Source organism: Kribbella italica (assembly GCF_014205135.1).
GTDB lineage: Bacteria > Actinomycetota > Actinomycetes > Propionibacteriales > Kribbellaceae > Kribbella > Kribbella italica.
In genome coordinates this window covers 844,078-901,748 of record NZ_JACHMY010000001.1, presented here as the reverse complement: position 1 = coordinate 901,748, position 57,671 = coordinate 844,078, and the positions used below count along the sequence as shown (strand labels likewise).

46 protein-coding genes (2 of these 46 only partly in view) are annotated in these 57,671 nt (G+C 70.5%); 20 read left to right on the top strand and 26 right to left on the bottom strand.

The annotated features are described in order from the left end of the window. Together HDA39_RS04290 and HDA39_RS04285 are read left to right on the top strand one after the other, a co-directional pair. Window positions 1-472 carry the end of a right-handed parallel beta-helix repeat-containing protein gene (locus HDA39_RS04290; RefSeq protein WP_238355972.1) on the top strand. The gene continues 1,238 nt to the left of window position 1, outside the view, so the window shows 472 of its 1,710 coding nt (coding positions 1,239-1,710); its start codon lies off the left edge, out of view; the stop codon is at window positions 470-472. A 1,017-nt stretch (window positions 473-1,489) separates the two neighbouring features. Continuing rightward, on the top strand, window positions 1,490-2,851 hold the full coding sequence (locus HDA39_RS04285) for a right-handed parallel beta-helix repeat-containing protein (RefSeq protein ID WP_337925617.1): 1,362 nt from the start codon (window positions 1,490-1,492) through the stop codon (window positions 2,849-2,851). 4 nt (window positions 2,852-2,855) lie between these two features. Here the strand turns inward: HDA39_RS04285 and HDA39_RS04280 are convergent, their stop codons facing one another. The 5 genes from HDA39_RS04280 to HDA39_RS04260 all read right to left on the bottom strand — a co-directional run bounded on the left by HDA39_RS04280 (window position 2,856) and on the right by HDA39_RS04260 (window position 7,359). Next, complete coding sequence (locus tag HDA39_RS04280) at window positions 2,856-3,251, bottom strand: hypothetical protein (protein WP_184793938.1); 396 nt, start codon at window positions 3,249-3,251, stop codon at window positions 2,856-2,858. 25 nt (window positions 3,252-3,276) lie between these two features. Continuing rightward, window positions 3,277-4,656, bottom strand: a complete 1,380-nt coding sequence (locus HDA39_RS04275; protein ID WP_184793937.1) for a mannitol dehydrogenase family protein — start codon at window positions 4,654-4,656, stop codon at window positions 3,277-3,279. 361 nt (window positions 4,657-5,017) lie between these two features. Further along, on the bottom strand, window positions 5,018-5,179 hold the full coding sequence (locus HDA39_RS04270) for a hypothetical protein (RefSeq protein WP_184793936.1): 162 nt from the start codon (window positions 5,177-5,179) through the stop codon (window positions 5,018-5,020). Window positions 5,180-5,228: 49 nt separating this feature from the next. Then, entirely contained in the window at window positions 5,229-6,164 is a 936-nt protein-coding gene (locus HDA39_RS04265) for a sugar kinase (RefSeq protein ID WP_184793935.1), read from the bottom strand. A gap of 211 nt (window positions 6,165-6,375) precedes the next feature. Then, the gene (locus tag HDA39_RS04260) at window positions 6,376-7,359 is read right to left on the bottom strand and encodes a substrate-binding domain-containing protein (protein ID WP_184793934.1); all 984 of its coding nucleotides are present in this window, start codon (window positions 7,357-7,359) and stop codon (window positions 6,376-6,378) included. A gap of 260 nt (window positions 7,360-7,619) precedes the next feature. On the opposite strand from HDA39_RS04260, the gene uxaC reads away from it, so the two are divergent. After that, window positions 7,620-9,026, top strand: coding sequence for a glucuronate isomerase (gene uxaC, locus HDA39_RS04255; RefSeq protein WP_184793933.1), 1,407 nt, complete (start codon window positions 7,620-7,622; stop codon window positions 9,024-9,026). A gap of 1,624 nt (window positions 9,027-10,650) precedes the next feature. Beyond that, window positions 10,651-11,955 carry a right-handed parallel beta-helix repeat-containing protein gene (locus tag HDA39_RS04250; protein ID WP_337925616.1) on the top strand — a complete coding sequence of 435 codons (1,305 nt, stop codon included), beginning with the start codon at window positions 10,651-10,653 and terminating at the stop codon, window positions 11,953-11,955. Between the two features lie 278 nt (window positions 11,956-12,233). Here the strand turns inward: HDA39_RS04250 and HDA39_RS04245 are convergent, their stop codons facing one another. Further along, entirely contained in the window at window positions 12,234-13,571 is a 1,338-nt protein-coding gene (locus tag HDA39_RS04245) for a hypothetical protein (protein ID WP_238355971.1), read from the bottom strand. A 7-nt stretch (window positions 13,572-13,578) separates the two neighbouring features. Then, window positions 13,579-15,207, bottom strand: coding sequence for a Wzz/FepE/Etk N-terminal domain-containing protein (locus HDA39_RS04240; protein WP_184793931.1), 1,629 nt, complete (start codon window positions 15,205-15,207; stop codon window positions 13,579-13,581). A 63-nt stretch (window positions 15,208-15,270) separates the two neighbouring features. Between HDA39_RS04240 and HDA39_RS04235 the strand changes: the two genes are divergently transcribed. Both HDA39_RS04235 and HDA39_RS04230 read left to right on the top strand, forming a co-directional pair. After that, window positions 15,271-17,562 carry a LamG-like jellyroll fold domain-containing protein gene (locus HDA39_RS04235; RefSeq protein WP_238355970.1) on the top strand — a complete coding sequence of 764 codons (2,292 nt, stop codon included), beginning with the start codon at window positions 15,271-15,273 and terminating at the stop codon, window positions 17,560-17,562. A gap of 128 nt (window positions 17,563-17,690) precedes the next feature. Then, window positions 17,691-19,220: a PQQ-binding-like beta-propeller repeat protein gene (locus tag HDA39_RS04230; protein ID WP_184793930.1), complete on the top strand. Its 1,530-nt coding sequence runs from the start codon at window positions 17,691-17,693 to the stop codon at window positions 19,218-19,220. Window positions 19,221-19,227: 7 nt separating this feature from the next. Here HDA39_RS04230 and HDA39_RS04225 read toward each other — a convergent pair whose 3' ends face one another. From HDA39_RS04225 to HDA39_RS04205, 5 genes are read right to left on the bottom strand one after another with little or no spacing between them, the layout of a single operon-like run. Then, the gene (locus HDA39_RS04225) at window positions 19,228-20,538 is read right to left on the bottom strand and encodes an MATE family efflux transporter (protein WP_184793929.1); all 1,311 of its coding nucleotides are present in this window, start codon (window positions 20,536-20,538) and stop codon (window positions 19,228-19,230) included. Further along, the gene (locus HDA39_RS04220; RefSeq protein ID WP_184793928.1) at window positions 20,535-21,338 is read right to left on the bottom strand and encodes a WecB/TagA/CpsF family glycosyltransferase; all 804 of its coding nucleotides are present in this window, start codon (window positions 21,336-21,338) and stop codon (window positions 20,535-20,537) included. The genes HDA39_RS04225 and HDA39_RS04220 overlap by 4 nt, the downstream gene beginning before the upstream one ends. Next, window positions 21,335-22,324, bottom strand: coding sequence for a GDP-mannose 4,6-dehydratase (gene gmd, locus HDA39_RS04215; RefSeq protein ID WP_184793927.1), 990 nt, complete (start codon window positions 22,322-22,324; stop codon window positions 21,335-21,337). Before gmd ends, HDA39_RS04220 begins: the two co-directional genes overlap by 4 nt. Beyond that, entirely contained in the window at window positions 22,321-23,265 is a 945-nt protein-coding gene (locus HDA39_RS04210) for a GDP-L-fucose synthase family protein (protein ID WP_184793926.1), read from the bottom strand. The genes gmd and HDA39_RS04210 overlap by 4 nt, the downstream gene beginning before the upstream one ends. Beyond that, the gene (locus HDA39_RS04205) at window positions 23,265-24,740 is read right to left on the bottom strand and encodes a sugar transferase (protein ID WP_337925615.1); all 1,476 of its coding nucleotides are present in this window, start codon (window positions 24,738-24,740) and stop codon (window positions 23,265-23,267) included. Before HDA39_RS04205 ends, HDA39_RS04210 begins: the two co-directional genes overlap by 1 nt. Window positions 24,741-25,032: 292 nt before the next feature. Between HDA39_RS04205 and HDA39_RS04200 the strand changes: the two genes are divergently transcribed. Then, window positions 25,033-25,713, top strand: a complete 681-nt coding sequence (locus HDA39_RS04200; RefSeq protein ID WP_184793925.1) for a phosphatase PAP2 family protein — start codon at window positions 25,033-25,035, stop codon at window positions 25,711-25,713. A 19-nt stretch (window positions 25,714-25,732) separates the two neighbouring features. Here HDA39_RS04200 and HDA39_RS04195 read toward each other — a convergent pair whose 3' ends face one another. From HDA39_RS04195 to HDA39_RS04150, 10 genes are read right to left on the bottom strand one after another with little or no spacing between them, the layout of a single operon-like run. Further along, on the bottom strand, window positions 25,733-27,058 hold the full coding sequence (locus tag HDA39_RS04195; RefSeq protein WP_184793924.1) for a glutamate-1-semialdehyde 2,1-aminomutase: 1,326 nt from the start codon (window positions 27,056-27,058) through the stop codon (window positions 25,733-25,735). Then, window positions 27,055-27,603, bottom strand: a complete 549-nt coding sequence (locus HDA39_RS04190; protein ID WP_184793923.1) for a dTDP-4-dehydrorhamnose 3,5-epimerase family protein — start codon at window positions 27,601-27,603, stop codon at window positions 27,055-27,057. The genes HDA39_RS04195 and HDA39_RS04190 overlap by 4 nt, the downstream gene beginning before the upstream one ends. After that, window positions 27,603-28,871, bottom strand: a complete 1,269-nt coding sequence (locus tag HDA39_RS04185) for a polysaccharide pyruvyl transferase family protein (RefSeq protein WP_184793922.1) — start codon at window positions 28,869-28,871, stop codon at window positions 27,603-27,605. Before HDA39_RS04185 ends, HDA39_RS04190 begins: the two co-directional genes overlap by 1 nt. Beyond that, entirely contained in the window at window positions 28,868-29,815 is a 948-nt protein-coding gene (locus tag HDA39_RS04180; protein WP_184793921.1) for a glycosyltransferase family 2 protein, read from the bottom strand. Before HDA39_RS04180 ends, HDA39_RS04185 begins: the two co-directional genes overlap by 4 nt. Then, window positions 29,812-31,098 carry an MATE family efflux transporter gene (locus tag HDA39_RS04175; protein WP_184793920.1) on the bottom strand — a complete coding sequence of 429 codons (1,287 nt, stop codon included), beginning with the start codon at window positions 31,096-31,098 and terminating at the stop codon, window positions 29,812-29,814. The genes HDA39_RS04180 and HDA39_RS04175 overlap by 4 nt, the downstream gene beginning before the upstream one ends. A gap of 2 nt (window positions 31,099-31,100) precedes the next feature. Then, on the bottom strand, window positions 31,101-32,222 hold the full coding sequence (locus HDA39_RS04170; RefSeq protein ID WP_184793919.1) for a methyltransferase C-terminal domain-containing protein: 1,122 nt from the start codon (window positions 32,220-32,222) through the stop codon (window positions 31,101-31,103). 29 nt (window positions 32,223-32,251) lie between these two features. Continuing rightward, window positions 32,252-32,899, bottom strand: coding sequence for a PIG-L deacetylase family protein (locus HDA39_RS04165; protein ID WP_184793918.1), 648 nt, complete (start codon window positions 32,897-32,899; stop codon window positions 32,252-32,254). Further along, complete coding sequence (locus HDA39_RS04160; RefSeq protein WP_202892861.1) at window positions 32,899-33,777, bottom strand: glycosyltransferase family protein; 879 nt, start codon at window positions 33,775-33,777, stop codon at window positions 32,899-32,901. The genes HDA39_RS04165 and HDA39_RS04160 overlap by 1 nt, the downstream gene beginning before the upstream one ends. A gap of 42 nt (window positions 33,778-33,819) precedes the next feature. Beyond that, a complete protein-coding gene (locus tag HDA39_RS04155; protein ID WP_184793917.1) occupies window positions 33,820-35,052 on the bottom strand; it encodes a class I SAM-dependent methyltransferase in 1,233 nt (410 codons plus the stop codon). Next, window positions 35,052-36,119, bottom strand: coding sequence for an NAD-dependent epimerase/dehydratase family protein (locus tag HDA39_RS04150; RefSeq protein WP_184793916.1), 1,068 nt, complete (start codon window positions 36,117-36,119; stop codon window positions 35,052-35,054). Before HDA39_RS04150 ends, HDA39_RS04155 begins: the two co-directional genes overlap by 1 nt. Before the next feature lie 180 nt (window positions 36,120-36,299). On the opposite strand from HDA39_RS04150, the gene HDA39_RS04145 reads away from it, so the two are divergent. From HDA39_RS04145 to HDA39_RS04095, 11 genes are all read left to right on the top strand, one after another. Continuing rightward, entirely contained in the window at window positions 36,300-37,622 is a 1,323-nt protein-coding gene (locus HDA39_RS04145) for a UDP-glucose dehydrogenase family protein (protein ID WP_184793915.1), read from the top strand. Then, window positions 37,619-38,863 carry a glycosyltransferase gene (locus HDA39_RS04140; RefSeq protein WP_184793914.1) on the top strand — a complete coding sequence of 415 codons (1,245 nt, stop codon included), beginning with the start codon at window positions 37,619-37,621 and terminating at the stop codon, window positions 38,861-38,863. Before HDA39_RS04145 ends, HDA39_RS04140 begins: the two co-directional genes overlap by 4 nt. A 1-nt stretch (window position 38,864) precedes the next feature. Beyond that, the gene (asnB, locus tag HDA39_RS04135) at window positions 38,865-40,775 is read left to right on the top strand and encodes an asparagine synthase (glutamine-hydrolyzing) (protein ID WP_184793913.1); all 1,911 of its coding nucleotides are present in this window, start codon (window positions 38,865-38,867) and stop codon (window positions 40,773-40,775) included. Between the two features lie 26 nt (window positions 40,776-40,801). Further along, complete coding sequence (locus HDA39_RS04130) at window positions 40,802-42,985, top strand: bi-domain-containing oxidoreductase (RefSeq protein ID WP_184793912.1); 2,184 nt, start codon at window positions 40,802-40,804, stop codon at window positions 42,983-42,985. Further along, a complete protein-coding gene (locus HDA39_RS04125) occupies window positions 42,982-44,952 on the top strand; it encodes a heparinase II/III domain-containing protein (RefSeq protein ID WP_202892860.1) in 1,971 nt (656 codons plus the stop codon). Before HDA39_RS04130 ends, HDA39_RS04125 begins: the two co-directional genes overlap by 4 nt. A gap of 78 nt (window positions 44,953-45,030) precedes the next feature. Then, on the top strand, window positions 45,031-46,248 hold the full coding sequence (locus HDA39_RS04120) for a Wzz/FepE/Etk N-terminal domain-containing protein (protein ID WP_184793911.1): 1,218 nt from the start codon (window positions 45,031-45,033) through the stop codon (window positions 46,246-46,248). Then, complete coding sequence (locus HDA39_RS04115) at window positions 46,245-47,870, top strand: YveK family protein (RefSeq protein ID WP_184793910.1); 1,626 nt, start codon at window positions 46,245-46,247, stop codon at window positions 47,868-47,870. Before HDA39_RS04120 ends, HDA39_RS04115 begins: the two co-directional genes overlap by 4 nt. Then, on the top strand, window positions 47,867-49,102 hold the full coding sequence (locus tag HDA39_RS04110; protein ID WP_184793909.1) for an O-antigen ligase family protein: 1,236 nt from the start codon (window positions 47,867-47,869) through the stop codon (window positions 49,100-49,102). Before HDA39_RS04115 ends, HDA39_RS04110 begins: the two co-directional genes overlap by 4 nt. Beyond that, window positions 49,099-50,313 carry a glycosyltransferase gene (locus tag HDA39_RS04105; RefSeq protein WP_184793908.1) on the top strand — a complete coding sequence of 405 codons (1,215 nt, stop codon included), beginning with the start codon at window positions 49,099-49,101 and terminating at the stop codon, window positions 50,311-50,313. The genes HDA39_RS04110 and HDA39_RS04105 overlap by 4 nt, the downstream gene beginning before the upstream one ends. 29 nt (window positions 50,314-50,342) lie before the next feature. Further along, on the top strand, window positions 50,343-51,965 hold the full coding sequence (locus tag HDA39_RS04100; protein WP_184793907.1) for a right-handed parallel beta-helix repeat-containing protein: 1,623 nt from the start codon (window positions 50,343-50,345) through the stop codon (window positions 51,963-51,965). A gap of 5 nt (window positions 51,966-51,970) precedes the next feature. Then, window positions 51,971-52,345, top strand: a complete 375-nt coding sequence (locus tag HDA39_RS04095) for a hypothetical protein (RefSeq protein WP_184793906.1) — start codon at window positions 51,971-51,973, stop codon at window positions 52,343-52,345. Window positions 52,346-52,417: 72 nt separating this feature from the next. Here HDA39_RS04095 and HDA39_RS04090 read toward each other — a convergent pair whose 3' ends face one another. The 4 genes from HDA39_RS04090 to HDA39_RS04075 all read right to left on the bottom strand — a co-directional run bounded on the left by HDA39_RS04090 (window position 52,418) and on the right by HDA39_RS04075 (window position 55,936). Next, on the bottom strand, window positions 52,418-53,005 hold the full coding sequence (locus tag HDA39_RS04090; RefSeq protein WP_184793905.1) for an RNA polymerase sigma factor: 588 nt from the start codon (window positions 53,003-53,005) through the stop codon (window positions 52,418-52,420). 79 nt (window positions 53,006-53,084) lie between these two features. After that, a complete protein-coding gene (locus tag HDA39_RS04085; protein WP_184793904.1) occupies window positions 53,085-54,614 on the bottom strand; it encodes an exopolysaccharide biosynthesis polyprenyl glycosylphosphotransferase in 1,530 nt (509 codons plus the stop codon). Between the two features lie 240 nt (window positions 54,615-54,854). Continuing rightward, on the bottom strand, window positions 54,855-55,130 hold the full coding sequence (gene pspAA / locus HDA39_RS04080) for a PspA-associated protein PspAA (protein WP_184793903.1): 276 nt from the start codon (window positions 55,128-55,130) through the stop codon (window positions 54,855-54,857). Beyond that, complete coding sequence (locus HDA39_RS04075; RefSeq protein ID WP_184793902.1) at window positions 55,127-55,936, bottom strand: PspA/IM30 family protein; 810 nt, start codon at window positions 55,934-55,936, stop codon at window positions 55,127-55,129. Before HDA39_RS04075 ends, pspAA begins: the two co-directional genes overlap by 4 nt. 167 nt (window positions 55,937-56,103) lie before the next feature. Between HDA39_RS04075 and HDA39_RS04070 the strand changes: the two genes are divergently transcribed. Further along, window positions 56,104-56,694 (top strand): DUF3043 domain-containing protein, encoded by a 591-nt coding sequence (locus HDA39_RS04070; protein ID WP_184793901.1) that lies wholly within the window; start codon window positions 56,104-56,106, stop codon window positions 56,692-56,694. 8 nt (window positions 56,695-56,702) lie between these two features. Next, window positions 56,703-57,671: the 5' portion of an MGH1-like glycoside hydrolase domain-containing protein gene (locus tag HDA39_RS04065; RefSeq protein WP_184793900.1), read on the top strand. 360 nt of this gene lie beyond the right edge of the window; 969 of the gene's 1,329 nt are visible here — the first part of the coding sequence; it begins with the start codon at window positions 56,703-56,705; the stop codon falls past the right edge of the window.

The following is a 57,671-nucleotide window of genomic DNA, read 5'->3' as shown; positions in this document are numbered from 1 at the left end:
CGCCGACGGGATCCGGTTCGAGATCAGCCGCAACGGCACGATCGAGAACAACACGATCACCGGCAACGGCTTCGGCACCGGCCGCGGCTCCGGGACGTCGCTGTGGGACGGCGGCGGGATCAACGTGAACACCTCGTCGAACGTGACGGTCCGCAACAACGTCGTCAGCGGCAACGTGAACGGCATCTCGATCCAGTCCCGCACCCGGGGCGACGGACCGTGGGGCAAGTACGTCCTGCGCAACGTCCGCGTCACCGGCAACTCGGTGCAGATGACCGGCGGCACGCAGGCCACCGGCATGGTGCAGAACTCCGGCGCCGAGGTGCCGGCCGGTCAGCTGGTGTTCAGCGGGAACCGCTACCAGCTCGATCGGCTCGCCGCCCAGCGCTTCGCCCGCTTCGGCACGAAGCTGACTGCCGAGGGCTGGCGAGCGGCGGGTCATGACACCAGCGGGAGCTTCCTCACCAACTGATGGGCTCGCTGGGTGGCGTGCCTGTCGCCCGCTGACCGGGTTCGCCGGTTGGCGGGCCCTCGCCGGCTGACGGGCCTCACCAGCTCGTACTGCCGCCCTTGGCGACTGACGCGATGATCTCGCACCGTCTGACGGAGCGTAGTTACGCGGCGTGAATTGATTGCACCGCGCAACGGAGTATGCGCCGAGGGCAACTTGATAGGGGCAAAACGCAACAGAATGTGTTGACAAGGCCACGCGGGGTACTAGTCTGCCGGTAGTTGCACCGGGGGGTGCCGATGGAAAGTCACGCCCCCGGAGGCCCGACAGATGAACAAACAAGTGACGATTCTCGCCGCGAGCACGCTCGGCACCCTGACGGTCGTCGCGATCGTCAGTACGACCGTACCGGCCGCCGCGTCACCGTTTCAGCAGACTCGCACCTCGGCCCTACAGCCAGCTCCCATGCTCCCGGACAGCCGGACCGTTGCCCTGGGCCCGTCGATGCCCCTGACAACGACCACAGCTCCTGCCGCACCGCGCCCAGGGATCCCCCTGCCGACCACAGCTCCCACCACCCCGCGCCCAGGGATCCCCCTGCCGACCACAGCTCCCGCCACACCGCGCCCAGGGATCCCTCTGCCGACGGCCGCCACTACGCAGTCGATCACCACCCGGCCGGCCGGCCCGCCGCTCAACCCACCGCCGGCCGGCACGCCACCCAACCCGCCGTCTGTCATCCCACCGCCCAACACCCCGCCGCTCCTCAGGCCGCTCAACACCCCGCCGGCCTTCGGGCCGCTCACCACCCCGCTGGTCGACACATGGCAGGCCGCCACGCAGCCCACCACGCCACCGGTCAACACACGCCCGGCCGTAACGCACCTCAGCACACCGTCGATCAGCACACGGCCCACCATCACCCCGCCCGTAATCACGCCCCCCGAAATCACGCCGCGGTCCAGGCGGTCGTCGCCACCACTCCCCGGCGCCGGCTTCGAGGCCGGCCCGTCGCAGGCCCCCGCCTGCTCCGGCATCGTGGTCACCCCCGACCAGAACGCCGCCGAGGTTGTCGACAATAGCCCGGCCGGCGCCACCCTCTGCTTCGCCGCCGGCCTGCACCGGATCGACCGGATGCTGCGCCCGAAGGCCAAGCAGACCCTGGGCAGCGACCAGGGCGCCGTACTGACCGGATCCGTCCCGCTGACCGGCTGGACCGCGAACGGCGGCGACTGGACGGTCAAGGGCGTACTGCCCACGCCCTACGCGCGGATCGGCCAGTGCGAGGACAACGTCACCAACATCTGCCACCTGCGCGAGCAGCTCTTCCTGAACGGCAAGCACCTCAAGCGGGTCGCGACCCGCGACAAGGTCGTACCGGGCACCTTCTACGGCGACTACGCCGGCAACGCCGTGTGGATCGGTGACAATCCGGCCGGGAAGTCCGTCGAGATGTCGAAGACATCGACCGCGATCGCCGGCGGCCAGGCGAACGTGACCGTCCGCGGGCTCACGGTCGAACACTTCGCCTCCGCCCCGCAGGCCGGCGCCGTCGTCCTGGGCGGCGGCTGGAAAGTGTTCGCCAACGACCTCCGCTGGAACCACGCGGTCGGCGCGATGCTCGTCAACGCCGACGGCGCACGACTGGAGAAGAACCTGATCCAGTCCAACGGACAGCTCGGCGTCGGCCAGTACAGCACCACCAACGGGTCGATTGTCGGCAATCAGATCAGCGGCAACAACACCGACGGGTTCTGGATCGCCGACTGGGAGTCCGGCGGCATCAAGACCACCTGGTCCAACGGCGGCTCGGTCAGCGGCAACGTGATCAAGGCCAACAAGGGCGTCGGCCTGTGGAGCGACGCCTACGACGACGGCCGGACGTTCGCCAGCAATCAGATCGTCGACAACGCTGCGGACGGTATCCGGTACGAGATCGGACGCAACGGCGTGATCGAGAACAACACGATCACCGGCAACGGCTTCGGCACCGGCCGCGGCTCGGGCCGGTCCCTGTGGGACGGCGGCGGCATCAACGTCAACACGTCGTCGAACGTCCAGGTCCGCAAGAACACACTGGCCGGCAACGTCAACGGCATCTCGATCCAGTCCCGCACCCGCGGCAACGGCCCGTGGGGCCTCAACGTCCTGCGCGATGTCGTTGTCACCGGCAACAAGGTGACGATGAAGGGCGGCACCACCGCCACCGGCATGGTGCAGAACGCCGGCGCCGCGATCCCCGCCGGCGAGGTGACCCTGAAGGCCAACGAGTACTTCCTCGACAGCCTGTCCGCCGACCGCTTCCAGAAGTTCGGCCAATGGTTCACCGCCAAGGAGTGGCAGCGATCCGGCCTCGACGCCGACAGCAACTTCCTCCTCGGCAAACGAATCATCCGCTGAGCGGCTACCAGAGCACGCCCTGGCCGAACGCCTCCGCCAGCGTGAGGTTGAGGACCCCGGACACCACGGTGGGTGCGACCAGCACCACCGTGGTGGCGGGCCAGAACCACACGCCGCGCGTTCTGCGGATCCCACGGTTGACGGCGACGACCAGGCCAAGCAGCGGGACGCCAAGGAGCACGGTGCCGACGACGGCCGCCTGCAGGTCCACGGGGTCGCCTTCGAAGGGCGACCACGGTGCGTCCAGGAGACCGGCGAGCACGTGCCGCAGTATGAGCTCGGCGAGGCCCAGCGGGTAGAGGAGCAGGTAAGCGAACACCACGTTGACGACGAGCCAGGTGAGCGCGGTCAGGATCTGACGAGCCGGCATGCGCCTGGCGGCTGCGATCTGGTGGTCCATGAGCTGCCTCCTCGCCAGGGAGTGGTCAGCTCAGCTCGGTGACGTGCCCGATCAGGAGGGTCCGGAAGGCCTCGTTCTCCTGGAGGTTCCTGGGGAAGACGCTTTCGACCGCCAGTAGCGCGTCCACCAGGTCGGTGGGGGTTGTGGTGTTCGCGATGGCTGACTTGAGGCGATCGGCTTGGGGGTCGTCGACCGTGGTGCTGCGGGCTACGTAGACCATCCAGGCGGCGACCGCTAGGGCGGCTGAGGCTGGTTCGGCGTTGGTGGCCAGGCGGTCTTGAATGGTGCCGAGGAGGCGGACGGGGAGTTTGACCGAGCCGTCCATCGCGACCTGGGTGGTCTTGTGCTTCAGCGCCGGGTTGGCGAAGCGCTCGAGTACCGACTCGCCGTACGACGGGAGGTCGAGGCCGTCGGGTGGGGTGAGGGTGGGGATGACGTCGGAGCGGATCAGTTCGCGGGCGGCCGCGGCGAGTTCGTCGTCGCGGACTGCTTCGGCGATCGTCTCGTACCCGCGGAGCGCACCGAGGTAGGCGAGCATCGAGTGGGTGGCGTTGAGCATCCGGAGCTTCGCCTGCTCCCAGGGGGCGACGTCCGCGGTGAGCACGGCGCCGGCCGTGTCCCACGCGGGCCGGGCGCCGGCGAAGTGGTCCTCGATCACCCACTGCAGGAACGGCTCGGCGACCACGACCGCTTCGTCCCGTACGCCGAGCAGCCGCGCGGCCTCGTCGCGGTCGGCGTCGGTCGTCGCGGGGACGATCCGGTCGACCATGCTCGCCGGGAACGCGGCGGCGTCGAACTGTTCGCCGCGCAGGCCGGCCGCGTCGGCGTACTCGTGCACCAGCCGCTGCAAGAAGGGGCCGTTGGCAACGAGGTTGTCACAGGAGAGGATTGTCAACGATTCACCGGTACGTCGGGCGAGTCCGGCGGCGAGCTGGCCGACGACGGTCCGCGGCGGGCGTCCGGCGAGGTCGGCCTGGATCTCCGGGTCGGACAGGTCGAGCCCTCCCCCGGATGCGGCCCGGTAGCCCTTCTCGGTGACCGTCAGCGTGACGACCGCTGTCCGATTGTCTGCAATCCGCGCGACGACGGCATCCGGGTCCTCCGGCGCGGTCAGCACCTCGCGGATGCTGCCGATCACCTCGATGGAAGTCGAGTCGGTGCCACGCGTCAGGACGGAGTAGAGGCCGTCTTGCGGAGCCAACTGATCCCGCACAGCGGCCGAGCGCTGGCTGACGCCGGCGATCCCCCAGCGGGTCTCCCCGGTCAGCTGAGCGGCCCGCTCGGTGAACACCGCCTGATGCGCCCGGTGAAAGGCGCCGAGCCCGAGGTGAACGATGCCGACGCTCAGCTCCCCGGGATCGACAGCAGGCTTGGTCGGCAGGTTGCTCAGGCTCAGGCGATTCATGCGGAGACCTCCATGCTGGCGAGGACGGGCGACTGGTTCACGAAGGTGCTCATGCGGACCTCCGTGCTGGCGAGGACGATCGGCTGGTTCGCGAGGGCGCTCATGCGGAGACCCCCGTACGGGCGAGGACGATCGACTGGTCCACGAAGGCACTCACGCGGACCTCCGTGCTGGCGAGGACGATCGACTGGTTCACGAGAGTGCTCACGCGGAGACCTCCGCGCTGGCGAGGACGATCGACTGGTTCGCGAGGGCGCTCACGCGGAGACCTCCGCGTCGGCGCGGACGATCGACTGGCTCGCGAGGGCGCTCATGCGGACCTCGGTGCTGGCGAGGACGATCGACTGGTTCGCGAGGGCGCTCACGCGGAGACCTCCGCGCCGGCGCGGACGATCGACTGGTTCGGGAGGGTGCTCACGCGGACCTCCGTCGTGCTGGCGAGGACGATCGACTGGCTCGCGAGAGTGCTCATGCGGACCTCGGTGCTGGCGAGGACGGCCGACCGGTTCACGAGAGTGCTCACGCGGAGACCTCCATGCTGGCGAGGACGGGCGACCGGTTCGTGGGGGTGCTCATGCTGAGACCTCCGTGGTCGCTGCGTGGGCTTGGGATTGGGTGAGGGTGGGGACGTGGCCGGTGCCGCCGAGGCCGCCGACGGAGAGGGAGGCGGCGGCTACGCCGAGGCGGACGGCGGTGAGGAGGTCGTCGCCGAGGGCGAGGCGGGCGGTGACGGTGCCGGCGAAGGAGTCGCCGGCGCCGGTCTGGTCGACGATCCTCGGGGCGGGGATGACCGGGATCTCGGTGAGGCGGCCGGCGTCGTCGAGGAGGATGCCGTCCTCGCCGCGGGTCAGGGCTACGGCCTGGATGCCCAGGCCTCGGAGCGTCGTACAGGCTGCTGCCGGGTCGTCGGTGTCGGCGACGAGTTGGGCTTCGCGGGGCCAGCCGGGGGTGATCAGGCGCGTGTACGGCGCGACGGCGCGCAGGTGGGTGGCGGCGCCGGCGGCGGAGACCAGGCGGGGGCGCCAGTTCGGGTCGTACACGAAGCACTTGCTGTGCTGCGCCGCGATCCGGACGGCCTTCGCGGAGAGTGGGGAGATGGCGCAGGCGATGCCGCTGGCCAGTACGGCGCCGACTTCGGCGACGAGGTCGAGCGGTACGTCGCCGGGGCCGAGGCCGGAGCCGGCGCTTCCCCGGCGTACGTAGGTGAACTCGCGCGCGCCTGAGGGGTCGGCGTGCTGGAGGTAGAGGCCGTGCTGGCCGTTGACCCGACGGACCAGGGAGGTATCGATGCCTAGGGCAACCACTCGGTCGAGGAGGCGGTCGCCGAGCTCGTCGTCGGGGACGCGGGCGAGGAGGGCCGTTCTGGCGCCCGCCGCTGCGGAGGCTGCCGCGGCGTTGAGCGCGTCGCCGGAGAAGTTGAGCGTGAGGTTCGTGCCGGCGTCGAGGGGGTCGGTCGAGCTGAGTTCGACGAGGATCTCCCCCAGTACCAGTACGTCAGGCAGCACCATCAGGAGTACCTCCAAGGGCGGGTTGGGGGCTGAGGCCGGTGGTCATGCGGCCGGGCTGTCTGCTGGGGCCGCGTTGCGACCGGAGATTTGGCGGTGGGGTGAGCGATGGCGCCACACCGGAGAGAGCCAGCGGCAGTCTGCGGTTCTACACGACGCAACGGACCGGCCGAGGTCGACCGCGTCCCCGTGGGTCCGAAGATCACCTTGAGAGTCATTGGGGGGCCTCGGTGGTAGAGGCTCGGACGAGGAGGTCGCCGGGGAGGACACGGCGTTCGGGAGCAGCGGCCGGGTTGTCGAGGAGGGTGAGGAGGAGTTCTACCGCCAGGCGACCCGCCTGTTGTTTGGGGAGGCGGATGGTGGTGAGTGCCGGGTGCGACATGGCGGACATCGCGATGTCGTCGATGCCGACCACGCTGAGGCGGGTGGGTACGGGGATGTTGCGGGCGTGGAGGCGGGCCAGGAGGCCGATCGCGACCAGGTCGTTGTAGGCAATGACCGCGGTGGCGCCGGTGGCTACGACCTGGTCGGCGGCGGCCATGCCTCCGTCGTAGTGCGGCGGGAAGTGGCCGACCTCGACGAGGTCGACGCCGTGGGCGGCGCTGGCTTGGGAGAGGCCTTGGCCTCGCTGATCGCTGGACCAGGACGCCGCGGGGCCGCCGACCCAGGCGATGCGTCGGTGACCCAGCGCGGCGAGGTGGGCGACGGCTTGGCGCATGCCGTCCTCGTGGTCGAAGACGACCGCCGGTAGATTGTCGACAATGCGGTTGAGGAGTACGACGGTGGTGTCGGCGGCGATCGCCTTCAGGTCCTCAGCTTCGGCTCTCGGCGAGCAGAGGACCAGCCCGTCGACCTGCTTGGCGAGCGCGCGGACGAGGTCCATCTCGGCGGCGACGTCCTCGTCGGTGTCCGCGACGAACACCGCGACGTCGGCCGCCCGGGCGCGCGCCTGGACGCCTTTGACCACGCTGGGGAAGAACGGGTTGGCGAGGTCCGGCAGGACGAGTCCGATGTTGCCGGTCCGCCCCGTGATCAACCCGCGGGCAGCCTTGTTCGGCTCGTAGCCGAGCGAGTCGGCCGCCGTACGCACCCGTGCGCGGGTCGCCGGGTTGACGAGGTCGGGCAGCGACAGCGCCCTGGACACCGTCGAGGTCGACACCCCGGCCAGCCGCGCGACATCGCGAAGTGTTGCTGCCACATCCACCTCCCGCTCCGGAAACCACGCAGCTTGCCCGCCGTGCTGCGGCGGCCGTCGCACCCGACGGTAGTGAACGCCACGTACGACGCACCCAGCCCGCAGCCGCGAACTGCCGGCCAGTTCGACGTCGCGCTGAACCGCAGTTCCGAAGGAGTCTGCAAGCGATTGCAACGCTCTGTCAACAGCACTCGCTCTTGTGCTCACCCGAAGCTGCTGCAATCCTTTGCAGTGCCGTTGCAGACGACGTACTGGAGGACGACATGCCGAAGGCCCTGCAGCCTCATCCGGATCGGGCGTTGCCGGCTGGGCCGGCGCGTGAGCTGGCGCGCCGGATCCACGCCTCCACGAAGGATCTGCCGCTGCTGTGCCTGCACGGGCACGTCGACGCCACGCTGTTCGCGAGCGACGAGCCGTTCGGCGACCCGGCTGAGCTCCTCGTCGTACCGGATCACTACGTCACCCGGATGCTGATCTCCCAGGGCGTCTCCCCCGACCGCCTCGGCCTCCCGCGCCGCGACGGGACGGCGACGGCCGAGCCGCGCGAGGTCTGGCGCGAGTTCTGCTCGCACTGGCACCTGTTCGCCGGTACGCCGAGCCGCTACTGGCTCGAGCACGAGTTCGCCGAGGTGCTCGGGCTGAGCGTGCACCCGTCGGCCGAGACCGCCGACCTCCTGTACGACGAGATCGCGGCGCGGCTCGCGCAGCCGGAGTTCCGGCCACGGGCGCTGCTCGACGCCTTCAACATCGAACTATTGTCGACAACCGACGCCGCGACCGACGATCTCGCTCCGCACGCGAAGATCGCCGCTGATCTGCCCGGCCGGATCGTCCCGACGCTGCGGCCGGACGCGGTCGTGCACGTCGACCGGCCGGGGTGGAGCGACCTGATCACGCTGCTCGGCGAGCGGGCGGGGACCGACACCACGTCGTACGCCGGGTACCTCGAAGCGCTGAGGCAGCGGCGTCAGACCTTCATCGCGGCCGGCGCCCGGGCGACCGACCACGGGCACTTCAGCGCTGCCGCCACTCCATTGAGCGACGCCGAGGCCGAGCGGATCTACGCCGACGCCTTGCACGGCCGGACCACGCCGGAGGACGCGGCGGCGTTCGCGGGCAACCTGCTGTTCCAGATGGCCGCGATGTCCGCCGAGGACGGGCTGGTCATGCAGCTGCACCCCGGCGTCCTGCGCGACCACCACCCGGGCATCCACGCGACGTACGGGCCGGACCAGGGCCACGACATCCCGGTGGCGACCGAGTTCACCCAGTCACTGCGGCCGGTGCTGGAGCGGTTCGGGCACGCCGAGGGGTTCCGGATGGTGCTGTTCACCGTCGACGAAACGGCGTACTCGCGGGAGCTCGCTCCGCTGGCCGGTGTGTACCCGAGTGTTCGGCTGGGTGCGCCGTGGTGGTTCTTGGACAGCCCGGACGGCATGCGCCGGTTCCGCGAGCTGGTGACCGAGACGGCCGGCTTTTACAACACCTCCGGCTTCGTCGACGACACCCGCGCGTTCCTGTCGATCCCGGCCCGGCACGACCTGGCCCGGCGCGTCGACGCGGGCTATCTGGCGGACCTGGTCGTTCAGCATCGCCTGGATGAGGACGATGCGTTCCAGGTGGCGCAGGATCTGGCTTACAACCTGGCGCGGACGACGTACCTCAGCTGAGCTTGGTCGGGCCGGACGAGAGGACGACTCCGTACTTCGGTCGGCAGACAGTCTGCCCAGGTTCCCGGCCCACCCCGTCGTGCGGTACCGCCCGTCCCCCGAGGCGACTCTGAGCACCGGCCAGCCATCTGGCGAGCCCGACGATGGCTGAGCCGTGCTCAAAGTCGGCCAACGAGGTGGGCGCGGAGTGCCGGCGGGCAGGAGCGGGTGTAGGCGCGGGGTGCCTGCAAGCGGGCGCGGGGTGGGGCTCGGGGCCGGGCGGGTACGGGCTCGGGGGCCGGTGGGCGGGGACGGGTGTAGGCGCGGAGTACGGGCGGGGGCACGGGCAGGCCAGCGGGCAGGGCAGGCGTATGCACGGGGCGCGGCGTGCCTGCGGGTGGGGCACTGAGCACCGGCGGGCAGGGACAGGGTGCGGACTGCGGGCAGGGAGGTCGGCGCAGGCAGGGGGCGCGGCTGTGGGCTCGGGGTCCGGCGGAGCAGGGGCGGGTGCGGGCACGAGGTGCGGGCTGGCGCGGAGTGCCTGCGGTAGGGCCGGTGTAGGCGCGGGGTGTCGGCAGGTGCGGGGGCGGGCCGGCGCGGGGTGTGGGCTCGGAGCACGGGCAACCGACGGGCAGGGGCGGGTATAGGCGCGGGGCGCGGATGCGGGCGGCCTGCGGGCAGAGGTGGGTGTGGGCTCGGGTCCGGGCGGCCGGCGAGGAGGGGCGAGTGCGTGCGGGCAGGGCGGGTGTAGGCGCGGGGCGCGGGCGGGCGTGGGCGCGGAGCGCGGGTGTAGGCGCGGGGCGCGGGTGTAAGCGCAGGGTGCCTGCGGGCGGGTGCGGGCGCGGGGTGCGGGCGGCCGGTGGGCAGGGACGGGTGTAGGCGCGGGGTGCGGGCGGCCAGCGGGTGGGGGCGCGGCCAGCGGGCAGGGGCAGGCGCATGCGCGGGGCGCGGCGTGCCTGCGGGTGGGGGCGCGCTGAGTACCGGCGGGCAGAGGCGAGGTGCGGGCAGGGGCGGACGCGGTGGGCGGCCAGGGCGGATGCGGCTCGGGGTGCGGGCAATCCGGCGGGCGGCTGCGGGCAGGGGCGAATTCGGGCAGGGACGGGTGCAGGCGGACGGGTGTGGGCAGGTGCGGGTGTGGGTTCGGGGTCCGGGCGGCGGGCGAGCAGGGGCGGTGTAGAGGCACGGAGCGTGGCAGCAGGCGGGTGCGGGCGCGGGGCGCGGGCGACCGGCGGGCAGATGCGGGCGCGGGGTGTGGGCGGCCAGCGGGGTATGGGCTCGGAGCACGTGCGACCGGCGGGCAGGGGGTGTAGGGGCGGGGGTGCTGGTGGCAGGTGCGAGGTGTGGGCGCGGGGTATGGATGCGGGTGGCAGGTGCGCGGGCAGGGTGGGCGGTACTACAGCGGGTGGGGCACTACAGTTGGGCGACTTGCTGCTGGGGTGTTGGGGGATGGATGAAACGCGCTGCCGGGATTGTGCTGGCGTTGGTACTGCTGGGCGGGTGCACCGATACGGCGCCTGAGGCCGAGCCCGCCGCGGAGGCGCCGGGGCTTCCGGCGGCGGCTACTGCTGAGCTGGGGGCGACAGGGCCCGGTACGGCGGGTGCTTGCGATGGCGTCGGGATTGCGCCGGGGCAGGATCCGCAGCGGGTGATTGATCAGAACCCGGCGGGGTCGACGTTCTGTTTCAGCAAAGGGCTGCATCGGATCACTCGGCCGATCCGGCCGACTGAGGGGTCCACGCTGGCCAGTGATCAGGGCGCGGTGCTGAGCGGTTCGGTCACGTTGAACACCTGGCAGCGCGAGGGGCAGTACTGGGTGGTCCGTGGCGCGCTGCCGGCGGCGTACAAGCTGAAGGGGAAGTGCGAGGACGAGCGGACCAATCCGTGCCAGCGGGGTGAGCAGGTGTTCGTTGATGGCAAGCATCTGACGCGGGTGATGAGTCTTGCGGCGCTGAAGGGTGGGACGTTCTACGGCGATTACACGGCCAACGCTGTGTACGTCGCTGACGATCCGGGCGGGCACCAGGTCGAGATGGCGCGGACCGAGACGGCGATCGAGAAGTCCGCGGCGAAGGTGACGGTGCGTGGGCTGACCGTCGAGCACTTCGCGAGCCGGCCGCAGGGTGGGGCGGTTCAGGTCGGTACCGACTGGACGGTGGAGGCGAACGACGTGCGCTGGAACCACGCGGTCGGGATCATGGTGATCGAGGGCGACCGGGCCGTCGTACGGCGGAACACCGTGGCCGACAACGGGCAGCTCGGGATCGGGCAGTTCCGGTCGGCCGAGGGGCGGATCGTCGAGAACCTGATCACGCGCAACAACACCGACGGGTTCTGGATCGCGGACTGGGAGTCCGGCGGGATCAAGGCGACGCGGTCGTCGGGTGAGGTGTCGGGCAACGACATCGTCGCCAACCGCGGGATCGGGATGTGGAGCGACATCGCCGAGTACGACCGGCGGATCAGCGCGAACCGGATCCGCGACAACGCCGCGGACGGGATCCGGTACGAGATCAGCTACAACGGCGTGATCGAGGGGAACGTTGTCGAGAGCAACGGGTTCGGGACCGGGCGCGGGTCGGGGCCGAGTCTGTGGGACGGCGGGGGGATCAACGTGAACACGTCCGCCGACGTGAAGGTGGTGGGCAATCTGGTGCGCGCCAATCGCAACGGGATCTCGATCCAGTCGCGGACGCGGGGCGAGGGGCCGCGGGGGCGGTACGTGCTGCGGGATGTGCTGGTCGAGGGGAACCAGGTGGTGATGGATGGGGCGACCGCCAGCACCGGGGTCGTCGAGAACAAGGACTCCCCCGCGCCGGAGTCGGTGCAGTTCCGGCGCAACAGCTACCGGATCGGTGACCGGGCTGCCGAGCGGTTTGCGTACAAGGGTGCGCCGATGACTTGGCAGCAGTGGCAGGCGGCCGGGTTCGACCAGGACAGCCGCAGTAGCTGAGGTGGCGGCCATGCGGCCGGTCAGGTAGTCGGTGGCCAAGGCCGCGGCGGCCGAAAAGAGAAGTGTTGCCAAGGTGGCGGGAGTGCTGCCTAGCGCACAGGTGGCGGGCGGGCTGCCTAGCGCACAGGTGGCGGGCGGGCTGCCTAGCGCACAGGTGGCGGGCGGGCTGCCTAGCGCACAGATGGCGGGCGGGCTGCCTAGCGCACAGATGGCGGGCGTGCTGCCTAGCGCACAGATGGCGGGCGTGCTGCCTAGCGCACAGGTGGCGGGCGGGCTGCCTAGCGCACAGGTGGCTTGGACTGCTGGGGTTTGTTCGGGAGCAGCAGTGGCAGTGGGTCCGACTGTTTGTCGTGGGCGGCGGCTCTGGACCGCTGGCGTAGTCGGTCGGAGTCGCAGACCGCGGCGGCGACCAGCAGGTGGAGGGTCATCGAGCTGAGGTCGGAGAGGCCGCTCTCGTTCAGGGAGGCGACCGAGACGTAGCCGAGGAGCAGGGCGCCGCAGGCTTTGACGTACGGCGTGGGGGCGCGCAGGACCGAGATCCAGGCGACGATCATCGCGATGCCGACGATGACGACCGCCAGCAGACCGGTCTCCCAGTAGAGGCCCAGCCAGCTGTTGTCGATGGCCATCACGTCGATGTCGCCCTCGCCGCGGCGCAGCAGTACGCGCTTGTTGCCGAGGCCGTGGCCGATGATGGCGGTCTGGAGGGAGACCTCCTCGTCCAGGACGTACTGCCAGCTCGTGGTGCGGCCGCTGAGCGAGCTGATCTGCTGAGTGCCCTGGCCGCGGAGCAGCCAGGTGTGCAGCGTTGGGATCAGCAAGAACGCGAGCCCGACGATGCCGGGCCCGGCCAAAGCGGCGATCCGCCCGAACCAGGTCTTGCGGGTCAGCAGCAGGGCCAGGAAGAGGCCGAAGGCGATCGCGGCCGCCGCGGTCCGGGTGCGGCTGAGAGCCACCAGCACCATGCCCATCGCGATCATCGCGCCGGCCGGCAGGACCGCCAGCTTGCGGGCGACCAGCGCGATCACCGCTAGGCCGAGCAGCAGGGCTCCGACCTCGCCGACCCGCGGCGGCAGCATCGGGATGATGACGCCCTGGAGGCGGTAGCCGGTACCGAACGAGCTGAGCGGCCGCCAGGCCTGCTCCGGCACGTAGATGACGCTCAGCACGATCGTCCCGGCCAGCAGCAGGTGCGCCCACAGATGGGCCCGGATCAGCCGCTCCGGCGTCTGGATCAGCGGCCGCCACAGCATCAGGAACAGCACGAGCCCGATCAGCAGCCGGGCCAGCCGCAGCAGCGGCCCGACGGGGTCGGCCAGCAGGAAGACCGTGGCCGTCGCGAACAGGACGTACACGACGTACAGGTTGGTGGCCGGGCTGATCCGGGTCCGGAAGCCGGGCTTGGTCGCCGCGAGCACGATCAGGAAGATCGCGCCGAGCAGGACACCCTTCATCAGGCTGTTGGTCGATCCGGTCGTGCCCTGCGGCGAGGCCGCCCGCGACGACCACGGCTGTACGCCGAGCACCAGCAGGCACCAGAGGATCAGCCACAGGACCGGAGCCTTGCTGCTCTGCTCCGAGCTGGTCCCCGGCACAGGCGGCGCCGTCAAGGTCATGAGCCGGTCAGCGGATCGGCAGCGCGGACGTACTGCGGTCGGCGGGCTTGTAGTTCAGCGGGATGCCCAGCGTCTCGTCATGCGGCGACGCACCGACCAGTACGACGCCCAGCACGGGCGCGCCGGCGAACGCCAGCGCCGAGGTCAGCCGGCTGACGTCGGTGTCCTTGTCGTGCCCGACCTGTACGACGAGCACCGACGCGTCCACCGCGGCCGCCAGCGGGGTGATGCCGTGCCGACCGACCGAGGCCGGGCCGTGGATGACAACCGAGTACCCCGGCGGCAGGTCGGCCACGATGCCCGGCACCAGCGACGGGCCGACAGCCAGGGCGGTCTCATCCTTGGCCAGTCCCGGCGGCAGCACGTACAGGTCGGCGACCGTGCCCGGCCGGAACAGCTTGCGCGCCCGGACCGCACGGGTCGGAGCAGGCTCGCTCACCAGGTCGGTCAGGCCTTCGTGGTCGGTGACGTGGGACAGCACCGGCGCACCGGTCAGGTCGGCCATCACCAGCAGCGTCTCCCGGCCGTCCCGCGCGCCGGCCTCGGCCATCGCCAGCGCGATGCCGGCCGAGTTCGGCGTGGGTGAGGCGGAGACCACCAGCAGCGCCGCGGCGCCGCTCGTGCCGGCGCCGTGCGGGTTGATCTCCCGGCGGGCGAGCGCGCCGCTGGCCTCGGCGCCGAGCGCCGTCAGCTCAGAGGGCGGCAACTGCGGCGCCGCACGGGACCAGAACCGTCGCCGGCCGACCGAGGCCGTGATGACCGGGGAGCTGGCCGCGTTGGCCGCCTGGTCGCGGGTCAGAACGAACGGGCTGAGGTGGGTGCTGAGCAGGGCGAGGCCGAAGCCGAGCACCAGACCGAGGATGGCTCCGACGGTGATGTCACGCAGCACCTTCGGCGACGACATCGCGGTGTCCTTGGTGGCCGGGGTGACCAGTTGGCTGCCGGAGCCGACGCCGGACAGCGCCTTGCGCATCGCGGCCGCCTCGTCGGCGGCCTGACGGGCCTCGGTGGCCAGACCGACCCGCTGGTCGCGCAGTGCGGCGGCGGTCTGCGAGTCGTTCCGGGCGAGGGCCTCGGAGATCTGGGCGACCAGGCTGCGCGACTGCGCGGTCGCGGTCTTCGACCGGTCCTGCGCCTGGCCGGCCAGCGTGGTCAGCAGCGCCTTCGCCTCGGTCGTGCGCTGGGCCAGGTAGACCCGGGCGATCGCGTTCGCCCGGCGTACGGCCTCTTCGGAGGTCGGGCCGTCGGTGGTGATCAGGTACGCGTTGTCGGTGACGGCCTTGACCCGGGTCACCGTGGCCAGCGACTGCACCGCGTCGTCGTCGGTCGGCAGGTCGAGGGACTTGGCCACCTCGCGCAGCAGCGCCGGGCTCGCGATCACCCGAGCCTGGGTCTCGGCCGGCAGATCCATACCGAGCGGGCCGGTCTTGTCGGTGCCGCTGGGCAGCTTCCCGACCAGGGCGGGCGGGACGGCCGGGCCGACCACGATCTGGCTGGACGCCGTCCAGCGCTCGGTCTGGGACAGGGAGTAGAAGGACGCGCCGACAATGCCCAGCAGGATGCAACCGACGATCAGCCACTTGTGCCGTAGCAGGGCCTGGGCGGTGTCGCGCCAGACCACTGTTCCCGGTTCCATCCGGTCCCCCACTTCTTTGCGTGCGCAGGACAGGATACCGGGAGTTCACCTCGAGTGCCCCGGATGCCCTACTCTCGTCTGCGGGGGTCCGAGGACCAGCACTTCACACAGCGCCGTCGTGGTACGGCGTACCTGTCCAAGGGGGGACACCGCACGATGAAGAAGAGATGGCTGTTCGCGCGCCTGGGGGTTGCCGGGGTACTGCTGGGGGCAGTACTCACACCGACACCGGCCCAGAGCATCAGCGCGTCACTGTCCGCCGAGCACAGTCCGGTCTGGCAGACCAACGCCAGCGTCCAGGGCCTGGTCGTCGCCGGCGGCAAGGCGTACGCCGGGGGCCGGTTCACCAGCGTCCGCCCGCCGGGCTCACCGCTGGGCACCAACGAGGTCGGGCAGGCCTACCTGGCCGCCTTCGACGCGACCACCGGCGCCCTGGTCACCGCCTTCAACCCGGTCCTGAACGGCCAGGTGTACGCCGTCGCGGCGTCGGCCGACGGCTCCCGGATCTACGTGGGCGGTGACTTCACCAAGGTCAACGGCATCACCCGCAACCGGATCGCCGCCTTCGACACCGCCACCGGCGCGCTGGTGACCAACTGGAAGCCCTCGGTCTCGTACCGGGTCAAGACGATCGCGGTCTCGGGCAACGCCGTGTACTTCGGCGGCTCGTTCGGCCTGGTCAACAACATCGAGCGGCTCCGGCTCGCCGCGGTCAGCACCGACCTCGGCACCTTGCTGCCCTGGGCGCCCGCGGTGAACGGCGACGTGTACGCCGTGGACGCGGCCGACGACGGCTCGAAGGTGTACGCCGGTGGCCAGTTCAGCACCGTCAACGGCACCAGCCAGAACACGGTCTCGAGCCTGGACCCGGTCACCGGCGCGGTGCTGCCCTTCCCGGCCGCGTCCGCGGTCCCGCCGCCGAACGGCTCCTGCACCACGCGGGTGAAGGCGATCGACGCCGGCGGCGACAAGGTCTACTTCGGCAACGGCGGTGACGGCGGCGGCTGCTTCGACGGCACCTGGGCCGCGGACGTCCCGACCGGCGCGCTGGTCTGGAAGAACCAGTGCCTGGGCGCCACCGAGGCGGTCAAGGTCGTCAACGGCTGGCTCTACAAGGGTTCGCACGCGCACGACTGCGCCAACCAGGGCGCCGGCGGCTTCCCGCAGGGCTTCGGCTACCGGTTCCTGCTGACCGAGTCGCTCAGCGACGGCAAGCTCGGTCCCTGGTTCCCCAACACCAACGCCGGTCCGCCCACCGAGGTCGGCCCGCTGGCGTTCGCGACCGGCGGTTCGGACCTGTGGGTCGGCGGCGACTTCACCACCAGCAACGGGGTCGGCCAGCAGGGCCTGACCCGGTTCACCAACGCGGGCCCGGGGTCGGCTCCGGCGAAGCCGGCCAAGCTCACGCCGTACAGCGTGCAGCCCGGTCAGGTGCAGCTCCACTTCCCGACCGTGGTCGACAACGACGACAGCACGCTGACGTACCGGCTGCTGAAGGGCTTCAGCAACACCACGATCGCGACCTGGACCGCCACGTCGACGCCGTGGGACAAGCCGTGGCTGCACTACACCGACACCGCGGTCACGCCGGGCGAGGTGACCAACTACCGGGTCGAGGTGACCGACGGTACGACGACGCTGCGCGGCAACTACTCCGACCCGATCACGGTCGCGAGCACGGCGTCCACGGCGTACGAGCAGCTGATCGGGGCCGACGGCCCGCAGGCGTACTGGCGGCTCGGTGAGGCCGCGGGCACCACCACGTCGGTGGACTCGTCCGGTCAGAGCAACAACGGCACGTTCAGCGGCATCACGCTCGGCAGCGCCGGGGCGATCGCCGGCAACACCGCGGCGACGACCAACGCCAGCGGCCGGATGGTCGGTGAGAAGGCCTTCAGCATGCCGCAGAAGTTCACCGTCGAGGCCTGGGTGAAGCAAAGCGTCACGCGCGGCGGCCGGATCGTCGGCTTCGGGAGCTCCCGGACCGGCAACAGCATCGACGGCGGCGACCGGATGCTCTACATGCGCAGCAACGGCGCGATCGTCTTCGGCGTGAACGACGGCACCCGCCGGACGCTCACCAGCGCGTCGAACCAGAACAACAACCAGTGGCACCACGTCGTCGGCACCTACGACGGCGGCGCCATGCGGCTGTACGTCGACGGCGTGTTGGCGGGCAGCCAGACGATCGGGACGGCCGCCCTGTACTACGGTTGGTGGCGGGTCGGCTACGACAACACCGCCAACTGGACCGGCGGCGGCGCGACCCAGACCGGCCTGGCGATCGACGAGGCGGCGGTGTACCCGTACGCGCTCGACGCCGCGCGGGTCCAGGCGCATTTCAACGCACGCTGAGCGGACGGTCGGCCTGTTATAGCACAACGTCATAACGCTGGTGGGAGGTCGGCTTCCGTGCTGCTTCCCACCAGCGCTAGATTTCGCGTGCTGCAACAGACAGGCCCGCCCGCTTTCTGAGGACATCGATGAAGAAGTTAGTTCTGGTACTAGTCACCGCCGCGGCCGTGCTGGCCGCGGCGCTGATCCCGGCCGGTCCACCGGTGGTGGCCGCCGCGCCGGGCTTCGGCACGGCCGTCTCCGCGCTGCGACAGAGCACCTGGCAGACCAACAAGCCGGTGAACGCGGTCGCCATCGCGGGCAACAACGTGTTCGTGGGGGGGCTGTTCACCAGGGTCCGGCCGCCGGGGAAGGCGGTTGGGCAGGGCGAGGCGGTCCGCACGTACCTGGCCTCGTTCAGCCGCACCAGCGGCAACGCCTCGAGCTTCAAGCCGGTGCTGAACGGCGCCGTCTACAGCATCGCGGTCTCGCTGGACCAGAAGTGGGTCGTGGTCGGTGGGGACTTCACCACGGTCAACGGGCAGCCGCGCAACCGGATCGCGATGTTCAACGCCGCGTCCGGCGCGCTGACCAGCTTCCGGCCGTCGGTCAACTACCGCGTGAAGGCGGTCGCGATCTACGGCAACAGCGTGTTCATCGGTGGATCCTTCGGCCGGGTCTCCGGCGTACCCCGCAACCGGCTGGCCGCGCTCGCGCTGAACAGTGGCGCGCTGATGCCGTGGAACCCGGACGCCGACGGCGACGTGTACGCGATCGACGTCGCCGACAACGGCACCAAGGTGTACGCCGGCGGACCGTTCCGTACCGTGCACAGGCAGCACCACAACACGCTGGTCTCGCTGAACAACAGCACCGGCGACCCGATCGCGATGCCGGCCGAGGCGTGGATCCCCGAACCCACCAGCAAGTGCGTCACCCGGGTGAAGGACATCGACACCTACGGCTCGAAGGTGTTCGTCGCCAACGGCGGTGACGGCGCCGGCTGCTACGACGGGATCCTGGCCGCGGACGTGGCCACCGGCAAGCTGCTGTGGCAGAGCAAGTGCCTCGGTGCGACCGAGGCGGTCAAGGCGATCGGCAACTGGCTCTACAAGGGCTCGCACGCGCACAACTGCAGCCCGGACGACCCGTCGTACTTCAAGGACGGCTCGGGCACGCACTACCTGCTCGCGCACTCCGGGGTGACCGGCAAGCTCGGCCCCTGGTTCCCCAACACCGACGCCGATCCGGCCAGCTCGACCAAGGTCGGCCCGCTGGCAATGGCCGCCACCGGCACCGACCTGTGGGTCGGCGGTGACTTCCTGAAGGTGAACGGGGTCGGCCAGCAGGGCATCACCCGCTTCACCAACGCGATCGGCGGCGCGAAGGCACCGGCCCCGCCCGCCCCCGCGGCGAACAGCCCGGTCAAGAACAAGGTCGGCCTGTCCTTCAAGACCGTCGTCGACCCGGACAACATCACGATGACCTACAAGCTCTACCAGGGCACCCGGCTGGTCGGCACGTGGAACCGCAACACCTACAAGTGGCAGGCCGCGCAACTCGTCACCCACACCGACACCGGGGTGAAGACCGGCCAGAAGGTCAACTACCGCGTCGAGGTCCTCGACGGCCGCAACGTCGTCAAGTCCGCCACCTCGGTGACCGTCACGGTGAGGTAGCCGGCGTTTAGAGCAGGGACGTGGTGGGATCCGCTTCGGCGGGCCCACCACGTTCTGCGTTGTGGGCTGCTTCCCGGTGGGCTTTCAGGGCTCTGTGGGCCTCGTGCCACCACAGGAGCAGCGTGCAGAAGGCTGCGGAGGCCAGGCCCCAGGCGGCGCCCTGGGCGTCGCCCAGGGCGGCTCCGGTGACGCCTGCGGTGATGAGGACGACCGAGGAGATCAAGCGGACGCGGAGGCCCCGGCCGGCGGCGGCCAGGGCGCGCATGATTGCGAAGGCGCCGGCGTTGGAGGCGCCCAGGGCCTGCAGGAGGATCACCGGGACCATGACCGCGCTGGCCTCGGCCCAGACGCCGGGGCCCAGCAGGGCCCGGCCGATGGATTCCGGGAGGAGCAGGAAGACGGCTCCCCAGGCGAGTGCGCCCGCGCCTACCCCGAAGGAGATGACCAGGCCTACTCGCCAGAGGCGGCGGTGCGAGTGCTTCAACGCCCGGGCAGCCTCCGGTACGGCGACCGCGCGGATCCCCTGGTTGAGCACGTTCACCGGCCCGAGCAGCACCTGGGCGCCACGGATGCCCGAGACCGCGGCGATGCTCGCGGCCGCGGTGATGCCGAGCATGTAGACCTGGATCGTCCCGCTGACCGCGAGCATCTCCCCGACGTACTTGGGAGTGAGGTCCCGGTTCTCCTTCAGCCAGTGCTTGACCAGCCGGAAACGCGGCAGCAGACCGGTCTGGAACCGGCCGAACACCGCGGCGATCACCGCGCCGAGCCCCCAGCACAGTGTCAGCGAGAACGCCGTCGCCGAGCCGGTCAGGTAGAGCCCGCCGAACAGCACGCCCATCGCGACCAGCCACACCAGGTCGTTGAGGAACGCCCGCCGGCTGTCGCCGACGACGAAGAAGGCCCACCGCCAGGCGTCCTGCAGCAGCAGCCCCGGCATCGTCACCGCAAAAGCGATCAGTACGCCGTGCGCCGGTACGCCGGGCAACGCCGCGATGATCAGCCCGACGACCATCGCGGCCAGCCCGGCGAGCAGGGCGGTCGCCGTACCGGAGCGCACCGCCTTCTCCCACGACGGCGTGCGGTCACCGGAGTGCCGGACCGCCAGCGGCTCGGTCGCGACCGCGCGCGAGACGTTCAGCGCGATCGTGTAGCCGCCGAAGGCGAGCGCGTAGACCCCGAAGTCGGCCACGCTGCTGCTGCGGGCGACGAGTACGCCGACGGCCAGGTTGCTGAGGCTGGACAGTCCTTGGTCGGCCAGTCCCCACCCGGCCCGGCCCGCGGGCCCGGCCAGCTTGCTGAGCTGGGGAAGTTTCAAGAAACCGGCTTCGGAGGCTGCCGCAGCACGCCCACGACGAACCGCGGAATGCCCAGCACGTACCGCCGCCACAGCCGGCGCGGCTCCTTGTACAGCCGGTAGCTCCACTCCAGCCCGGACTTCTGCATCCAGGACGGCGCGCGGTCCAGCCGCCCGGTGTGGAAGTCGAACGCCGCACCGACGCCGATCAGGATCGCCGCGTCCAACCGGTCGCGGTGCTCGGCCATCCAGCGCTCCTGCTTCGGCGCACCCAGCCCGACCCAGATGATGTCCGGCTGGGCCGCGTTGAGCCGGTCGACGACCTCCGCGTCCTCCTCGGCCGAGAGCGCCCGGTACGGCGGGGAGTAGGCACCCGCCACCTTCAGCCGCGGGTGCCGCTGGACGAAGGTGTCCCGCAACTGCTCCGGTACGCCGTCGGCGCCGCCGTAGAAGTACTGCGACCAGCCGCGCTCGGCCGCCTCCGCCATCACCCGCTCCAGCAGGTCCGGCCCACAGACCCGGGCCATCCGGTCGAACCCGGCCCGCTTGCCCGACCACACCAGCGGCATCCCGTCCGGAAGCGTCAGCCCCGACGAGTTGTACACGCGCGTGAGCTCCGCGTCGGCCCGCGCGTGCAGCAGCGCGTTCATGTCGGCCACACAGACCAACTGCCGCTGCTGGTCACCGATCCACTTGCCGAACGTCTCGACCGTGTCATCCAGATCCGTCACGCTGACATGGATCCCCAGGACGTCGACCCGCTGATCCCACCCGGTCCCGTCCCCGGTGCTGGTCCAGGCGCCGGTCTCCCCGACTGTCATGCGTCCGCCTGCTCGGTGAGGGCGGCCAGGTCGGCGTCCACCATGATGCGGACCAGCTCGGGCACGTGCACCTGCGCTTTCCAGCTCAGCTCGGTCTGCGCCTTGGAGGCGTCGCCGATCAGCGAGTCCACCTCGGTCGGCCGCTCGTAGCGCTGGTCGTAGTCGACGTGCGCCTCCCAGTCCAGCCCCGCGTGCTGGAAGGACAGCTGGACGAAGTCCCGCACCGAGTACGACGTGCCGGTGGCGACCACGTAGTCGCTCGGCTCGTGGTGCTGCAGCATCCGCCACATGCCCTCGACGTACTCCGGCGCGTAGCCCCAGTCGCGGCACGCCTCCAGGTTGCCCAGGTAGAGGCGTTTCTCCAGGCCCAGCTTGATCCGCGCCACCGCGCGGGTGATCTTGCGCGTCACGAACGTCTCGCCGCGGCGTGGGCTCTCGTGGTTGAACAGGATCCCGTTGACGGCGAACATGTCGTACGCCTCGCGGTAGTTCCGGGTCATCCAGTAGCTGTAGACCTTGGCCGCGCCGTACGGCGACCGCGGGTAGAACGGGGTCTGCTCGTTCTGCGGCGGCGGCGTCGCGCCGAACATCTCCGACGAGCTGGCCTGGTAGAACCGGCAGTCCAGCCCGATCATCCGGATCGCCTCGAGCAGCCGGGTGGTGCCCATCCCGGTGGTGTCACCGGTGTACTCCGGCTCGTCGAAGCTCACCCGGACGTGGCTCTGCGCGGCCAGGTGGTAGACCTCGTCGGGCTGGATCGAGGCCAGCAGCGTGACGAGCCGCGACCCGTCGGTCAGGTCGGCGTAGTGCAGGAACAGCCGCTTGTCGTCCTCGTGCGGATCGGCGTACAGGTGGTTGATCCGGTGGGTGTTGAACGTGCTGGCCCGACGGATCAGCCCGTGCACCTGGTATCCCTTGGCCAGCAGCAGCTCGGCGAGGTACGAGCCGTCCTGACCGGTGATCCCGGTGATCAGGGCCTTCTTCATCGGTCAGCTCCCAGGTGGTCGAGGTACCAGGCGTAGGTCTGCGCGAGGCCGGGCTCGAGGTCGACGGCCGGCGCCCAGCCGAGGTCGCGCAGCCGGCTGACGTCGAGCAGCTTGCGCGGCGTCCCGTCGGGCTTGGTCGGATCGTTGCCGATGGCACCGGTGTAGCCGACGACGCGGGCGACCAGCCCGGCCAGCTCCTGGATGGTCAGGTCGGTGCCGACGCCGACGTTGATCGGCGCCGGGTCGTCGTAGTGGTTCAGCAGGTACAGGCAGGCGTCGGCCAGGTCGTCCACGTGCAGGAACTCGCGCCGCGGCGTGCCGGTCCCCCACAGCACCACCTTGTCGTCGCCGTTCACCTTGGCCTCGTGGAAGCGGCGGATCAGCGCGGGCAGCACGTGCGAGCTGACCGGGTCGAAGTTGTCGTTCGGCCCGTACAGGTTGGTCGGCATCGCGGAGATCCAGTTCAGCCCATATTGCCTTCGGACCGCTTGGACCTGCAGGAGGCCGGCGATCTTGGCGATCGCGTACGCGTCGTTGGTGGGCTCCAGCTCACCGGTCAGCAGGCTCGACTCGCGGATCGGCTGCTCGGCGTACTTCGGGTAGATGCACGACGAGCCGAGGAACAGCAGCCGCGGCACCCGGACCTCGAGCGCGGCGTCCATCAGGTTGACCTGGATCCGCAGGTTGTCGCTGAGGAACTCGGTCGGGTGGTCGCGGTTGGCCAGGATGCCGCCGACCCGGGCGGCCGCGTCGATCACCACGGCCGGGCGGTGCTCGGCCAGGAACGCCGTCGTGGCGGCCCGGTCCCGCAGGTCGAGCTCGGCCGACGTCGCGCCGATCAGCTGGCTGCACCCGGCCTGCTCCAGCCGTCGCCAGACGGCCGATCCGACCAGACCACGATGCCCCGCGACATAGATCGGGGACCGGGGGTCGATCGTCATCAGTAGGCTCCCGCTCCGTAGATCACCGCGCGCACAGTCTTCCAGAGGATGAGCAGGTCCAGCGTCATCGACCAGTTGTCGACGTACCGCAGGTCAAGCCGGACCGACTCGTCCCACGACAGATCGCTGCGGCCGCTCACCTGCCACAGCCCGGTGATCCCTGGCTTGACCAGCATCCGCCGGGAGTCGTCCGCGGCGTACAGCGCGACTTCCTCCGACAGCGGAGGCCGCGGGCCGACCAGCGACATGTCGCCGCGCAGGACGTTGATCAGCTGCGGCAGCTCGTCGAGCGAGAACCTCCGGATCTGCCGGCCGAGCGGCGTCATCCGCGGGTCGTCGCGCATCTTGAAGATCACGCCGTTGCCGTCGCTGAGCGCGTACAGGTCGCCGAGACGCTGCTCGGCGTCGGAGTACATGCTGCGGAACTTCAGCATCGTGAACTCTTCGCCCGCCCGGCCGACCCGGCGCTGGCGAAACAGCACGCTGCCGGGGCTGGAGACCTTGACGGCGATGGCCAGGCCGATCATCAGCGGGGACAGGAGGATCAGCAGGCCCAGTGCGAGCGTCCGGTCGAAGATCGCCTTCAGCATGTGCGGTCCCCCGCTCACCGAGGGCCGCTCCAGGTGCAGCAGGGACAGTCCGGCCACGGGGCGGACCGAGATCCGCGGGCCGGCGACCTCGATGATGCCCGGCGAGACGATCAGCTCGACGCCGCGCTGCTCCAGCGCCCACGAGAGCCGGCGCAGGGACTGCCCGGCCAGTTCGGGATCGGTCGCGACAGCGACCACCTCGACGGCGTGCCGGTCGACGGCCGCGACGATGTCGGTCCCGTTCAGCTCGTCCGGCTGCAGCGGCCCGTCCGAGGCTCCGGCACCGGGCGGTCCGCAGGTCGCGACGACCCTGAGTCCGTCGGTCGGGCGGCTCTCCAGGTGTTCACACAAGGTCGCTGCCGGACCGGCGTGACCGACCACCAGGACCCGGTGCATGCACCGGCCACGGACGCGGTGCCGGTGCAGATCCTTGCGCAGCGCGTACCGCAGGACCAGTGAAGCGGTCACGATCACCGGGATGGCCAGGACGACGAAGCCGCGAGCGATCTCGGTCCTCGTCGCGTAGGAGACCAGCGCGACCGCGGCCGTGAGGCCTACGCCCGAGCGCAGCAACGAGCGGAACTCGTCCGGCCCGGTGCCGAAGTAGCGCGAGTCGTACCCCTTGGACAGAGCGACCACGGCGACCCAGGCCAGCGGCATCAAGCTGCTGAGCACCAGGTATCCGCTGCCCACCTGGTATCCGAAGCGGGTCAGCAGGGCGATCGAGATGCCGGTCATCGCGGCCAGCAGGTCGCCACCGACCGCGGCCCAGCGGTAGACACCGACCCAGCGGGGCTCGGTGGCCCGGGACGAGCGCGGCACGATCGCCGGAACCTCGTGCGGGACCAGCCAGACAGGACGGTGGGCGCCACTGACTCCGCTCACATCCAGCCCTTCGTCTCACGCTGCGATCGTCCGGACACACAACGCCACTGCCCGAGGCAGTGTGTAGTCTGCCCGGCGCCCCTGTCAATTGCTGGAAGCCACGCCACCACAGCGTCGCCCCCACTGTCGGCCACCTTTCGGCGACCCCACCCACCCGCCACTTCTTCCGGCCCCCCGCATCACCAGAATTCACCAGCCCGTCGGCTGCAGGACAACGCAGAGTACTACGGCGGCCTTCGTGCTGCGACGGATCCCCGCAAACCTGGGGATAGAATTTGCGTGGGGTGGGGACATGACAGTCGACGACAGAGGTTCTGCGCGCCTGCGCGTGCGGGCGGCCGGACCGTCGGTGATCGCCGCTCTGCGCCGATCGGTCGCCCTGCTGATCGTTCCCGGGGCTCTGCTGCTGATCGTCCCGGCGGTGCTCTTCGCGGGCGACACCGAGCCGGCGCGGCTCGACCAATGGATCCAGCCAAAGGTCAACGCCCCCGCCGGTCTGTGGCCGGCCGTTCTGGCCGTGGACTGGACCGGAGGCCCCGTGGGACGAGCGCTGATGATGCTGCTCGTCACGGCGAGCTGCCTGCTGGCGGGCCGGTGGCGGCTGGCCGCCACGACGGTGATCGGGATCGGCGGTGTGTCGGTGCTGTCGGTCGGCCTCAAACACGTTGTGGGCCGGCGGATCCACGACGACTTCCTGTCGTACCCCAGCGGGCACACGGCGGCCGCGACTGCGGTCGGCCTCCTGCTGGGGCTCCTGCTCAGCGACGTACTGAAGCTGGGGCGCGCGGTCGGCACGCTCCTCGTCCTCGCGCTGGCTCTCGTCTGCGGGACCGTCATGGCCCTGTCGCAGATCGACCTGACCGCGCACTACCCCGTCGACACCATCGGCGGCTTCGGCTGTGCCCTCATGGTCATCCCGGCGACAGCCCTGCTGATCGACCGGTTCACCGTCCCCGGCGGCGCCGCGCGGTAGCGGCGGATCACCTACCGGGTCAGGCGAATCTCCGGAACACGGGCTTCACCGGCCGGCCGCCTGTCCACGCCGTCGGATCGCCGGCGTCCAGTGCCTTGCGGTAGACCGCGCAGGCGCGCCCGACCACCTCCACCGTGTGGTCGATGTCCTCGGTGGTCAGCGCGGCGCTCACGACGAAGGACGGGCCGATCACTCCGCCGAGGATCAGTTCCCGCAGGAACAACGTGCGGTACTCCTGGGACGGCTCGAGCTGCTGGTCGAGGGTCGCGAACACCAGGTTGCTCGCACGGCCCCGGACGACCACGTGGTCCGCGACACCGGCCGCTGCCGCGACCTCCCGTACGCCGGCCGCGAGCCGGTCGCCGAGCGCGTGGAGGCGCGCGGTGACGCCCTCGGTCTCGTAGGTGTCGAACACCGCCATCGCTGCGGCCAGGGAGTGGGTCTCGGCGCCGTGCGTCGTCGACAGCAGGAACACCCGCTCACGGGAGTCCCGCAGTCCGCCACGCTCCATCAGCTCACGCCGTCCGGCCAGCGCCGACACCGCGAACCCGTTGCCCAGCGCCTTGCCGAAGGTCGACAGGTCGGGGGTCACGCCGTACACGCCCTGGGCTCCGGTCTCCGACCAGCGGAATCCGGTGATCATCTCGTCGAAGATCAGCAGACAGCCGTAGCGATGCGCCAGGTCACGCAGTCCGGCCAGATAGCCGGCAGGCGGGTCGTGCTGGGTCGCCGGCTCCAGGATCAGGCAGCTGATGTTGCCGTCGTGCTCGCGCAGCACCTGCTCGGTCGCTGCGAGATCGCCGTACGGGAACCCGACGGTGAGTTCGGACACCGCGGCCGGGATGCCCGCGGACATCGGAGTGGCCGCGATGAACCAGTCGTCGGTGGAGAAGAACGGCTGGTCCGCGCAGATCGCCACCAGCGGTCGTCCGGTCACAGCCCGGGCCAGCTTGACCGCCGCCGTCGTCACGTCCGACCCGCTCTTGGCGAACTTGACCATCTCGGCCGTCCGGACCGTGCCCAGGAACCGCTCTGCGGCCTCGAGCTCGAGCACACTCGGCCGGACGAAGTTGCTGCCGCGGTCGAGCTCCCGGCGTACCGCCTCGACCACGCGCGGGTGCGCGTGGCCCAGGCTGACCGAGCGGAGGCCGGACCCGTACTCGACGTACTCGTTGCCGTCGGCATCCCAGACGTGCGCGCCGAGGCCGTGCGTGATCACCGGCGCCAGGCCGGCCGGGTACTGGTCCTCGCCCTTGGCGTAGGTGTGGGCGCCACCGGGAACGGCCGCGTGCAACCGCGCGTTCAGGTCGCCCGACCGCTGGAAGGACTTCTCACCGGTACTCATGCCAGCCTCCTGGTGGCCTCGGCGAACGAGGGCGCCGCCTGGTCCCGCGCCGACATCAGGCTGACCGGCAACGGCCAGGCGATGTCGAGCTCGGGGTCGTCGAAGACGATGCTCACGTCCTCGCGGGGATCGTGGGCCCGGTCGATCCGGTAGGACACGTCGGCCGGATCCGTCAGCGCCTGGAAACCGTGCGCGCAGCCGGCCGGGACGTACACCGTGACCTGGTTGTCGCCGGTCAGGTCGAAGTACTCACGGTTGCGGTACGTCGGCGAATCCGGTCGCAGGTCGATCACCACGTCGAACACCGCGCCGTACGAGCACCGCACCAGTTTGGCCTCTCCGGCCCCGGCGCGCACGTGCATGCCGCGCACCACCCCCTTCGCCGACCGCGACACGCTGTCCTGCTCGAACGCGTCGGGATCGAGCCCGGCGGCCCGCACGACCGCGCGGTCGTAGGTCCGGCAGAAGAAACCGCGTTCGTCCACGTGCGGCGTGGGCAGGAACAGCAACGCGCCGGCGATCCTCGGTACTTCGATGACGTCCATCAAGCCTCCTGCGGCTTGTCGTTGCCGGGGGTGCCAGGTTTGACGTGGTCGGCGACCACCCGATCGGGACCGAACAGGGCCGCGGACAGCGCGGCGTACTGGTGCTGGAGGGCGTCCGAGGACTCGGCGCACGCGCTCTCGATGCCGGCCGTCAGCTGGGGCGCCCGGACCTCGAGCGCCCGGAACTGCCCGATCAGCCGGGCGACGTCGAGGCTCTGGATCGGCTGACGGAACTCCGCCAGCCCCATCTGTTCCATCAGGATGTCGTTCTTGGCGGCGTAGCTGATCGAGATGGCCGGCTTCGATCCGGTCATTGCCGCCAGCAGGTTGTGGTACCGCGATGCGACCACCAGGTCGACCGCGGCGAGCTGTTGCGTCAGTTCGCCGAACGACGCGGTCGGCTCGACGATCAGCCGGGAGTCAGCCAGCTCCGGTCTGGTCCGGCGCAGGTCCTCGGCCACGGAGTCCACCACCGCCTGGTCCGACGGGTCGCCGGTGAACAGCCGGACCCGGTAGCCCTCGTCGACGAGCCAGCGGGCGAACTCGGTGATCTTGACGACGTAGTCGGAGTAGATCTGCTCCGATCGGGCGCGGTCGGCATTGCTGCCGTGGTAGGCCATCACGCCCAGGCCGACGGTGCGGCCCGGCGTCCGCGGCGGTGGGGGCGGGGGCGGCAGCGCGAAGGCGAGATCGGGACAGACCTCGTCCCGGCTGGTGTCGACGCCCATCGATCGCAGCGCGTCCCGGGAGTACTCGTCGCGGTAGGAACGGTACGTCGCAAGGTTCGCGGTGCTCCGGAACAGCCAGCGGATCGACCGCTCACGGGCCACGTTCGCGCCGATGCCGACCAGGGCCGTCTTGGCTCCGGACAGGCGCGCCGACAAGAACACCAGGAAGAGCGCGTACGGCCAGCCCCAGGGCTGGAGCTGCAGCGTCGTCTCCAGGACTCCCATCCCGGGCACGATCACGATGTCGTACCGGCGGACCCAGCGCGGCGTCCGCACCAGATCGGCGACCTTGCCGAAGAGCTTGAGCCCGATCGTGGTCAGCCGCGACCTCGTCGCTCGCTGCGGCCGGTACCAGGTGATGGAGAACGACGGGATGCCGTACTGCCGCTCCACCTCCTCGGGACCCGAGCACACGCAGGTGATCGGTGAGTCGGGATGAGCCTTCCGCAGGAACTGCAGCATCGCCTCGAGCGACCCCTGGTTGCCGAGGTTGCCCGAGCCGAGCAGGCCGAGGACGGCGATTCGTGGTGCGGTGGTCATTCCCGTGCAGCCCTCCCGTGCTCGCCCAGGGCAACGTTGCTGGGGGCGGTCGCGGCTCCGGCCGCGACGCTGTCCTCGATCCGCTGCGACGACCCCGGCAACGCCCTGCTCACCAGCCACTGCGTCAGGTAGAAGTGACAGCGACGCCGGTCGGCCGACGACAGCGGCGCTCTGCGAACAGCGGCGACGAAGCCGGCCACGTACTCGGCGAGCAGCCGCGCGGTCGGGTTGCGCCACGGGTCGGCCCGCCGCGGTTCCAGGTTCGCGGCCCGGGAGCGGATCGTCGGCTTGGCCCGCTCGGCGCGGTCGGGATGGTCGCGGCGGTAGTAGAGCAGCTCCGGGACCTGGTGGAAGCGTCCGTGCAGCGCCAGCTCGGCCATGATCGTGCGGTCGGCGTGGTGGTAGCTGCCGTGCAGCGGCGTACGGCGCAGGACGTCGGAGCGGATCACTCCGTAGAAGTCGTCACCGCCGACCGTGATCAGCATGCTCTTGAACCGCTCCGGGGCCCGCGGGTCGTCGGTGGCCAGGGGGTAGTCGACCAACAGGGCGATGTCACCGGACTCGTCGATGATCGCCTGCCAGGCATGGGCCAGCACGAGGTCCCGGTCGGCGTCCAATGCCTCGACACAGCGCAGCAGCAGGTCACGCCCGTAGAGATCGTCGTGCGACGCCCACTTGAACAGCTCGGTCCGGGACTGCTCGAAGAGGCGGTTGTGGTTGGGCGCGGCGCCGATGTTGACCGGCTGCCGCACGTAGCTGATCCGGCGGTCCCGGGCCAGGTACTCCCGGCAGATCTCCTCGGTGCCGTCCGTGGAGGCGTTGTCCGAGATGGTCAGGTCGAAGTCGCCGTAGCTCTGCCCCAGCAGCGCGTCCAAGGACTCGGCCAGGTACTTCTCGCCGTTGTACACCGGAAGGCCAACGGTCAACCGCGGTACCGCGTTCATGTGCTCCTCATTTCTGGCATCTCCTCCCGGTGGGCCGCATCGACCGGCTCCGGTTCCGTGTCGTGGCGCCGTTCGTGGATCCCGACTCCCAGGTACCGCCACCAGACGATCGCGCCGACGAACGTCGCGGCCGCCGCTCCCCAGGCCGAGCCGAGCGCGCCGTTCAGGATGCCGCCGCCGACCCCACCGACCAGGTACGCCGCCGAGGCCCACAGCTGGGCCCGCAGACTCCGCTTCGCCACGCCGAGCGCGCGCAGGCCGGCCGAGGCCCCGGTGTAGAAGCTGGCGAACATCACCGACAAAGTTGCCGGCAGCAACAACGGCTCGGTGCTGTCCCAGACCTCCCCGAGCACCGCGTGCCCCCAGGCGTGCGGCAACGCGAGCACCAGGGCCAGTCCCCAGGCGAGCGCCGCGAGGGCCTGCGCGCTGCCGAGCAGGAGACAGAAGACCCGCAACGCCTTGAGCGAGCGCCGCAGCATCCTCGCCGCTTCCGGCACCGCCACCAGGCCGATCCCGGACAGCACGATGAAGAAGGGGCCGAGCATCATCTCGCCACCGCGCACGGTACCGACCGCGGCGATTCCGGCGAACGCGCCGAGACCGTACATCTTGAGCTGGTACGCGCCGCTGATGGTGACGTTCTCGGCCAGGTAGCGCAGGCCGAGATCGCGGTGCTGACCGAACCACTGCCGGGCCCGGAACAACCGGGGGACGATGCCGGCCTGCAGACCGCTGACCAGCGCGGCGAAGATCCCGGCGGCGCCCCAGGCCAGCACGAACTTCGTGACGCTCGGCCCGTCGTACTTGGCCAGGTACAGCAGCGGCACCAGCGCCGCCGCCCAGGTGATGTCGCTCAGGAACGCCTTGCCTCCCTGGCCCGAGGCGAAGAAGGCGAACCGCCAGCTGTCCTGCAGCATCAGGCCGGGCAGCACCACGCCCAGCGCGACGAACGCGGCACCGGGTCGGCCCCCGATCGCCAGCCCCACCGCGACACAGATCGCACCGGTCGCCAGACCGACCGCGATCGCCATCCCGGACGAGCTCGCGACCGCGGTCTTCCACACCGGGCGCGGTACGCCGCTGAACCGGACCGCCAGCGGATCCGTGGCCAGGCCACGGGAGATGTTGACCACCAGCCCGTAGGTCACCCAGGCCAGGCTGAACGCGCCGAACTCGACTGCGCCCAGCGACCGCGCGACGACGATGCCGACCACGAAACTCACCATGCTGGTGACCGCTTGGTCGGCCAGTCCCCAGGTCACGCGGCGCAGGACCCCTCTCATGGTCAGCCGATGACTTCGTGGGGCTCGGGCAGCGGGACCAGGTAGGTGGCGCCCCAGCCGCGGCCGTCGGCCTCGAGCTGCGAGATCACCTCGTCGGCGATGTCCCACGTCAGCACCAGGACGACGTCCGGGCGGGCCGCGCGGAGCTCGTCGATCGAGCGGATCGGGACACCGCAGCCCGGGATCCGCCGGCCGTGTTTGCCGGGTGCGGCGTCGACGGTGAAGGGGAGCAGGTCCGTGCCGACCTTGCTGAGGTCGAGCAGGACCGGCGCCTTCGACGGCGCGCCGTACCCGAGCACCGTACGACCGGCCGCCTGGTGCCGGACCAGTTCGTCGTGGAGCGCGCCGGCCGCGTGCCAGGCGGCTTCCTGGAGACTCGCCAGCTGGATCTCGTCGGAGATCCCGGCGGCCGCCTCGTCCTGGAGCATCTCGACGACCGACTCGTCCGGGGTGGCCTCGGCCTGGTGCCGGAGCATCACGCGCAGGCTGCCGCCGAACATGTCGATCCGCCGTACCGACTCGACGGCCAGTCCGTGCAGCGCTCCCAACCGGATCACCGCGCCGAGCGACAGGTACGACCAGTGGCCGTGCCGGACGGTGTCGAACTGGTTGCCGATGAACAGCGGCAACAGGTGGTGGAACTCCAGCACCAGCAGGCCGCCCGGCGCCAGCCGGTCCGCGCGCAGGCGCATCATCTCGCCGACCTCGGGCTCGTGCGCGATGCCGTGGACGTCCACCACCAGCGCGGCCTGCTCGCCGTCGGAGGCGATCCTGCAGCCCGCCGCCTGCAGGTGGTCCAGCCACGAACCCCCGTGGTGGCTGGCGAACTCGAACACCGCGGCACCGGCCAGCTCGGGGTGGTCGGCCAGCAGTTCCTTCGCCGAGGTCTCGGCGTGCGCCAGGCTGGTCGCCGACTCGACGGCCAGCGGCGGTTCGGGCAGCTGTGGCTCGACCGGACCGAGCTGCACCAACTTGCAGTCCCGGCAGAGCCAGAGCTCCAGCGGCCAGCGCGGATCCTCCTCCGCGGTGCCGACCGGCGGGAAATGGTCCGCGCACGGCTGCGCCCCCAGATCGACCACCGGTACGACGTCGTCGCCGGCACACCCACGACAGCTGAAGCTCACCACTTCTCCCCCTCCGGGCATCCTGTCTGTCACCACGTCACCGTCGCTTTGGCGGTCGTGAAGGCCTCGGCGTACCGGGCCCGGCACTCCATCCCGCGCAGCCGGGCCAGGCCGGCGAAGACCTCTTCGTCGAACCAGTCGTGCGGGACCTGCGACGGGTAGGCCTTGTGCAGCCGCGCGACCTTCTCGCGCAGCTGCTCCTCGGTCAGGGCGACGTACAGCCACGGGCGGCTGAAGTCCCCGTCCCACTTGGGAATCTCGTAGTTCAGGACCAGGTGGTCGCGCCACACCGTGGTGGCCAACTCGGCGACGCAGCGGTGGTCCTGGTGGGCGTCGGTCCGGCTCGGCGCCAGCACCAGGTCGGGACGACGTCCCCGGGCCGCCGTCTCGAGCAGCTCCTTGACGTCCTCCCAGTACGTCGGCAGCCGGCCGTCCGGCAGCTCCGCCGACGTGACCGTCACCTCGCACCCGGGCAGGAAGAGCTCCGCCGCGCGGCGCGCCTCCTCCAGGCGGACCGGCGTACCGGTCGCGATCACGAACTCGGCGGTCAGGCCCGGCACCGTCTCGGCGAGCCGGAGCAAGGTACCCCCGCAGCCGATCTCGATGTCGTCGGGATGGGCGCCGAGGGCCACCAGATGAACCGGGCCGCCGCCGAGGCCGAGCTGGAACGGCAGCATCAGATCGCCACCACCGCAGGCGCCGACAGGTCGGAGTCGTCCACCTCACGGGGCCGGGCGGCCGGCTCGGCCGCCGGCGGCAGGCTCTTGAGATCGCGGGCCTCTCGGGTCCACACCGCCCACGGCTTGGTCCCGGACCGGTACATCTCCTCGAGCTGGCTCCGCTCCTTCAGCGTGTCCATCGGAGCCCAGAAGCCGTGGTGCGGAATCGCCTCCAGCCGCCGCATCGCGGCCAGCCGCGGGAACGCGTCGCCGACCAGGTCCTCGCCGGAGTGCAGGACGTCGAAGACCTCCTTCTTCAGCACGAAGTAGCCGCCGTTGATCCACAGCGGCAGCTCGGTGACCGAACGCAGCCCGTTGATCCGGGCGTCCGGGCCGAACTCGACGATGTGGAAGGACGCCTGCGGCGGTACGGCGAGCAGGCTCGCGGTGATGTCGCTGGCCAGCACGTGGTCGACGATCTTGTCCATCGGTGCGTCGGTCAGCACGTCGCCGTAGTTGGCCAGGAAGACGTCGTCGTCCTCCAGGTACGGCCGCACCCGGCGCAGCCGTTCGCCGATGCTGGTGTCGATGCCGGTGTCGACGAAGGTGATCTTCCACTCGCTGATGTCGGAGTCGAGCAGCTCGATCTGCTGCCCGCCCTTGGTCATCACGAAGTCGTTCGAGTGGGTCTCCTCGTAGCGCAGGAAGTACTCCTTCACCGCCGCGCCGCCGAACCCCAGGCACAGGATGAACTCGGTGTGGCCGAAGTGCGCGTAGTAGCGCATCACGTGCCACAGGACCGGCCGGTCGCCGATCGTCATCATCGGCTTCGGTGCGGAGTCGACCCCGCTGCGCATCCGCAGCCCTAGTCCCCCGCAGAAGATCACGACCTTCATGGAACCCCTCCCCTGGTCGTTACGCCGGTCCGTGCCGGCGGGTCAGATCACTTCGAGGCGCGGGATCGGGACGACGAACCGCGCGCCCCACTCCCGTGCAGAGCCGAGCTGGTGCACGATCTCCTCCCGCAGGTTCCACGGCAGGATCACGATGTAGTCGGGGCGGACCTCGGCGAGCCGCTCCGGCGGATGGATCGGGATGTGTGTCCCGGGCAGGTACATGCCGTGCTTGTGCGGGCTGCGGTCGACCGTGAACGGCAGCAGGTCCTCGCGGACCCCGCAGTGGTTCAGCAGCGTGTTCCCCTTGCCCGGCGCTCCGTACCCCGCGACGGACTTGCCCTCGCGGGCCGCGCCGACCAGGAACTCGACCAGGTCGGCCTTGATCGCGAACACGTCCTGGGCGAACCCGTCGTGGCCCTCGACCGAGTGCAGCCCGGCGTCCGCCTCGTCCTTCAGGACCTTCAGCACCAGTTCGGTGGGCTCCCCCGCCGTCTCGGCCGGCGTCGAGAAGACGCGCAGCGAGCCGCCGTGACTGGCGAGCTCCTGGACGTCGACGACCTTCAGGCCGGCCTTCTCGAGCGCGAGCGCGGCGGTCCGCAGCGTCAGGTACTGGTAGTGCTCGTGGTAGATCGTGTCGTACTGCCGGCGCTCGATCAGCCGCAGCAGATGCGGGAACTCCAGCGACACCAGACCGTCGTCCTTCACCAGCGCGCGCAGGCCCTTGGCGAAGTCGACGATGTCCGGCACGTGCGCGAACACGTTGTTGCCGACGACAAGGTCCGCCTGCCCGTGCCGGGCGGCCGCGTCCTGGCCGGTCCGTTCGCCGAGGAAGTAGCTCTCGGTCCGGATGCCCTTCTGGTTGGCCACCTCGGCGATGTTCGCGGCCGGCTCGATCCCCAGGACGGGGATGCCGAGTGCGACGGCGTGCTGCAGCAGGTAGCCGTCGTTGCTGGCCGCCTCGGTCACGAGACTGTCGGGACCGAGACCGAGCCGCTCCTGCATGTCGGCGACGAACCGCCTCGCGTGCTCCACCCAGCTGGTCGAGTACGACGAGAAGTACAGGTAGTCGCTGAACACGTCGTCGGCCGCGACGTACGCCGGCAGCTGGACCAGCAGGCAGCTGTCACAGATCCGCACGTGCAAGGGGTAGAACGTCTCCCCCTCGTCGAGCTGGTCCGCGCGCAGGTAGCTCTCGCACGGCGGCGACATGCCGAGGTCCACGAACGTACGTGTCAGGGGCTGCCCGCAAAGGCGGCAGCCGAGTGTTTCCGCCATCAGTGCGTCTCCTCGAGAACGGGTGCCGGGAACTGGTCGGTGGTCTGCCGGCGGAGCTGGTCGTCGACCAGTCCGAGCTCCAGCAGCTGGTTGATCCGGCGGAGCCGGACGAACTGCGCGGAGTTGAAGTCGTCGAGCGTCAGGCCGTGCTGCCGGTACGCCGCGGCGAGCTCCTCGACCCCGTCGCGCACCGTCCACCGCAGCTTCAGCTCGGGGAACGTGTCGCCGAGCTTGCTGAAGTCGACCTTGTAGTTGCGCAGGTCCGGCCCGGCGCCTTCGGCGAACGACACCTCCGACCCGGGAACCGCCTCGCCGACCATCTCGGCGATGTCGCGGACCTGGACGACGTCCTCGGGCCGGCCGACGTTGAACGCCTCGTCGTGGACCAGCTCGCGCGGTGCCTCCAGGGCGGTGAGGAACGCGCGGCTGATGTCCTCGATGTGCACCAGCGGGCGCCACGGCGAGCCGTCGCTCTCCATCCGGATCTGGCCGGTGGTCAGCGCGATCGCGGTCAGGTTGTTCACCACGATGTCCAGCCGCAGCCGGGTGGACGCGCCGTACGCGGTGGCGTTGCGCAGGTACGTCGGGCTGAAGTTGTCGTCGGCGAGCTTCGACAACTCCTTCTCCGCCAGGGCTTTCGTCTCGCCGTACGGCGTGACGGGGAACAGCTCGGCGTCCTCGCCGACCGCCTCGGAGCCGGCGGCGCCGTACAGGCTGCAGGACGAGGCGAACAGGAACCGCTCGACGCCGGCGGACTTCGCCGCGGCCGCCACCCGCAGCGTCCCGTCCAGGTTCACCGAGTAGGTGGTGTCCCGGTTGAGGTGGCCGAGCGGATCGTTGGACAGGGCGGCCAGGCACACGACGGCGTCGTAGCCGGCCAGCTCCTCGGGACCGACGTCCCGCATGTCGCGCGGCGCCCGGTCGCCGATCGGGTCCGGGCCGCCCAGCAGGTCACACCCCTCGTACAGACCGACGTCCAGGCCGTCGACCTGGTGGCCGGCAGCGCGCAAGAAGGGGACGAGCACCGCACCGATGTAGCCGCGATCCCCGGTGACCAGAACCTTCATCGACATCTCCTCGCCGCAGTCCAGCGGGCCGGACCACTTTCCGGCTTCCGACTACTACAGATCCGCGGCTCCCCGATCTGATACATCGAGATTTCTTGTATCAGGCGCACCGCACCGCTGCTCTCTTGGACGCTGCCGCCAAGCAGCGAGTCGTGCGCCGATGAGCTAGTGGGGGGCGTTATGAAGGTTGCCGTATTCGGCTTGGGCTACGTGGGGTCGGTGACTGCCGCCTGCCTGGCGGGCAACGGCCACGACGTCTGGGGTGTGGACGTCGACGCCGCGAAGGTCGATCCGATCACCGCCGGTCGCAGCCCGGTGGTCGAACCCGGTCTGGACGAGCTGATGGCCGCCGGGGTCGCCGCGGGAAGGTTGCATGCGACCACTGATCCACTGATCGCCCTGGACGGGGCGGACGTCTCCTTGATCTGTGTGGGGACGCCGTCGACCTCCAGTGGCAGTACCGATCTCACCTACATCCGCCGCGCGGTGCAGGACATCGCGGCGGCGGCCCGGAGCGTCCGGCCGCCGGCGTCCGGCGTGCACAGCATCGTCATCCGCAGTACCGTCCCGCCCGGCACGGTCGACACGGTCGTCGAGCCGGTGCTGGCCGCGGAGCCACCGGTCGACGGCTTCAGTTTCGCCGCGGCGATGTGCCCCGAGTTCCTCCGCGAGGGGACCGGTCTGGCCGACTTCTTCGCGCCGCCGTTCGTGGTGGTCGGTACGTCGGACCCGCGGGCCGGCCAGGCGCTGACCGAGTTGTTCGGCTTCCTGGCCACGCCGGTCCAGGTGGTCGACGTCCGGACCGCGGAGGCGCTCAAGTACGCGTGCAACGCGTTCCACGCCACCAAGGTGTCGTTCGCCAACGAGATGGGCCGGATCCTGCGGCACTACGAGGTCGACGCGCGCGAGGTGATGCGGCTGTTCTGCCAGGACACCAGCCTGAACATCTCGCCGTACTACCTGCGGCCGGGCTTCGCGTTCGGCGGATCGTGCCTGCCGAAGGACCTGCGTTCGGTGCTGCACCTGGCCCGGACGAACGACACCGACCTTCCGTTGCTGGCCGGCACGCTGGCCAGCAACGAGCTGACCGTCCGCGACGTCGTCGACCGGGTCGTCGCCGGCCCGGGGCGCGAGGTGGCCCTGCTCGGGCTGAGCTTCAAGACCGCGACCGACGACCTGCGGGAGAGCCCGAGCGTCGAGCTGGCCGAGCGGCTGATCGGCAAGGGCTACAACCTGCGGATCTACGACTCGATCGTCAACCCGAGCCGGTTGGTCGGGGCCAACAAGCGGCACGTCGAGTCGAAGCTGCCGCACCTGCAACGGGTGCTCACCGACGACCCGGTCGAGGCGCTGCGCGGCGCCGACCTGGCACTGGTCTCCAGCACCGACACCCAGGTGGTCGAGGCGCTGCTCGTGCACCCGCCGGCCCGGACGATCGACCTCAGCGGCCGGCTCGGCGCGGGCGTCGAGGCCCTGCCGGGGTACGAGGGAGTGGGCTGGTGACCGGTCCGAGGGTCCTGATCATCATCCAGAACCTGCACGTCCCCTTCGACCGGCGGGTCTGGCTGGAGTGCAAGGCGCTGGTCGGTGCCGGGTACGACGTCACCGTGGTCTGCCCGAAGGGACCGGACGACCCGGCGTACCACGTCATCGACGACGTCAAGATGTACAAGTACCGCGGATACTCGCCCGGCGGCAGCAAGCTCGGGTACGTCGGCGAGTACGTGTACTCGTTCCTGATGACGCTCCTGCTCGTCCTGCGGGCCCGCCGGCAGGGGAAGTTCCAGGTCCTGCAGGCCTGCAACCCGCCGGACATCTTCTGGCCGATCGCCCTTCTGCTGCGCCGGCTCGACGGCACCCGGTTCGTCTTCGACCACCACGACCTGTGTCCCGAGCTGTACCAGTCCCGGTTCCCGGACGCGGCGGGCCTGCCGTACAAGGGACTGCGGTTCCTCGAGCGGAGGACGCACCGCACGGCCGACCAGGTCACCTCGACCAACGACTCCTACCGCGACCTCGCGATCACCCGCAGCGGCAAGGCGCCGGACGACGTCACCGTCGTCCGGACCGGCCCCGATCCGGACAAGCTGCGCCGCGGTCAGGCCGACGAGTCGCGGCGGCGCGGCCACCGGTACCTGGTCGCCTACATCGGCGTGATGGGCCCGCAGGACGGCGTCGACATCGTCGTCCGGGCGGCCGACCAGGTGGTCAACAAGCTCGGCCGCACCGACGTCGCCTTCACCCTGATGGGCAGTGGCGACTGCTTCGACGAGGTGGTGGCGCTGCGCGACGAGCTCGGCCTGGGCGACCACGTCGAGTTCACCGGCCGGGTGCCGGACGAGACGGTGCAGGCGGTGATGTCGACCGCCGATCTCGGGCTGTCGCCGGATCCGAAGAACCCGCTCAACGATGTCTCCACGATGAACAAGACGATGGAGTACATGGCCTTCGAGCTGCCGGTGGTCGCGTTCGACCTGCGCGAGACCAGGGTCTCGGCCGGCGAGGCCGCCGTCTACGTGGAGCCGAACGACGTCACGCAGTACGCCGAAGCGATCGTCGACCTGCTGGACGACGAGGTCCGCCGCCGCCGGATGGGCCGGCTGGGCCGCGAGCTCGTCGAGACCAAGCTCGCCTGGAAGCACCAGCAGAAGGCCTACGTCGGGGTCTTCGACCGGCTGACCGGTCGCCGGGACTGGGCCGGCCGCCCGGTGGACGGCGCCACGGCGCGGACAGCGAGGTCCTGACGTGTGCGGAATCGCCGGCTGCTACCAGCAGCACGACGGCCTCGCGCTCGCCGAGACGATGAGTGACCGGATCGCTCACCGTGGCCCCGACGCGTCCGGCATCCACCGGGTCGAGGACGGCCGGATCAGCGCTTACCTCGCGCACCGCCGGCTCTCGATCATCGACCTGTCCGAAGCGGCCGACCAGCCGTTGTCCCACCAGGGCCTGACGATCAGCTACAACGGCGAGCTGTACAACTACAAGGAACTGCGGGCCGAGCTGACCCAGTCCGGCGTCACCTTCCGGACCAGTTCCGACACCGAGGTCGTGCTGGAGGCCTGGCGTCGCTGGGGGCCGGCGGCGCTGCCCCGGTTCCGCGGCATGTTCGCGTTCGCGATGCTGGACGAGCAGTCCGGCAGTCTCTTCCTCGCCCGCGACCCGATGGGCATCAAGCCGCTGTACTTCCTGAACCGTCAGGGAGGCGTGGTGTTCGCCTCCGAGCTGAAGGCGCTCGTCGCCGCGGTCGGCCCGGAGCTGCGGACCGATCCCGGGGCGCTGATCGCGTCGATGCTCTACTACTGGCTGCCCGAGCAGCAGTGCGCGATCGAGGGCGTGGAGAAACTCCCGCCCGGTTCGTGGGCCGAGTTCCGGCCGGACGGAAGCAGCCGGCGGGAAACATACTGGCGGGTGGCCGACGTCGCCGCCGAGGCGGCGGCCGGGCCGCCCGCGGACCTGCGTCAGGTGATCGAGGAGTCCGTCGCGGCCCACCTGGTGGCCGACGTACCGGTCTCGACCTTTCTCAGCGGTGGACTCGACTCGAGCCTCGTGACCGTCCTGGCCCAGCGCAGCGATCCCGGCATCGACGCCTACACGATCACCTTCCGCGCGGAGGACCAGCGGCTCGAGGCGATGCCCGACGACGCGATCTACGCCCGCAAGGTGGCGGCCCGGTTCGGGATCGACCTGCACGAGATCGAGATCGCGCCGGACGTGGTCGAACTGCTCCCCCGGATCGTCGACATCTTGGACGAACCGATCGGCGACCCGGCGGCGATCAACACGCTGCTGATGTGCGACGCGGCCCGCGACGCCGGCGTGAAGGTGCTGCTGTCCGGGATGGGCGCCGACGAACTGTTCGGCGGCTACCGCAAGCACCTGGCCAGTGTGATGGGGGCCCGCTACCAGCAGTTGCCGGGCGTCGTCCGCAACGGGCTGATCGGTCCCGCCGTACGGCGCCTGCCGGTCACCGCGAACGGCCGCGGCCTGCGCTACGCCCGTTGGTCGAAGCGGTTCCTCACCTTCGCGAACCTGCCCGAGGAGGCCGCGTTCCGGCGCAGCTACACCATGTACGACGAGGACGGCCTGGCCGGACTCCTGAGCCCCGACCTCGAGCCGTACGTCGGGAAGCTGATGGCCGAGCACAGCGACCTCTACTACGACACCACGCTCGACGACCACGTGAACCGGATGTGCCTGGCCGACACGCGGATGTTCCTGCCCGGCCTGAACCTCGCCTACACCGACCGGTCCAGCATGGCGGCCTCCACCGAGGTCCGGACGCCGTTCGTCGATCCCGAGGTGGTCCGGGCGGCCTTCTCGATCCCGGGCCGGGACAAGATCCGCGGCCGCCAGGGCAAGCTCGCGCTGAAACGCGCGGCCGAGGCCTGGCTGCCGAAGGAGATCATCTACCGGCCGAAGGCCTCGTTCAGCGCTCCGCTGCGGGCCTGGATCGGCAACGACCTGCGCGAACTGGTGGACGACGTCCTGCTGAACGGCGACCTGGTCGGCAGCGGGTTCCTCCAGCAGCAGGCAGTGGCCCGGCTGGTCGAGGACGAGCGGGCCGGCCGCGAGGACAACTCCAAGCAGATCTGGCAGCTGTTGACGTTGGAGACCTGGTGCCGCCACCTGGGGGCGCTGGGAGTCAGTACGTGACCCTCCTACCCGAGCGAGAGACCACCATGAAGCAGGTAGCGCAGAACTACAAGTCCGGTGAGCTGGCGGTTCTCGACGTGCCACCGCCGGGCTGTGCGCCGGGCGGGGTGCTCGTCCGGTCGCTCTACTCGTTGATCTCCACCGGGACCGAGCTGATGAAGGTCGGCGAGGCCCGGCTGTCGATGCTCGGCAAGGCGCGGGCCCGGCCGGACCAGGTCAAGAAGGTGCTGGACTCCGTCGTCCAGCAGGGTGCGGTCAACACGTACCAGAAGGTGATGAACAAGCTCGACTCCTACACGCCCCTGGGCTACTCGCTGTGCGGCGTCGTGGTCGAGGTCGGTCGCGGTGCCGAGGAGTTCAGCGTCGGCCAGCTGGTCGCTGCCGCGGGCAACGAGTTCGCCCTGCACGCGGAGTACAACTGGATCCCGACCAACCTGTGCGTCCCGGTGCCCGACGGCGTGCGGCCGGAGGAGGCCGCGTTCTCGACCGTCGGCGCGATCGCGATGCACGGCGTCCGGCAGTCCGAGGTGCAGCTCGGCGACACCGCGGTGGTCATCGGGCTCGGCCTGGTCGGGCAGCTGGTGGTGCGGTTGCTGGTCGCGGCCGGCGTCCGGGTGTTCGGGATCGACACCGTCGACGACCGCTGCCGGATGGCGGAGAAGGCCGGCGCGATCGCCTGCTCGTCGGCCGACGACGCCGGGATCGCGACCCTCGAACGCGCGTTGCTCGGGGCGAGCAACGGACTCGGCGCCGACCACGTCCTGCTGGCCGCCGGCGGCTCGTCCAACGGACCGGTCGAGGTGGCCGCGCGGCTGGCCCGCGACCGGGCCCGGATCGTCGACATCGGCAAGACCAAGCTCGACCTGCCGTGGAACGCGTACTACGACAAGGAGCTGGACGTCCGGTTCTCCCGGTCCTACGGACCCGGCCGGTACGACGACCGCTACGAGCTCGAGGGCATCGACTACCCGGCGGGCTACGTCCGCTGGACCGAGCGGCGCAACCTCGAGTGCTTCATCGACCTGATCGCCCGCGAGCAGCTCGACGTCGGGTCGCTGGTGGCGCGGATCTTCCCGATCGCGGACGCGACCGCGGTCTACCAGCAACTGAGCACGGGCGCGCTCCCCGGTGTCGGCTTCCTGTTCGAGTACCCGGAGACCACGCCGCTCCCCCAGCCGGTGCCCGCCGCGGTCACGCCCCGGCCGTCCACCGTGAGCGGGACCAGCGGCAAGGTCCGGCTCGGGTTCGTCGGCGCCGGCAACTACGCGTCCTCGATGCTGCTGCCGCACCTGGCCAAGAACGAGGACGCCGCGCTGACGCACGTCGCGACGAACAAGTCGCTGTCGGCGGCCAACGCGCAGCGCCGCTTCGGTTTCACGAGCATCTCGACCACCGCCGACGCCGTACTGGACGACGACTCGGTCGACGCGGTCTTCGTCGTCACGCGGCACAGCAGCCACGCCGACCTGGCCTGCCGTGCGCTCGAACGCGGCAAGGCGGTCTTCGTGGAGAAGCCGCTCGCCCTGACCGACGAGGAGCTGGACCGGATCATCGCCGTCGTCGATGCCACTGGCAACGATCGGCTGATGGTCGGGTTCAACCGCCGCTTCGCTCCGTTGCTGACCGACCTCCGGTCCCGGTTCGGCGAACCGGGCGGCGGCTCGGCCGCGCGGTACCTGGTGAACGCCGGCCGGCTGGACTCCACCAGCTGGTACCTCGACCAGGACCGCGAGGGCACCCGGTTCGCCGGGGAGGGCGGCCACTTCATCGACACGCTCTCGTGGTGGCTGGGCAGTCTGCCGACCGAGGTGTACGCCGTACCGGGTCCGGACGCCGGTGACGTGACGGTGACCCTGCGCTTCGACAACGGCTCGACCGGCACGATCAGCTACCTCGGCTGCGGCAACGCACGGTTCCCGAAGGAGACCCTCGACATCACCGGCGGTGGCCGCAACGCCCGGCTCGACAACTTCCAGAAGGCGTCGCTGTGGACCGGTCGCCGCGCGGCGACGAAGAAGGCTCGCGGCGGTACCGACAAAGGCCAGCGGACCGAGCTGGAGAACTTCGTGGCGGCGGTCCGGTCCGGTACGCCGATGCCGATCTCCCTGGACTCCCTGGTCGCCACCACCCGGGCCACCATCGCCGTGGACCGGAGCCTCGCGAGCGGGCAGCCGGTAGCCGTTGCCCACCGCAACCAGGGACTGGTGTGAGCCGCCAGCCCCTGGGATGGTACGTCCGGCGCCTGCGGCGGATGTCGCCCACCGAGCTGGCCTGGCGCACGCGGGACCACGTCCGCCGGACCACCTGGGCGTCCCAGCAGGTCCGGCCGGGCGAGGAACCTCCGAAAGCTCTGCCGGGCGGATCAGTGCGAGCCTTCACCGCGACCTTGCCGTCCGGTACGGCGGCCGCCGTACCGGAGGAAGCGCGCAAGGCGGTGATCTCGACCGCCGACGCGATCCTGGCCGGTGAGCTGGAGGTGCTGGGCATCGCCCGCACCGACCTGCGCTCGCCGGACTGGTTCCGGGATCCGGCGACCGGCCGGCGGTCCGACCCTGCGCAGTACGCGTTCCGGCTGAACCACCGCTCGGAAGAACTGGTCGGGAACGTCAAGCAGGTCTGGGAGTTGTCGAGGCACCACCACCTCACGCAGCTGGCGGCGGCCTGGTACCTGACCCACGACGACAGCTACGCCGAACGGGTCGCGGACCACCTGAACGACTGGTGGCGGCAGAACCCGTTCCTGTCCGGGGTTCACTGGACCAGCGGGATCGAGATCGGTACCCGCCTGATCAGCTGGACCTGGATCAGACGGCTGCTCGCCGACTGGCCCGGCGTGACCGACCTGTTCGAGCACAACGAACTCGCGGTCCGGCAGCTCCACTGGCACCAGCGGTATCTCGCCGCGTTCCGCAGTCGCGGTTCCTCGGCGAACAACCACGTGATCGCCGAAGCCGCCGGTCAGCTGGTGGCCGCCTGCGCCTTTCCCTGGTTCGCCGAGAGCGCGAAGTGGCGCAGGGACGCAGGGGCTCTGCTGGAACGGGAGCTGGCCGCGAACACCTTCCCCTCCGGGGTCAACCGCGAGCTCGCGACCGACTACCACCGCTTCGTCGCCGAGCTCGGCCTGTACGCCGCCGTCGAGGCCGACGCCGCCGGACATCCGCTCGCAGCACCGACCTGGTCGTTGCTGACCCGCATGGCCGACGTGGCCGCGGCGATCGTCGACGAGACAGTACGGCCGCCCCGCCAAGGAGACGACGACGAGGGCCAGGTGCTGGTGCTCGATCCGCCGGAGCTGACGAACTGGTCGGCGTTCCTGTCCCTCGGCTCGGCCCTCGTCGGCCGTGCCTCGTGGTGGCCGGAGACGCCGGCGACCGCTGCCGGCGTACTGGCTGGATCGCTGGTGGGCCGGCCGGTTCAGCCTGACCGCCCGGCCACTCGGCCGGAGCAGTTCGCGGACGCGGGGATCGCGATCCTGCGCAGCCGGGACCCCGGGCCGGAGATCTGGTGCCGGGGTGACGCGGGACCGCACGGATTCCTGTCGATCGCGGCCCATGCCCACTGCGACGCGCTGGCGATCGAGGTCAGGGTCGGCGGCACCGACATCCTGGCCGACCCCGGAACGTACAGCTACCACGGCGAACCGGCCTGGCGGAACTACTTCGGTTCGACGATCGGCCACAACACCGTCGAGATCGGCGGGGCCGAACAGTCGGTCCGCGGCGGGCCGTTCCTCTGGCTGTGCGGGGCGACCGGCCGCGTCCGGCGGTTCTCGTCCGGCGCCGACGTGTCGGTCTGGAGCGCCGAGCACGACGGTTACCAGGCGTCCGATCCACCGGTCACGCACCGCCGGACGGTCGAGCTGGACCATCGCAGCGGTGTCCTGCGGGTCGAGGACAGCCTGGACGCGGCTGCTGCTGTCCGGATGGCCTGGCACCTGGGGCCATCCGTGGAGGTCGAGCTCGACGGCCCGATGGCCCGGCTCCGCTGGCCGACCGGCCAGGCGACGGTGGAGCTTGCACCGGAACTGACCTGGACCGTGCATCGTGGCGAGACCGATCCGATCCTCGGGTGGTACTCGCCCCGGTTCGGCCACAAGACCGCGAGCACGACGCTGCTCGGGACCGGCCGCCTCGGCGCGGACTCCGACGTCACCAACAGGTTCCTCTTCCGGCACTGATCGGCCGCTGCTGTATCAGTGCCCGTCCCGCGCCCTCTATTACAGGAACCAACGGACGGCGTTCGACTGGAGGGGCCTGTGAGCACACAGGAGCTGGACGTCAGGAAGTCCTGGCGCGCGATCCGGCGGCAACGGCGCGTGGTCGCGATCGTGGCGGCGGCCGGCCTGCTGGCCGGTATCGGCTTCGCCCTGCTGCAGCCACCGCTGCACACGGCGACGTCGATGGTGGTGCTGCCACCGCCGCCGGCGACCGATGCGGAGAAAGCGGCCGGCGCGCAGAGCATCGAGACCCAGGTGTTCATCGCCAACAGCGAGCCGGTGCTCAAGAGCGCCGGCCAGAACCTGTCGCCGACGCTGGCCACCGACGTGGTCCGCGATCGGGTGGAGGTCGTCGCGGTCACCCAGGACGTGCTCCAGATCGACGCCCGCGGGACGTCGACACAGCAGGCGATCCAGCTGGCCAACGCGGTCGCCGAGGTCTACCTGGTGTTCGTCAGCACCGACCAGAAGCTGCCGGGCGACCTGGGGAAGAAGACCGGCGCCCGCATCCTGGAGGAGGCGACCACGGCGCGCGGCGGCAACCTGGCCGTGCACTGGACGATCTTCGGGCTGCTGGGCGCTCTGCTCGGCGCGGTGGCCGGATCGATCGGCGTCCTGGCGAAGGCCCGCGGTGACCGGCGGCTGCGACTGCGGGACGAGGTCTCGGACGCGGTCGGACTGCCCGTGCTCGCCTCGGTCTCGGCGTACCGGGCCGAGAACGTCGCGGACTGGGCCCACCTGCTCGAGCACTACACGCCCACGGCGGTCGAGGCCTGGAGCCTGCGCAAGACGCTGCACCACCTCGGCCTGGACGTGAAGGGCGGTGCGCCGGTGTCGCTGACCGTGCTCTCGTTCGCGGGCGACGACAAGGCGAGGCCGCTCGGTCCGCAGCTGGCCGCGTTCGCGACCTCGATCGGCCTGTCCACCGCGATCGTGGTCGACAACCACCAGGAGCCCCCGGGGAAGGTTGCCCTCAGCATCCACCTCGTCGTGGTCGACCGGGAGACTCCCCAGCCGGCCGGTGCCGAACGCACCACCAGCACGATCGTCGCGCTGTCGGCCGGGACGGTGACGGCCGAGGAACTGGCCCGGCTCGCCGTCGCGGCCGCGGCGGACGGCCGCGAGATCGACGGCCTGATCGTGGTCGATCCCGATCCCACCGACCGCACCATCGGGCGGGTCTCGTCGTCGTCGCGCCGTACCGGCTCGCGGCTGCCGACCCTGCTCACCGGTACGGCGAGGAGGACGACCCGATGAGCAACCAGCCGTACTCCGAGCCGCTGCGCGGCGACCGGACCTGGGACGACGAGGACGACCTGTTCACCGAGGACCGGTCGGCCGCCTACCCGCCGGACAGCCTGGTGACCGTCCGATTCCTCCGCGATGCGGTCAAACGGCATCTGCGGACCTGGCTCCTGCTCGCCGTCGTGGGGCTGGTCCTCGGGCTGGCGGCGCCCGTCGTACTGCCACCGGCCAGCGTGTCGTCGGTCCGGCTGCTCCTGACCCACCGCCAAGGCGACGACCCGGCCCGGGCAGCGGCCACCGACGTCAGCCTGGTGACCACGCACACCGTGGCACAGCGGACCATCGCCCGCCTCAAGCTGGCCGAGACCCCGGACGACCTGCTCAAGCAGTACACCGTCACTCCGCTGACCGACCGGGTCCTCGAGATCACGGCGAGCGCCAAGACCAGCGAGCAGGCCACCCAGCTGGCCACCGTCCTGGCGCAGACCTACCTGGCCTTCCGCAAGGAGCAGATCGCGCAGCTGGACGCCCCGCTGCGTCGCGATCTGACCGCGGCCCAGACCGCGCTCACCGAGGCCGAGGACGCGGTCAGGGCGGTCGGCGACGATCCGGCCGAACTCGAGAAGCCCAACAGCCCGGAGGGTGCGAAGCTGACCACGGCGCGGGAGAAGTTCAAGTACATCCAGCAGCAGCTCATGGATCAAGAGGTCCAGGCCTCCCAGATGAACAGCACCCGCCTGCTCGACGAAGCCGCCCCGGTGCCCACCTCGGCGAAGCGGACACTGGCGATCAACGCCGCTCTGGGCCTCCTCGGAGGACTGTTCATCGGACTCGGCTTCGTCGTCGTCCGCGCGCTGCTGTCCGACCGGCTGTGGAAGCGGCAGGACATCGCCCGCTCGCTGGCGACCCGGATCCGGCTCAGCACCGGCCGGCCGCCGCGCTGGCGGTGGTGGCCCTTCCCGGGCTACCTGCGCGAGTCCCAGCAGCGGCACCCCGAAGTCCGTCTGCTCGCGCAGCACCTCGACCAGCAGCTCGACCGTTCGCAGGCGGCGCTGCCCGCCTTGGCCGTGGTCTGCGCCGACGACGTCAGGTCATCCGCTCTGGCGATCGCCTCGCTGGCCGTCTCCGCGGCGGCCGAAGGCGAGCACGTCCTGGTGGCCGACCTGAGTGGCACCGGCCTGCTCGCGAATCTGCTGGGGGTGAGGGCCACCGGCACGCACGAGTCACACTTCAGCGACCGCGGCCGGCGGATCGACGTGTTCCGTCCCGATCCCGCCGCCGGTCCCTCGGAAGGGTGCTACCTGCGCCTCGGCGACAACAACCGGCCGACCGGGTCGGGCGACCTCGCCCTCGACGCGGCCTGGGACTCCGCCGGCCTGGTCCTGACCCTGGCCACCGTGACACCCGCGCTCGGCGCGGATCACCTGGCCACCTGGTCGTCGCGGGCCGCGGTCGTGGTGACGGCGGGGCGCTCCACGGCGACCAAGCTGCACGCCACCGCGGAGCTGCTCCGGCTGGCCGGCCTGTCGATCGAGACGGCCGTGGTGCTCAACGCGGACCGCACCGACGAAGGCATCGGCGTCACCGAGGCCACGGGCGGACCGGTCAGGGATCTGGAGATGTTCGGCCGATGAGTGCGATCGCGACGATCGGGGCGCGGCTCGCGGGCGGACCCGACGGACCACGGGTCCTCTCACCGCAACGCCGGCGGCGGCGCCGGGTCCAGGCCGTCTGGGGCCTGCTGGTGCTGAACGTGCTGACGTTCTTTCCCGGTTCGCCGCACATCCTGCCGATCCCGGGGAGCGTCGGCAAACTCATCACCCAGTCCTCCCTCGTGGTGGCTCTGGTGCTGGCGCTGAGCGTGAACAGGCCGGCCCGCGTCCGGCCCAGCGTCTTCATCTTCCTGCTGGCTCTGCTGGCGGCGGAATCGCTGCTGGCCAGCGTCGGGGCCGAGTTCCTGTTCGGCGCACTCTTCCGGGCATCCCGGCTGATCCTCTTCGTCACGGTGCTGTGGCTGCTGACGCCGTGGTGGACACGGCGCGATCTGTTGCTGGTGCGAACCCACCTGATGTTCCTGTGGATCGTGCTCGGCTCCGTCCTGCTCGGACTGCTGGCTGCTCCGGGCGTAGCGCTCACCGACGACCGGCTCGGTGGAGCCCTGTGGCCCATTCCACCGACCCAGGTCGGCCACTACGCCGCGGTGGCCGTCGGTCTCACCACGGTGCTCTGGTTGTCCGGCCTGCTGCGCCGCGAGGTTGCCCTGATCAGTGTCGTGCTGGCAGTGCCAGTCCTGTTGCTGACCCACACCCGTACCGCCCTGGTCGCACTGCTGGCCGGCATCCTCATCGCCGGCCTGAGCTTGTTCACCACCAGGTCGCGGGTCCGCAAGTCGTTCGCCATCGGTGCGGCCGCCTTCACCATCGGAGCGCTCACCCTCGGCTCGGTGGTGACCACGTGGCTCGCCCGCGGACAGGACACCGAGGAAGTCGCCGCTCTCACCGGCCGGCGTGCTGTCTGGGAGTCGATCGCGGCCGCGCCCCGCTCGACCTTCGAGACGATCTTCGGCCTCGGGTTGTCGAACAAGTCCTTCAACGGCCTGCCGATCGACAGCAACTGGCTGGGAACGTACTACGACATCGGCCTGGCCGGCGTGGCCATCGTCGTGGCGATGCTGCTGTTCGTGCTGATCGCCGCCTGGTTCCAGCCGGACGGTCCGCGCCGGGCGCTGGCCTTGTTCCTGGTGGCCTACTGCGTCGTCGCCTCCTTCACCGAGAGCGGCCTCAGCGACGCGTCGCCGTACCTGCTCGAACTCACCCTGGCCGCGTGCCTGGTCTACTCCGGAGCCTCCCGCGAAGGAGCACGATGAAGATCCTGCTGGTCCACAACACGTACCGGTCGACCGCTCCGAGCGGCGAGAACCGCGTCGTCGCGCAGGAAGGCGAGGCACTGACGGCCCTCGGCCACCAGGTCGACACGTTCGGACGGCTCAGCGACGAGATCGAGAGCTGGCCGGCCTGGCAGAAGGCGATGCTCCCGGCGAAGGTGGTCTGGAACTCCACCAGCAGGCGGGAACTGACGGCGACCCTCGAGCGGAGCCGGCCCGACGTCGTCCACGTCCACAACACGTTCCCGCTGCTCAGCCCGTCCGTGCTGTACGCGTGCCGCGCCGCCGGCGTACCGGTCGTCGCGACACTGCACAACTACAAACTGCTCTGCGCCAGCGGCGACTTCTTCCGCGACGGGGCCGTCTGCCACGACTGTGCCGGCGGCAATCCGGCCCCCGCGCTGCTGCACCGCTGCTACCGCGGCTCGGTCCTCGCGACCGGACCGACGGTGCTGGCGGCACGCGCCCACCGCCGCAGCTGGCGCGACCTGGTGTCGGCCTACATCTTCATCTCCGACTCCCAGCGCCGGCTGCTCGCCGCGATGGGATTCGCTGCGCAGCGGACTTTCGTCAAGCACAACTTCGTCCCGTACGACGGTCCGGTCGGCGGCGAGCGGCAACGTCAGGTCGCGTACGTCGGCCGCCTCGACGGTCCGAAGGGTGCGTCGCTGCTGATGAGGGGCTGGGACGCCTACCGGGCCCAGGCCGGTGACGACGCGCTCCGCCTCGTCATCGCCGGCGGTGGTCCGCTGCTCGCCGAGGTGACGGCGTGGGCCGCGGACCGCCCGTCGGTCGAGCTCGCCGGGCACCTCACGAAGCAGCAGTGCTTCGAGCTGATCGCCCGCTCGCGCGCGGTGGTGCTGCCGTCGGAGTGGGAGGAGACCTTCGGCCTGGTGGTGGTGGAGGCGATGGCGGTCGGAGTCCCGCCGCTGGCCTCCGCCCACGGATCGTTCCCGGATCTCATCAGCGACGGCGTCGACGGCGCGCTCTTCGAACCCGGTCAGCCGGACGCGCTGGCGAAGCTGCTGCTCGATGCCGACCGCGACCCCGAGCGCTACCAGGAGTACGGCCGCCGCGCCCGGGCGACGTACGAGAACCAGCACGATCCCCAGCGCAACCTCGAGCAACTGCTCGACATCTACCGGTTCGCCATCGGCCGGCCCCGCCCCGCCCACCGCCCCGCCCGCCGCTAGCCGCGATCGCCCCCGCCGAAGGAAGTCTCATGGACCAACCCGATTCCGCCCGGTCGTCCGGTCGTCGATCCGCGCTGTACCGCCATCGCCTGGTGCTCATCGCGGCCGGTCTGGTCCTGGTCGCGGGTCTCCTGGCCGGAATCGTCGCCGGAGCCGGTGACGACACCGCCCCGGGGGCGGCACCGCCGCCCGACACGGCGCCGACGCCGGCGCCGCCGGCGACCGCTCCGGCCGCACCGACGGCGAAGGTCTGCGCGAACGCCAAGGCCTTGGCCGGACCGGCCACCGCACCGGCCGGCGCGATCACCGTCGCGACGACGCAGAACCTCAACGAGCTCAGCAAGGCCAGCCCGGCCGGCAGCACCTTCTGGCTGCAGCCCGGTACGCACACCCTCGGCACCGGTCCCTTCAGCCAGGTGATTCCCAAGGAGGGCAACACCTACGTGGGAGCGCCCGGGGCCGTCCTCGACGGCCAGCGGGTCAACCGCTACGCGTTCACCGGCTACGTCACCGGCGTGACGATCAAGAACCTCACCATCCAGAACTTCGGCGCCCCGAGGACGAACAACGACGAAGGGGTGGTGAACCACAACTCCGCCACCGGCTGGACGATCCAGAGCAACACGATCCGCCGCAACGCCGGCTCGGCGGTGATGATCGGCAGCCGCAACCTCGTCCGGGGCAACTGCCTGCAGGACAACGGCCAGTACGGCTTCAACGCCTACAACCCGGACAAGGTCGCGAGCATCGTGATCGAGAACAACGAGATCGCGGGCAACAACGTGGACGACTGGGAGCGGCTCAAACCGGGCTGTGGCTGCACCGGCGGCGGCAAGTTCTGGGAGGTGACCGGCGCGGTCGTCCGGGGCAACTGGGTGCACGACAACCTCAGCGCCGGCCTGTGGGCCGACACCAACAACACCGGCTTCTCCATCGAGGGCAACTACATCGCGGACAACACCGCCGAAGGAATCATCTACGAGACCAGTTACAACGCGAGCATCCGGGGCAACACGTTCGCCCGCAACGGTCTGGGCAAGGGCCCGGAGAACCGTGGCTTCCCGACCTCCGCGCTGTACATCTCCGAGTCCGGCAGCGACCCGCGGGTGCCGGGGCAGTTCAACCAGACGTTCGAGATCACCGGCAACCTGTTCACCGACAACTGGGCCGGCGTGGTCCTGTGGGAGAACGCGGACCGGTTCGCGGGCTCGCCGGCCAACACCAGCACGGGCTCCGGCACCCTGGTCAACCCGGCGACCGCCACGGTGAAGACCTGCAACGCGGGGAACATCGGCAAGCAGCCGTACCTGGGTGACTGCCGGTGGAAGACCCAGAACGTCCAGGTGCACGGCAACACCTTCTCGCTCGACCCGACCAAGCTCGGCAAGTCCTGCGCCTCCAACAGCGGGTGCGGCTACAACGGGCTGTTCTCCAACTGGGGAACGTTCCCGGCCTGGTCGCCGTACAAGGAGAAGACCGTCCAGGACGCCATCACCTTCGACCAGAGCAACCGCTTCTACGCCAACACCTACCGCGGGCCGTGGAACTTCGTCCTGTACGAACAGGGCAACAAGGTGAACTGGTCCACCTGGCAGGGCGCGCCGTACGGCCAGGATCGCGACAGCGTGATCAAGGTCCAAGGGGAGCGTTGACCGCGATGGGCGGGCGACCGGAGCGCGCGGCGGGCCAGCAGCTCGAGCTGCTGCGCTCGGCCGGCTACGCGGCGTTCGCGCACCACGAACGGGACCTCGCGGTGCTGGACCTGATCTACGACAGCCTCGTGGACGGCTCGGACATCGGCGACGACGTCCGTCACCTGCGGTTCGCCGGCCACGGCTGGACACTCGACGTCGACGCTCGAGGCCGGGGGCAACTAACGGTCGACCTGTGGGTCTGCCCGGCCGGCCCGGTGGTCGTCGAGGCCCGCGCCGGGGATGCCGACGACCCGGTGACGCGACGGCTGGTCAGCTTCCTGCTCCGGTGGCCAGGCACCGCACGGCGGCCGGTCCGGACCGCGTGGATCATGCTCTGATCCTCTGCGGTCCGGCCGGCCGCCGGCTCCGGGCCGGGGGGCATGGCCCAGGCCCATCGACTCAGCGCGCGCTCACGAAGCGAGCAGCACCCTGAGCTTGTCCAGGCAGCGACCACGGATCGGGCCGATACTGCCGATCGGGATGTCCAGCTTCGCGGAGATCTCCGCGTACGGCATGGGCGGATCGGCCATCAGCAGGCCGAGCAGCTGCTGCCAGCGGTCCGGCAGGCTCTCCAGCGCACGCCGTACGTCGACGGCCCGCTCGTCGGCGATCAGCTCCGCGTCCAGCTCCGGCTGCTCACCGCCGACGACCTCGAAGGCGTCCGGCTCGTAGGTCAGCACCACCCTCTTGCGGAACGCCAGCACGCGAATGCACTCCCGCCGGGTGGTGATCACCAGCCAGGCGCCGACCCTGACCGGATCGACCCGGTCGATGTGTTCCAGCAACCGGAGCCACACCACCTGGGAGACGTCGCCGGCGTCGCTGTCGCTGAGCCGGAAGCTGCGGGTGACGGCGAAGACGAGTCTGGAGTACTGGTCGACCACCCGTCGCCAGGCCGCCTGGTCCCCCTGTGCGGCCTGCTCGACCAGGCGCGCGGCCTCGGACCGGGCGGTCGATTCCTTTGCGTCGATATCACTGGTGACATCGGGGTGTGGCATGGATTCCCCCCTCGGGAACACTGCTGTGCTGTCCGCTGATCCCGGAGCCGCGGCCCGTGACCGGGCGCGCCGGGAACGATCAGTAGGCGCCGTCGCGGCCGACGACGGCCCGCGCGGTCTTCCACAAAATGAGCAGGTCCAAGGCGATGGACCAGTTGTCGGCGTAGCGCAGGTCGAGTCGCATGGACTCCTCCCACGTCAGGTCGCTGCGTCCGCTGACCTGCCACAGCCCCGTCAGTCCGGGCTTGACGAGCATCCGCCGGGCGTCGTCGATGGCGTACCGCGCGACCTCGGCCGGAAGCGGCGGCCTCGGTCCGACCAGCGACATCTCTCCCCGCACGACGTTCACCAGCTGCGGCAGCTCGTCCACCGAGAACCTGCGCAGGTGCCGGCCGAGCCGGGTCACCCGCGGATCGTCCCGCAGCTTGAACAAGATCCCGTTGCCCTCGTCGAGGGCGTGCAGGTCGGCCTTGCGGGCCTCGGCGTCGACGGACATGGTCCGGAACTTCAGCATGGTGAACTCGACGCCGGCCCGGCCCACCCGCTTCTGCCGGAACAGCGCCGGGCCGCGGCTGGTCAGCCGCACCAGCAACGCGGTCACCAGCAGCAGCGGGCTTGCCAGCAGCAACAGTCCGCCGCCGACCAGCCGGTCGAAGATGTTCTTCAGCAGGTGCGGTCCGCCGCTGACCGAAGGGCGCTCCAGGTGCAGCAGCGACAGTCCGGCGACCGGCCGGATCGAGATCCGCGGTCCGGCGACCTCGACGATGCCGGGCGACACGATCAGCTCGACTCCCCGCTGCTCGAGCGCCCAGGACAGCCGGCGCAGCGAGTGCCCGGTCAGCTCCGGATCGGCGGCCACCGCCACCACGTCGACGTCGTACAGGTCGACCGCGGCGAGGATGTCCACCTCCGCGCGTCCCAACCGGTTGGAGTCCGGCCCGGGTTCCTCGGCGGAGCCCCGAGGCAGGCAGGTCGCGACGACCACGTAGCCGTCGGCCGGCCGCTCCTCCAGATGGTGCTTGAGCGTCGACACCTGGCCGTTGTGCCCGACCACCAGGACCCGCCGCATGCACCGGCCGACGAAGCGGCGGTTGGCGATGGCCCGGTGCAGCATCCACCGCACGACCATCGCCGCCAGGCACGTCAGCGGTACCGCCAGGATGACGAAACCGCGGGCCACGTTGCTCTTGGTCGCGTACGACGTGACCGCGACCACGGCGGTCAGCGCCACCGTGGCGCGCAGGACCGACCGGAACTCCTCCGGACCGGTGCCGAAGTACCGGGTCTCGTACCCCCGTTCCAGCGCCACGCAGGCCAGCCAGGCCAGCGGCAGCACCGCGCCCAGGATCACGTACCCCGGACTGATCTGGCCACCGAACCGGGTGACCAGGGCGGCGGTGGCCCCGATCAGCGCGGCGGCGAAATCGCCGCCCAGCGCGGCCCAGCGATACTTCGCGACCCAGCGCGCCTCCGTGAACCGCGCTGCCAGCGGCACGATCGCCGGGACTTCGGCCGGTATCGACCAGACCGGCCGGCGACGATCGCCAAAAGGCGCCGCCCGCCCGTCGATCGGATCACTCGACCCTTCGGACACGACAAAGTCAGTCACACAGAGCCACCCCCCACAGGTGAATCAAGGCCCGTGACTCAACCACACCCCGTCACGGACATTGATGAAATGCCGCCCCCACAACGGCAATGCCCAGAGGTTACTACGGCTCAACGCCATCCGATAGTAGTGAATTGCGGGTTCTTACAGTCCGGAACCCGCGATGTCCGCAAGCGCGCAAAACACAGCCCCCCGGGCTCCCAGAGGGCCTCGGAGGGCTGCACCAACTACGAACAGTGATCAGCCGGCGATCAGGCCGTCGCCGCTGATCAGCTCCCGCATCTCGGCCAGCGTGCTGTCACCCGGCGGCAGGATCGCGTCGGAGTCGTGCAGCTCGTCGTCCGGCACCCGGTCGCCGTTGCGGACGAACGCCAGCAGCGCGGCGAAGGCGGTCTTGAAAGCGTCCTCGTCGCCGGCCGAGACGGCCTTCTCGAGATCGCCGTCGACCGAGTTCAGCTGGTCCAGCTTCTCGTCGGCGAGCCGGTACTGCCCCTCGCCCATGATGCGAACGATCATCGAACGTCTCCGTCCTGCGGTCGAACCGGCTCGGCCTGCTGGGCCGGCTGCTGAGCCGGCTGTGCCCCACCGGGGGCGTCCTGGGACAGCTGCTTGGGCGCCTCGGTGCCACCGACCTGCGCCTTCAGCGCGGCCAGCTCGCTCTCGACGTCCGAGCCGGTCGACATCCGCTCGAGCTCGAGGGTGATGCTGTCCTTGCTGGTGCCGGAGGCGTCGTCGAGCGCGCCGGAGGCCAGCAGCTCGTCGATCGCGCCCGCGCGGGCCTGCATCTGCTGGGTCTTGTCCTCGGCCCGCTGGACCGCCAGACCGACGTCGCTCATCTCCTCGGAGATGCCGGAGAAGGCCTCGTTGATCCGGGTCTGCGCCTCGGCCGCGGTGTAGGTGGCCTTGATGGTCTCCTTCTTGGTGCGGAAGGACTCGACCTTGGCCTGCAGCCGCTGCGAGGCGAGGGTGAGCTTCTCCTCCTCGCCCTGGAGCTGGGCGTGCTGGGCGGTCAGATCGTCGATCTGGCCCTGCAGGCCCGACTTGCGGGTCAGGGCCTCGCGGGCGAGGTCCTCCCGGTTCATCGAGAGCGCCTTCTGCGCCTGTTCCTGCAGCTTGGACGACTGGGCCTGCAGCTGCGAAGCCTGCAGCTCCACCCGCTTCCGGCTGGTGGCCACGTCGGCCACACCACGGCGTACCTTCTGCAGCAGTTCGAGCTGCTTCTGATACGAGTAGTCAAGAGTTTCGCGAGGATCCTCGGCCTTGTCCAAGGCGGTGTTCGCCTTGGCCTTGAAGATCGTCGACATCCGCCTGAAGATGCTCATCGATATCCGTACCCCTTCTGTGCCGGAGAGTGGACCCGGCGTGCGTGTCATCCACCCTATGTCCCCATGGGTCACGACACCATCAGGACCGGCCCCGATAAACTGGCCCGATCCTCCGGGGACCACCCCGAGTGGACGACTCGCAGCCCGAATGAGGTCCAGCTCCCGTGTTCCGTCGTAGCAAGTCCGAGACACCGTCCGACCCCGCCGCGGCGGAACCCCAGGGCAAGACCGGGGGCAAGGGCCGCCCGACCCCGACCCGGCGCGAGGCCGAGCAGGCCCGTAAGGCCGCGCTGAAGAAGCCGCGCAACCGCAAGGAGGCCTCGGCGTACCGGCGCGAGAAGATGCGCGCCGAGCGGGCCAAGATGCAGGACGCGATGAAGACCGGCGACGACCGGTACCTGCCGGCCGCCGACAAGGGCCCGGTCCGCCGGTTCGCCCGCGACTACGTCGACGCCCGCTGGTCGGTGATGGAGTTCGCGCTGCCGGTGCTGCTGGTGATCTCGTTGCTCGGCGTCGTCTTCTCGGGCGTGTTCACCTGGCTGCCGGGGCTGGTGAACCTGCTGTTCCTGGTGATGATCGCGTGCATCGCGGCCGACTGGTTCTTCCTGTCCAGCGGGCTGAAGCGGTCGATCGCGAAGAAGTTCCCGAACGAGGGCACCCGCGGGATCGGGTTCTACGCGGTCCGGCGGACCATGCAGATGCGGCGCTGGCGGCTGCCCAAGCCGATGGTCGCCCGCGGCGAGAAGCCGGCCTGAGCTGCTCGATGCGACCGTCGCTGGAGGGCCCGCCGGTCCTGAGTAACCTGTACGACGCCGCGCTGCGCAACCTGCTCGACGTCAACGTCACCGCCGCCGGGTTCGTCCGGGCCGGCGGGGGCTACGACGACCCGTGGACCCGCGACGCGGCGATCAACTGCTGGAACGCCGCCAGCCTGCTCGCGCCCGACGTGGCCCGGGCGACGCTGCTGAAGGTCTGCGACTCCGGCCGCGGGGTGGTGGCGCAGGACAACCAGTGGTGGGACCAGATCATCTGGGTGATCGGCGCGTGGCAGCACGTAGCGGTCACCGGCGACACCGCGTTCGCCGCGACGGCGTACGAGATCGGCCGGGCGTCGCTCGCGATCCTCGACCGGGAGCGCTTCGACCCCGCGACCGGCCTGTACGCCGGGCCGGCGCTGATGCAGGACGGGATCAGCGGGCTTCCGTCGTACGAGGAGGTGCAGTCGTCGGACGAGCAAGGGGGGTCGTTCGTGCTCGACTACCCGGGCACGGCGGAGCTGCGGTGCCTGTCGACCAACGCGGTGTACGTCCGGGCGCTGCGCTGCCTGGCGCTGCTGGGCGACGAGCCGCTGTTCGACCGCCGGGCCGACGTACTGGCCGAGGCGATCAACCTGCACCTCTGGGACGCCTCCGCCGGGCTGTACGGGTATTACCTGGGTCCGGACGGGCTCGACCGCCACCAGGAGACCGCCGGACTGGCCCTGGCCATCGACTTCGGCATCGCCGGGCCTTCCCGCACCCGTCAGATCCTCGCGGCCGCGCACCGCGAGCCGTACGGGATGGTCAACGTCTGGCCCCACTTCCCCCGGTACGACGCCGCCCGCCCCGGCCGGCACAACGCGATCTGCTGGCCGATGGTCATGGGCCTGTGGGGCGCGGCCGCCGCCTCAGCCGGTGATGCCCAGGCCTTCGGCCAGACCCTCGACGACCTGTCCCAGCTCTTCCACGGCTCC

What these genes read in the sequence shown, in the direction of transcription:
- HDA39_RS04230 (WP_184793930.1), top strand. Translation starts at nt 17,691, where the DNA reads ATGAAGAAGTTAGTTCTGGTACTAGTCACCGCCGCGGCCGTGCTGGCC.
- gmd (WP_184793927.1), bottom strand. Translation starts at nt 22,324, where the DNA reads ATGAAGAAGGCCCTGATCACCGGGATCACCGGTCAGGACGGCTCGTAC.
- HDA39_RS04240 (WP_184793931.1), bottom strand. Translation starts at nt 15,207, where the DNA reads ATGGAACCGGGAACAGTGGTCTGGCGCGACACCGCCCAGGCCCTGCTA.
- HDA39_RS04155 (WP_184793917.1), bottom strand. Translation starts at nt 35,052, where the DNA reads ATGGCGGAAACACTCGGCTGCCGCCTTTGCGGGCAGCCCCTGACACGT.
- pspAA (WP_184793903.1), bottom strand. Translation starts at nt 55,130, where the DNA reads ATGATCGTTCGCATCATGGGCGAGGGGCAGTACCGGCTCGCCGACGAG.
- HDA39_RS04075 (WP_184793902.1), bottom strand. Translation starts at nt 55,936, where the DNA reads ATGAGCATCTTCAGGCGGATGTCGACGATCTTCAAGGCCAAGGCGAAC.
- HDA39_RS04145 (WP_184793915.1), top strand. Translation starts at nt 36,300, where the DNA reads ATGAAGGTTGCCGTATTCGGCTTGGGCTACGTGGGGTCGGTGACTGCC.
- HDA39_RS04130 (WP_184793912.1), top strand. Translation starts at nt 40,802, where the DNA reads ATGAAGCAGGTAGCGCAGAACTACAAGTCCGGTGAGCTGGCGGTTCTC.
- HDA39_RS04235 (WP_238355970.1), top strand. Translation starts at nt 15,271, where the DNA reads ATGCCCTACTCTCGTCTGCGGGGGTCCGAGGACCAGCACTTCACACAG.
- HDA39_RS04110 (WP_184793909.1), top strand. Translation starts at nt 47,867, where the DNA reads ATGAGTGCGATCGCGACGATCGGGGCGCGGCTCGCGGGCGGACCCGAC.
- HDA39_RS04185 (WP_184793922.1), bottom strand. Translation starts at nt 28,871, where the DNA reads ATGACCACCGCACCACGAATCGCCGTCCTCGGCCTGCTCGGCTCGGGC.
- HDA39_RS04100 (WP_184793907.1), top strand. Translation starts at nt 50,343, where the DNA reads ATGGACCAACCCGATTCCGCCCGGTCGTCCGGTCGTCGATCCGCGCTG.
- HDA39_RS04115 (WP_184793910.1), top strand. Translation starts at nt 46,245, where the DNA reads ATGAGCAACCAGCCGTACTCCGAGCCGCTGCGCGGCGACCGGACCTGG.
- HDA39_RS04090 (WP_184793905.1), bottom strand. Translation starts at nt 53,005, where the DNA reads ATGCCACACCCCGATGTCACCAGTGATATCGACGCAAAGGAATCGACC.
- HDA39_RS04165 (WP_184793918.1), bottom strand. Translation starts at nt 32,899, where the DNA reads ATGCTGCCGTTCCAGCTCGGCCTCGGCGGCGGCCCGGTTCATCTGGTG.
- HDA39_RS04175 (WP_184793920.1), bottom strand. Translation starts at nt 31,098, where the DNA reads ATGAGAGGGGTCCTGCGCCGCGTGACCTGGGGACTGGCCGACCAAGCG.
- HDA39_RS04280 (WP_184793938.1), bottom strand. Translation starts at nt 3,251, where the DNA reads ATGGACCACCAGATCGCAGCCGCCAGGCGCATGCCGGCTCGTCAGATC.
- HDA39_RS04160 (WP_202892861.1), bottom strand. Translation starts at nt 33,777, where the DNA reads ATGAAGGTCGTGATCTTCTGCGGGGGACTAGGGCTGCGGATGCGCAGC.
- HDA39_RS04265 (WP_184793935.1), bottom strand. Translation starts at nt 6,164, where the DNA reads ATGGTGCTGCCTGACGTACTGGTACTGGGGGAGATCCTCGTCGAACTC.
- HDA39_RS04095 (WP_184793906.1), top strand. Translation starts at nt 51,971, where the DNA reads ATGGGCGGGCGACCGGAGCGCGCGGCGGGCCAGCAGCTCGAGCTGCTG.
- HDA39_RS04200 (WP_184793925.1), top strand. Translation starts at nt 25,033, where the DNA reads ATGACAGTCGACGACAGAGGTTCTGCGCGCCTGCGCGTGCGGGCGGCC.
- HDA39_RS04275 (WP_184793937.1), bottom strand. Translation starts at nt 4,656, where the DNA reads ATGAATCGCCTGAGCCTGAGCAACCTGCCGACCAAGCCTGCTGTCGAT.
- HDA39_RS04220 (WP_184793928.1), bottom strand. Translation starts at nt 21,338, where the DNA reads ATGACAGTCGGGGAGACCGGCGCCTGGACCAGCACCGGGGACGGGACC.
- HDA39_RS04210 (WP_184793926.1), bottom strand. Translation starts at nt 23,265, where the DNA reads ATGACGATCGACCCCCGGTCCCCGATCTATGTCGCGGGGCATCGTGGT.
- HDA39_RS04245 (WP_238355971.1), bottom strand. Translation starts at nt 13,571, where the DNA reads ATGACCTTGACGGCGCCGCCTGTGCCGGGGACCAGCTCGGAGCAGAGC.
- HDA39_RS04150 (WP_184793916.1), bottom strand. Translation starts at nt 36,119, where the DNA reads ATGAAGGTTCTGGTCACCGGGGATCGCGGCTACATCGGTGCGGTGCTC.
- HDA39_RS04195 (WP_184793924.1), bottom strand. Translation starts at nt 27,058, where the DNA reads ATGAGTACCGGTGAGAAGTCCTTCCAGCGGTCGGGCGACCTGAACGCG.
- HDA39_RS04180 (WP_184793921.1), bottom strand. Translation starts at nt 29,815, where the DNA reads ATGAACGCGGTACCGCGGTTGACCGTTGGCCTTCCGGTGTACAACGGC.
- HDA39_RS04105 (WP_184793908.1), top strand. Translation starts at nt 49,099, where the DNA reads ATGAAGATCCTGCTGGTCCACAACACGTACCGGTCGACCGCTCCGAGC.
- HDA39_RS04190 (WP_184793923.1), bottom strand. Translation starts at nt 27,603, where the DNA reads ATGGACGTCATCGAAGTACCGAGGATCGCCGGCGCGTTGCTGTTCCTG.
- uxaC (WP_184793933.1), top strand. Translation starts at nt 7,620, where the DNA reads ATGCCGAAGGCCCTGCAGCCTCATCCGGATCGGGCGTTGCCGGCTGGG.